The 56,142-nt window shown below is 52.9% G+C and carries 53 protein-coding genes and 1 pseudogene (1 of these 54 running past the window's edge); 35 read left to right on the top strand and 19 right to left on the bottom strand.

The genetic code is table 11. The features are described 5' to 3' along the window. Positions 1 to 3,502, bottom strand: a 3,502-nt coding sequence (dnaE, locus tag IPK01_13080; GenBank protein ID MBK7934393.1) for a DNA polymerase III subunit alpha, incomplete at its 3' end; no start/stop codon positions are given. Positions 3,503 to 3,504: 2 nt separating this feature from the next. Here dnaE and miaB point away from each other — a divergent pair. The 4 genes from miaB to IPK01_13060 all read left to right on the top strand — a co-directional run bounded on the left by miaB (position 3,505) and on the right by IPK01_13060 (position 7,958). After that, positions 3,505 to 4,830 (top strand): tRNA (N6-isopentenyl adenosine(37)-C2)-methylthiotransferase MiaB, encoded by a 1,326-nt coding sequence (miaB, locus tag IPK01_13075; protein ID MBK7934392.1) that lies wholly within the window; start codon positions 3,505 to 3,507, stop codon positions 4,828 to 4,830. Between the two features lie 2 nt (positions 4,831 to 4,832). After that, positions 4,833 to 5,315, top strand: a complete 483-nt coding sequence (locus IPK01_13070) for a bifunctional nuclease family protein (protein MBK7934391.1) — start codon at positions 4,833 to 4,835, stop codon at positions 5,313 to 5,315. A gap of 203 nt (positions 5,316 to 5,518) precedes the next feature. Further along, a complete protein-coding gene (locus IPK01_13065; protein ID MBK7934390.1) occupies positions 5,519 to 6,688 on the top strand; it encodes a methionine adenosyltransferase in 1,170 nt (389 codons plus the stop codon). Then, positions 6,681 to 7,958 carry an adenosylhomocysteinase gene (locus tag IPK01_13060; GenBank protein ID MBK7934389.1) on the top strand — a complete coding sequence of 426 codons (1,278 nt, stop codon included), beginning with the start codon at positions 6,681 to 6,683 and terminating at the stop codon, positions 7,956 to 7,958. The genes IPK01_13065 and IPK01_13060 overlap by 8 nt, the downstream gene beginning before the upstream one ends. 255 nt (positions 7,959 to 8,213) lie before the next feature. Here IPK01_13060 and IPK01_13055 read toward each other — a convergent pair whose 3' ends face one another. From IPK01_13055 to IPK01_13035, 5 genes are read right to left on the bottom strand one after another with little or no spacing between them, the layout of a single operon-like run. Next, complete coding sequence (locus tag IPK01_13055) at positions 8,214 to 10,532, bottom strand: LptF/LptG family permease (protein MBK7934388.1); 2,319 nt, start codon at positions 10,530 to 10,532, stop codon at positions 8,214 to 8,216. 7 nt (positions 10,533 to 10,539) lie between these two features. Further along, positions 10,540 to 11,292, bottom strand: a complete 753-nt coding sequence (gene recO / locus IPK01_13050) for a DNA repair protein RecO (protein MBK7934387.1) — start codon at positions 11,290 to 11,292, stop codon at positions 10,540 to 10,542. Between the two features lie 4 nt (positions 11,293 to 11,296). Further along, complete coding sequence (locus IPK01_13045; GenBank protein MBK7934386.1) at positions 11,297 to 11,467, bottom strand: hypothetical protein; 171 nt, start codon at positions 11,465 to 11,467, stop codon at positions 11,297 to 11,299. Then, positions 11,464 to 11,844, bottom strand: coding sequence for a hypothetical protein (locus IPK01_13040; protein MBK7934385.1), 381 nt, complete (start codon positions 11,842 to 11,844; stop codon positions 11,464 to 11,466). The genes IPK01_13045 and IPK01_13040 overlap by 4 nt, the downstream gene beginning before the upstream one ends. Before the next feature lie 29 nt (positions 11,845 to 11,873). Then, the gene (locus tag IPK01_13035; protein MBK7934384.1) at positions 11,874 to 12,590 is read right to left on the bottom strand and encodes a gamma-glutamyl-gamma-aminobutyrate hydrolase family protein; all 717 of its coding nucleotides are present in this window, start codon (positions 12,588 to 12,590) and stop codon (positions 11,874 to 11,876) included. 229 nt (positions 12,591 to 12,819) lie between these two features. Here IPK01_13035 and hslV point away from each other — a divergent pair, with 229 nt between their 5' ends. The 3 genes from hslV to IPK01_13020 all read left to right on the top strand — a co-directional run bounded on the left by hslV (position 12,820) and on the right by IPK01_13020 (position 14,843). Then, a complete protein-coding gene (gene hslV, locus IPK01_13030; GenBank protein MBK7934383.1) occupies positions 12,820 to 13,350 on the top strand; it encodes an ATP-dependent protease subunit HslV in 531 nt (176 codons plus the stop codon). A 161-nt stretch (positions 13,351 to 13,511) separates the two neighbouring features. Continuing rightward, positions 13,512 to 14,525 carry a carboxypeptidase regulatory-like domain-containing protein gene (locus tag IPK01_13025; GenBank protein ID MBK7934382.1) on the top strand — a complete coding sequence of 338 codons (1,014 nt, stop codon included), beginning with the start codon at positions 13,512 to 13,514 and terminating at the stop codon, positions 14,523 to 14,525. 162 nt (positions 14,526 to 14,687) lie between these two features. Then, positions 14,688 to 14,843, top strand: a complete 156-nt coding sequence (locus IPK01_13020; protein MBK7934381.1) for a hypothetical protein — start codon at positions 14,688 to 14,690, stop codon at positions 14,841 to 14,843. 105 nt (positions 14,844 to 14,948) lie between these two features. Here IPK01_13020 and IPK01_13015 read toward each other — a convergent pair whose 3' ends face one another. Together IPK01_13015 and IPK01_13010 are read right to left on the bottom strand one after the other, a co-directional pair. Further along, on the bottom strand, positions 14,949 to 15,482 hold the full coding sequence (locus tag IPK01_13015; protein ID MBK7934380.1) for a hypothetical protein: 534 nt from the start codon (positions 15,480 to 15,482) through the stop codon (positions 14,949 to 14,951). 14 nt (positions 15,483 to 15,496) lie between these two features. Then, positions 15,497 to 16,648, bottom strand: coding sequence for a hypothetical protein (locus IPK01_13010; protein ID MBK7934379.1), 1,152 nt, complete (start codon positions 16,646 to 16,648; stop codon positions 15,497 to 15,499). Positions 16,649 to 16,790: 142 nt separating this feature from the next. Here IPK01_13010 and hslU point away from each other — a divergent pair, with 142 nt between their 5' ends. The 4 genes from hslU to fsa all read left to right on the top strand — a co-directional run bounded on the left by hslU (position 16,791) and on the right by fsa (position 20,798). Continuing rightward, positions 16,791 to 18,194, top strand: coding sequence for an ATP-dependent protease ATPase subunit HslU (gene hslU / locus IPK01_13005; protein ID MBK7934378.1), 1,404 nt, complete (start codon positions 16,791 to 16,793; stop codon positions 18,192 to 18,194). Between the two features lie 65 nt (positions 18,195 to 18,259). Further along, positions 18,260 to 19,258: a fibronectin type III domain-containing protein gene (locus IPK01_13000; GenBank protein ID MBK7934377.1), complete on the top strand. Its 999-nt coding sequence runs from the start codon at positions 18,260 to 18,262 to the stop codon at positions 19,256 to 19,258. Positions 19,259 to 19,478: 220 nt separating this feature from the next. Next, positions 19,479 to 20,108, top strand: coding sequence for a fumarylacetoacetate hydrolase family protein (locus IPK01_12995; protein ID MBK7934376.1), 630 nt, complete (start codon positions 19,479 to 19,481; stop codon positions 20,106 to 20,108). Positions 20,109 to 20,150: 42 nt separating this feature from the next. After that, positions 20,151 to 20,798 carry a fructose-6-phosphate aldolase gene (gene fsa, locus IPK01_12990; GenBank protein ID MBK7934375.1) on the top strand — a complete coding sequence of 216 codons (648 nt, stop codon included), beginning with the start codon at positions 20,151 to 20,153 and terminating at the stop codon, positions 20,796 to 20,798. On the opposite strand, the gene IPK01_12985 is transcribed toward fsa, so the two are convergent. After that, positions 20,795 to 21,175: a hypothetical protein gene (locus tag IPK01_12985; GenBank protein ID MBK7934374.1), complete on the bottom strand. Its 381-nt coding sequence runs from the start codon at positions 21,173 to 21,175 to the stop codon at positions 20,795 to 20,797. The two genes, fsa and IPK01_12985, sit on opposite strands and share 4 nt — an antisense overlap. Before the next feature lie 149 nt (positions 21,176 to 21,324). On the opposite strand from IPK01_12985, the gene IPK01_12980 reads away from it, so the two are divergent. From IPK01_12980 to IPK01_12965, 4 genes are read left to right on the top strand one after another with little or no spacing between them, the layout of a single operon-like run. After that, positions 21,325 to 21,798 (top strand): winged helix-turn-helix transcriptional regulator, encoded by a 474-nt coding sequence (locus IPK01_12980; GenBank protein MBK7934373.1) that lies wholly within the window; start codon positions 21,325 to 21,327, stop codon positions 21,796 to 21,798. Positions 21,799 to 21,825: 27 nt separating this feature from the next. Then, entirely contained in the window at positions 21,826 to 22,284 is a 459-nt protein-coding gene (locus tag IPK01_12975; protein ID MBK7934372.1) for a universal stress protein, read from the top strand. Next, positions 22,238 to 22,774: a DUF402 domain-containing protein gene (locus IPK01_12970; GenBank protein MBK7934371.1), complete on the top strand. Its 537-nt coding sequence runs from the start codon at positions 22,238 to 22,240 to the stop codon at positions 22,772 to 22,774. The genes IPK01_12975 and IPK01_12970 overlap by 47 nt, the downstream gene beginning before the upstream one ends. 45 nt (positions 22,775 to 22,819) lie before the next feature. Next, on the top strand, positions 22,820 to 23,410 hold the full coding sequence (locus IPK01_12965; protein ID MBK7934370.1) for a hypothetical protein: 591 nt from the start codon (positions 22,820 to 22,822) through the stop codon (positions 23,408 to 23,410). Between the two features lie 3 nt (positions 23,411 to 23,413). On the opposite strand, the gene IPK01_12960 is transcribed toward IPK01_12965, so the two are convergent. The 7 genes from IPK01_12960 to IPK01_12930 all read right to left on the bottom strand — a co-directional run bounded on the left by IPK01_12960 (position 23,414) and on the right by IPK01_12930 (position 31,489). Further along, positions 23,414 to 24,397 carry a DUF3662 domain-containing protein gene (locus IPK01_12960; GenBank protein MBK7934369.1) on the bottom strand — a complete coding sequence of 328 codons (984 nt, stop codon included), beginning with the start codon at positions 24,395 to 24,397 and terminating at the stop codon, positions 23,414 to 23,416. 3 nt (positions 24,398 to 24,400) lie between these two features. Further along, a complete protein-coding gene (locus IPK01_12955; GenBank protein ID MBK7934368.1) occupies positions 24,401 to 25,930 on the bottom strand; it encodes a protein kinase in 1,530 nt (509 codons plus the stop codon). A gap of 168 nt (positions 25,931 to 26,098) precedes the next feature. Continuing rightward, positions 26,099 to 27,100, bottom strand: a complete 1,002-nt coding sequence (locus IPK01_12950) for a hypothetical protein (protein ID MBK7934367.1) — start codon at positions 27,098 to 27,100, stop codon at positions 26,099 to 26,101. Further along, positions 27,100 to 29,010: a pilus assembly PilX N-terminal domain-containing protein gene (locus IPK01_12945; GenBank protein MBK7934366.1), complete on the bottom strand. Its 1,911-nt coding sequence runs from the start codon at positions 29,008 to 29,010 to the stop codon at positions 27,100 to 27,102. Before IPK01_12945 ends, IPK01_12950 begins: the two co-directional genes overlap by 1 nt. 20 nt (positions 29,011 to 29,030) lie before the next feature. Beyond that, positions 29,031 to 30,146, bottom strand: a complete 1,116-nt coding sequence (locus IPK01_12940; protein MBK7934365.1) for a prepilin-type N-terminal cleavage/methylation domain-containing protein — start codon at positions 30,144 to 30,146, stop codon at positions 29,031 to 29,033. A 12-nt stretch (positions 30,147 to 30,158) separates the two neighbouring features. Further along, on the bottom strand, positions 30,159 to 30,734 hold the full coding sequence (locus IPK01_12935; GenBank protein ID MBK7934364.1) for a hypothetical protein: 576 nt from the start codon (positions 30,732 to 30,734) through the stop codon (positions 30,159 to 30,161). A 53-nt stretch (positions 30,735 to 30,787) separates the two neighbouring features. Beyond that, entirely contained in the window at positions 30,788 to 31,489 is a 702-nt protein-coding gene (locus IPK01_12930) for a prepilin-type N-terminal cleavage/methylation domain-containing protein (GenBank protein MBK7934363.1), read from the bottom strand. Positions 31,490 to 31,706: 217 nt separating this feature from the next. Between IPK01_12930 and IPK01_12925 the strand changes: the two genes are divergently transcribed. Genes IPK01_12925 through IPK01_12905 form a run of 5 tightly spaced genes read left to right on the top strand, consistent with a single transcriptional unit; the run spans position 31,707 to position 38,271 of the window. Continuing rightward, positions 31,707 to 32,885 carry an FHA domain-containing protein gene (locus tag IPK01_12925; GenBank protein MBK7934362.1) on the top strand — a complete coding sequence of 393 codons (1,179 nt, stop codon included), beginning with the start codon at positions 31,707 to 31,709 and terminating at the stop codon, positions 32,883 to 32,885. Further along, complete coding sequence (locus tag IPK01_12920) at positions 32,882 to 34,012, top strand: hypothetical protein (GenBank protein MBK7934361.1); 1,131 nt, start codon at positions 32,882 to 32,884, stop codon at positions 34,010 to 34,012. Before IPK01_12925 ends, IPK01_12920 begins: the two co-directional genes overlap by 4 nt. Next, the gene (locus IPK01_12915) at positions 33,961 to 34,779 is read left to right on the top strand and encodes a hypothetical protein (protein ID MBK7934360.1); all 819 of its coding nucleotides are present in this window, start codon (positions 33,961 to 33,963) and stop codon (positions 34,777 to 34,779) included. The genes IPK01_12920 and IPK01_12915 overlap by 52 nt, the downstream gene beginning before the upstream one ends. A 3-nt stretch (positions 34,780 to 34,782) precedes the next feature. Next, positions 34,783 to 36,561, top strand: a complete 1,779-nt coding sequence (locus tag IPK01_12910) for an FtsW/RodA/SpoVE family cell cycle protein (protein ID MBK7934359.1) — start codon at positions 34,783 to 34,785, stop codon at positions 36,559 to 36,561. A 27-nt stretch (positions 36,562 to 36,588) separates the two neighbouring features. Beyond that, positions 36,589 to 38,271, top strand: coding sequence for a protein phosphatase 2C domain-containing protein (locus tag IPK01_12905; protein MBK7934358.1), 1,683 nt, complete (start codon positions 36,589 to 36,591; stop codon positions 38,269 to 38,271). Here the strand turns inward: IPK01_12905 and IPK01_12900 are convergent. After that, entirely contained in the window at positions 38,268 to 39,056 is a 789-nt protein-coding gene (locus tag IPK01_12900; protein ID MBK7934357.1) for an RNA methyltransferase, read from the bottom strand. The two genes, IPK01_12905 and IPK01_12900, sit on opposite strands and share 4 nt — an antisense overlap. A 71-nt stretch (positions 39,057 to 39,127) precedes the next feature. On the opposite strand from IPK01_12900, the gene IPK01_12895 reads away from it, so the two are divergent. The 15 genes and pseudogenes from IPK01_12895 to IPK01_12825 all read left to right on the top strand — a co-directional run bounded on the left by IPK01_12895 (position 39,128) and on the right by IPK01_12825 (position 54,643). Next, positions 39,128 to 40,684, top strand: a complete 1,557-nt coding sequence (locus tag IPK01_12895; protein MBK7934356.1) for an acyl-CoA carboxylase subunit beta — start codon at positions 39,128 to 39,130, stop codon at positions 40,682 to 40,684. A gap of 110 nt (positions 40,685 to 40,794) precedes the next feature. Further along, on the top strand, positions 40,795 to 41,940 hold the full coding sequence (gene alr / locus IPK01_12890) for an alanine racemase (protein MBK7934355.1): 1,146 nt from the start codon (positions 40,795 to 40,797) through the stop codon (positions 41,938 to 41,940). After that, positions 41,937 to 42,524, top strand: coding sequence for a hypothetical protein (locus IPK01_12885; GenBank protein ID MBK7934354.1), 588 nt, complete (start codon positions 41,937 to 41,939; stop codon positions 42,522 to 42,524). Before alr ends, IPK01_12885 begins: the two co-directional genes overlap by 4 nt. Before the next feature lie 6 nt (positions 42,525 to 42,530). After that, positions 42,531 to 43,409: a YihY/virulence factor BrkB family protein gene (locus tag IPK01_12880; GenBank protein MBK7934353.1), complete on the top strand. Its 879-nt coding sequence runs from the start codon at positions 42,531 to 42,533 to the stop codon at positions 43,407 to 43,409. Positions 43,410 to 43,475: 66 nt separating this feature from the next. Then, entirely contained in the window at positions 43,476 to 44,147 is a 672-nt protein-coding gene (locus IPK01_12875) for a TetR/AcrR family transcriptional regulator (GenBank protein MBK7934352.1), read from the top strand. Between the two features lie 79 nt (positions 44,148 to 44,226). Further along, on the top strand, positions 44,227 to 47,571 hold the full coding sequence (locus tag IPK01_12870) for a carboxypeptidase regulatory-like domain-containing protein (protein MBK7934351.1): 3,345 nt from the start codon (positions 44,227 to 44,229) through the stop codon (positions 47,569 to 47,571). Between the two features lie 62 nt (positions 47,572 to 47,633). After that, positions 47,634 to 48,431 (top strand): alpha/beta hydrolase, encoded by a 798-nt coding sequence (locus IPK01_12865; GenBank protein MBK7934350.1) that lies wholly within the window; start codon positions 47,634 to 47,636, stop codon positions 48,429 to 48,431. After that, the gene (locus tag IPK01_12860; GenBank protein ID MBK7934349.1) at positions 48,428 to 49,417 is read left to right on the top strand and encodes a ketoacyl-ACP synthase III; all 990 of its coding nucleotides are present in this window, start codon (positions 48,428 to 48,430) and stop codon (positions 49,415 to 49,417) included. Before IPK01_12865 ends, IPK01_12860 begins: the two co-directional genes overlap by 4 nt. Positions 49,418 to 49,427: 10 nt before the next feature. Beyond that, positions 49,428 to 51,056 carry a long-chain fatty acid--CoA ligase gene (locus IPK01_12855; protein MBK7934348.1) on the top strand — a complete coding sequence of 543 codons (1,629 nt, stop codon included), beginning with the start codon at positions 49,428 to 49,430 and terminating at the stop codon, positions 51,054 to 51,056. Then, a complete protein-coding gene (locus IPK01_12850) occupies positions 51,040 to 51,909 on the top strand; it encodes an alpha/beta fold hydrolase (protein ID MBK7934347.1) in 870 nt (289 codons plus the stop codon). The genes IPK01_12855 and IPK01_12850 overlap by 17 nt, the downstream gene beginning before the upstream one ends. Before the next feature lie 5 nt (positions 51,910 to 51,914). After that, positions 51,915 to 52,313, top strand: a complete 399-nt coding sequence (locus IPK01_12845; protein ID MBK7934346.1) for a MaoC family dehydratase — start codon at positions 51,915 to 51,917, stop codon at positions 52,311 to 52,313. Between the two features lie 3 nt (positions 52,314 to 52,316). Beyond that, positions 52,317 to 53,093: an MFS transporter gene (locus IPK01_12840; protein MBK7934345.1), complete on the top strand. Its 777-nt coding sequence runs from the start codon at positions 52,317 to 52,319 to the stop codon at positions 53,091 to 53,093. Beyond that, positions 53,093 to 53,251, top strand: coding sequence for a hypothetical protein (locus IPK01_12835; GenBank protein ID MBK7934344.1), 159 nt, complete (start codon positions 53,093 to 53,095; stop codon positions 53,249 to 53,251). Before IPK01_12840 ends, IPK01_12835 begins: the two co-directional genes overlap by 1 nt. Continuing rightward, the gene (locus IPK01_12830; GenBank protein ID MBK7934343.1) at positions 53,194 to 53,553 is read left to right on the top strand and encodes a hypothetical protein; all 360 of its coding nucleotides are present in this window, start codon (positions 53,194 to 53,196) and stop codon (positions 53,551 to 53,553) included. The genes IPK01_12835 and IPK01_12830 overlap by 58 nt, the downstream gene beginning before the upstream one ends. Before the next feature lie 65 nt (positions 53,554 to 53,618). Further along, a pseudogene (locus tag IPK01_12825) lies at positions 53,619 to 54,643 on the top strand (SIS domain-containing protein). Here IPK01_12825 and IPK01_12820 read toward each other — a convergent pair. Both IPK01_12820 and IPK01_12815 read right to left on the bottom strand, forming a co-directional pair. After that, positions 54,644 to 55,957 (bottom strand): protein kinase, encoded by a 1,314-nt coding sequence (locus IPK01_12820; protein MBK7934342.1) that lies wholly within the window; start codon positions 55,955 to 55,957, stop codon positions 54,644 to 54,646. Between the two features lie 42 nt (positions 55,958 to 55,999). After that, a protein-coding gene (locus IPK01_12815; protein ID MBK7934341.1) for a DUF4190 domain-containing protein crosses the window boundary here: on the bottom strand, positions 56,000 to 56,142 show its 3' end. 376 nt of this gene lie beyond the right edge of the window; only the last 143 of its 519 coding nucleotides appear in the window; its start codon lies beyond the right edge, outside the window — the gene reads right to left on this strand; the stop codon is at positions 56,000 to 56,002.

Below are 56,142 nucleotides of genomic sequence, written 5' to 3'. Positions count from 1 at the left end.
CGGGTTCCAATTGCGATTCCAATGCCCGCGAGATCGCGACGCGGCCGGCTTCGGATTTTAGGCGGACATCGACACCATCCACCGTCAGGTCGAGGAGGACGTCGCAGCGGCCGGGGTGGGCGGACATGAGGATGTAGAGGTCTTCGAGATATTGCTCGGTGAGGCCGCGGGAAGGGAGCCGGACGGCGACCTGGACGAGATTTGCCGCGATGACATCGGCGAGAGGTTTGACGTCCTGGACGATGATCGTCAGCTCCTGGCCTTCGGCGGCCTCGACCTTGCCGTCGATGACGACCATCTCGTCGTCTTTGAGCAGCTCCTGATATTTGCCGAACGCCTCGGCCCAGACCAGGCATTTCGCACCGCCGCTGCGGTCTTCGAGCCGGAAGATGCAGAAGCGGTTGCCTTTTTTGCTGTACCGCACCTGCGTCCCCGTAATAAGCCCCGCCATCTTCACCATGTCCTGCGGGCTGGCACCCGAGAACTCCGCGATCGTCGGCACTCTCATCTCTTTTAGGCGCTCCGCAAACGTATCTATCGGATGAGCCGACAGATAAAAGCCGATCGCGGCCTTTTCGTTTTTAGAAAGCTCCGTCGCAGTCCACTCGGGAACGTCCGGCAGCTCGGCGTCCTCGACCGGCCCGCCGACGTCGCCGCCGAACAGGGCATTTTGCCCGCTCAGACGGTCTTCGGCAGCACGCTGGCCCTGTTTGAGCGAACTGTCGATCGCCGCGTTGAGCTTCGCCCGCCACGAAGCCGTAGTTTCGCCCGTCGTCATTATCGAGTCGAAAGCCCCGGCCGCGATCAGATTCTCAACGCCCTTTCGATTAACGCTGCCGGGCCCAAGCCGCGACACAAAATCGATCAGCGAAACGAACGGCCCGTCCGCCCTCGCCTTTACGATAGCCTCGACGCTCGTCGTGCCCATGCCTTTGATCGCACTCAGGCCAAACCGCACCGCGTCCGGCAGCGGCGTGAAGCCGAGGCCGCTCTCGTTTATATCCGGCGGGAGGAGTTCGAGGCCGAGGAAACGCAGTTCGGACGAATATTTGTAGACCTTGGCACTGTCGTCGGCTTCGTGCGAGAGGACCGAGGCGTAAAAATACGACGGATAATGCGCCTTGAGATAGCCCGTGCGGAACGCCAGCACGGCGTACGCGATACTGTGGCTGCGGTTAAAGCCGTAGTCCGCGAATTTGGACATCAGCTGGAAGATCTCGTTCGCCGTCTTTTTGTTGACGCCGTTCGCGACCGCTCCGCTGATAAACTGGTCGGTGTGCTTGGCCATCTCGGCGATGTTCTTTTTGCCCATCGCCCGCCGCATCAGATCGGCGTCGCCGAGGCTGTAACCGCCGAGCTTCTGCGCGATCTGCATGATCTGCTCTTGATAGACGAGCACGCCGAACGTCGGTTTGAGAAACTCTTCGACCTCGGGCACCCAATACTCGACCTCTTTGATCCCGCGGCGGCGATCCACAAACAGATCGATCATCCCGCCGTCGATCGGGCCCGGACGGTACAGGGCGTTGAGGGCGGAGAGGTCTTCGAGATTCTCGGGCTTCATCTTGCGGCAGATGTCCTGCATGCCGGAGGATTCGAACTGGAATATCGCGTCCGTGCGGCCGTCGGAGAAGAGCTTCATCGTCGCGGGATCGTCGGTCGGGATCTTGGTCCAATCGACAGTGATGCCGGTGCGGTTCTCAAGCTCCGTCAGGCAATCGCTGATGATCGTCAGCGTCGTCAGCCCGAGGAAATCCATCTTGAGCATCCCGACCTTTTCGAGATCGTTCATCGGATACTGGCTGGTGAGTTCCTCTTTGCCCGACATTGCGACCGGAACCAACTCGTGCAGCGGTTTCGGGCTGATAACCACGCCTGCCGCATGCACTGAAGTATGCCGCGCACAGCCCTCGACCTTGAGTGCGAGCTCGACCATCTCTTTGATCCGCGGGTCGTTGTCCATCGCGGCCTGCAGCTCGGGAACCTGCTTTATGGCGTCCGAGATACTGACGTTTCGTCCACGTATCGGCGGCGGCATCAGCTTCGCGATCTTTTCGACATCGCCGTACGGAACATTGAGAGCACGCCCGACATCCTTGATCGCGGCCTTCGAGGCCATTGTTCCGAAGGTTACGATCTGACAGACCGATTCACGTCCGTAAAGCTTCGTAACGTGATCAATAACGTCCCCACGCCCACGGATGCAGAAATCGATATCGATATCAGGCATCGAGATGCGTTCGGGGTTAAGAAACCGCTCGAACAGCAGCTCGTGCTGCAGTGGATCGACATCCGTGATCCGCATACAATACGCAGCCAGCGACCCCGCCGCCGAACCACGTCCCGGACCGACCGGAATATTCTGCTCGCGGGCATATTTAATAAAATCCCAGACGATCAGAAAGTAACCGGGAAAGCCCATCCTATTGATCGTCGAGATCTCGATCTGCAGTCGCTCTTCGTATTCTTCGATCGAATGCGTTAATGTTCCGGCAGTCTGCTGCGGCAACCATTCGGCCTCAAGTCGCTCTTTGAAACCTTCGCGCAGAACGTGTTCGAAATACTCGTCGCTCGACTTGTCTGCAAATTCGTCCGGAATAGGGAAATTCGGAAGCTGTCTGACATCGTCGCCCATTGGGATGACGAGGCTGCACATCTCCGTTATCTTGAGGGTATTGTTGAGAGATTCCGGCAGTTCGCCGCCGAAAATCTCCCACATTTCCTCCGCCGAACGCAGATATTTGTACGAATTCGCCTCAGTCTGCCCCGCCGCCGGTACGCTCCGCCCGTCGTTGATCGCGATCAAAGCCTCGCGGGCACGAGCGTCGCCGCGTTCGAGATAGTAAACGTCGTTGGTCGCGACGATCGGGAGCGACAATTCCTTCGACAGATCGACGATCTTGCGGTTCAATTCCATATCGCCGCCGCGATCCTGGATCTCAAGATAGAACCGTTCAGGCCCGAAAATATCGCTGAATTTCCCCGCGATCTCCGTCGCTTTCTTGTGATCGTCATTCGCGAGGTAGTGACCGACCGTTCCGTCAAGCCCGCCCGACAAAGCGATCAAACCTTTGCTTTTCTCGGCAAGGATATCCATGTCGATCCTCGGTCGATGGTAAAAGCCCTCTGTAAAGGCCTTCGAGGCGAGCCAGGCGAGATTCTGATAGCCTTCAAGATCGGTCGCGAGCAAAACAAGCCCGTAATACGCTCGTTCGCCCGCGGCAAGGGACGAGGACTGTTCACCACGGCTTCCAAGCGTCAGATGCGCGTCATATCCTATTATCGGCTTTATGCCCGCGTATTTCATGGCGTTGAAATACGAAACAGTGCCGTACATATTCCCAAGATCGGTCAACGCACACGCCGACATCTCGAGTTCGACGAGTTTCTTTGCCAAAGGCTTAAGTTGGACAGTGCTTTGCAAAAGGCTATAATCGGAATGCAAATGCAGATGCACAAAGTCTTGGGCCTTGGCTGGTTTTTGGTCTGATTCTTGCGGCATTTATGAAGAAAGTTTATCTCGAAACCTACGGCTGTCAAATGAACGTTTCCGATTCGGAACGCGTCGCGACGGCGCTTGGACGAGACGGTTTTGAGATGACTGTTGACGAACTATCCGCGGATGTCATTCTGTTAAATACGTGCTCCGTTCGCGAAAAGGCCGAACACAAATTATACAGCCGCGTCGGCCGCATCCGCCACGTCGACAGGCCGAAACCTGTCATCGGCGTCATGGGCTGCGTCGCTCAGCTAGAAGGCGAAACGCTGTTCAACAAGATCGAGGGCGTCGATTTTGTCCTCGGAACACGGGCAGTCGGCCGCGTCGCCGACGTAATAAGCCGCGTTTACCACGGCGAAGAGGGAATTGTCGACCTTGGCGAGAGGGAAGTTGACTATGACTGGACAGTTGCTGACACGCACAGACATTCGCCATATGTCGCGTTTTTACCAATTATTGAGGGCTGTAACAAGTTTTGCACCTATTGCATCGTCCCATTCTCACGCGGCCGCGAACGTAGCTTTCCCGCATCGGACATTGTCCGACAGGTCCTCGAAATGCGTCGAAACGGCGTCAAAGAAGTACATTTGATCGGCCAAAACGTCAATAGTTACAGGCCTGAGACCGATTCGGGACTCGAAGGATTTGCAGGGAAGTCGGCGTTCTCGCGTCTTTTGCGAGCAGTCGCCGCTACAGGCATCGAGCGGATAAAATTTAACACCTCATTTCCCCGCGATTTTAACGACGACATTGTCGATGCGATTGAAACGCATGAAAATCTTTGTAATTGGGTCCATTTGCCTGTGCAATCCGGCAGCAACCGCATACTTTCGGCAATGAAACGCGGCCACACCATCGAACGGTATTTCAAACAGATCGACCGCTTAAAGTCGTCGAATCGTGATATCGCTCTCACGACAGACATTATCGTTGGCTTTCCTGGCGAGGCCGAATCGGATTTTCTGGATTCGGTTAAGATGGTCGAGTACTGCGGCTTTGATATGGCATACATTTTCAAATACTCGCCGCGTCCCGGGACCCCGGCTTTTGAAATGAAAGATGATGTGTCTCCGGCAGAAAAGACGCTACGATTTCTCGAACTCGAGCGAGCCCAGAAGTCTAGTCAAAACAACGCTTTACAGCGATATATTAATCAGGTGCTTAAAGTGTTAGTTGAGGTCGGCTCGAGCCGCTCGGCCACTGGTCTGACCGGACATTCGACCTGCCACAAGGTCGTTAATTTTGAAGGCTCGCGGGACACGTTAGGCAAGATCGTCGATGTTAAGATCACAGAAATTAAGTCAAACTCCCTGTTTGGAGTAATTCAATAAAAATGGAAATAGATCCAACCCTAGTCGAAGTAAAGATCGGAGCTCTGATAATGGACCCGAATACCAATACGCCCATCGTCGTGCTTAAAGGCGTCGAATCCGAGACAGTTTTACCGATCTGGGTCGGAGCCTTTGAGGCTAATGCGATCGCGCTTGAGATCGAAAAGGTCGTCCCTCAGCGACCGATGACTCACGATCTATTGAGGAATGTGATCATCGAATGCCGCTTGTCGGCGTCGAGGGTTATCATCACTGATCTCCATGAAAACACATTCTATGCACGCATCCAGTTGACTGACCAGAACGACGATCTCGTCTCATTTGATGCTCGGCCTTCGGATGCTATCGCTCTTGCATTGCGTCTTGATTGCCCGATCTATGTAGAGCAGAAAGTCATAGACCTATCGGCGTCGACGACGCCTTCCGAACCCGTGGGTGATGAAGATCTTTCTCCTGTTGAGGATTGGCCGGAATTGATCGGCTGAGAAGGCCCGGAAAGCTGTACATAATCTCTATTATCGGACGCACTTTATCTGTGGCAATGAAAATGAGGGTTAGAGCCCCTCTCTCCAACTTATGATTCATACGTTGACACTATTGCCGCAAAGGGCTACAATCGTCGTTTTGTTATCTGACTAGGATATCAGTCTACAGAAGCCAATATTATTATAAGGAGTTACGTAAACCATTGAGTAACGGAAATTATTTATTTACATCGGAATCGGTTACAGAAGGCCATCCGGACAAAATTGCCGATCATGTATCTGACGCGATCCTTGATGCGATCTTGGAGCAAGACCCGAACGCCCGTGTTGCGTGCGAAACGCTGGTCACCACTGGTCTGGCTGTCGTTGCCGGTGAGATCACGACAACGGCAAAGGTCAATTATAAGCAGATCATTCGAGAGACGATCGAGGAAATTGGGTATAACGATGCAGAATTTGGATATGATTCGAATACCTGCAGCGTTATTGATGCGATCGGAACACAATCACCCGACATTTCGCAAGGCGTTGATACTGGTGGAGCTGGGGACCAAGGTCTCATGTTTGGTTTTGCCTGTAATGAAACCCCTGAATTAATGCCGATGCCGATCCAGATGGCCCACAATCTGACGCGCCAGCTTTCGAAAGTTCGGCGAGATGGGACAATTCCCTATCTTCGTCCGGATGGAAAATCGCAGGTATCGATCGAGTATCGCGACGGCAAACCGTTTCGTGTCGAGGCGGTTGTGATCTCATCGCAGACTGCGGATCTCGACATCGAAGACATCCGTGCGGATATCATGGAGCACGTGATCAAACCTGTGATCCCAGCAGACATGATCGACGACAACACGAAATACCATATCAATCCGACCGGCAAATTCGTGATCGGCGGGCCAATGGGCGATGCCGGCGTCACCGGACGTAAGATCATTGTCGATACCTACGGCGGATATGCTCCGCACGGCGGCGGTGCATTTTCGGGCAAAGATCCCACAAAGGTCGACCGTTCAGCAGCATATATGGCTCGCTATATTGCCAAGAATGTTGTAGCTGCGGGCCTGGCAGACAAATGTACCGTTCAGCTCGCATACGCTATCGGCGTCGCCGAACCGGTCTCGGTCCTTATCGACACACACGGCACGGGCACGATCGATGACGAACGTATATCGGACATCGTTCGCGAGAATTTCACGTTGACCCCGAAAGCGATCATCGAGACATTGGATCTTCGTCGCCCGATCTACAAAATGACGGCGCGATTTGGCCATTTTGGCCGAACCAACGACGAATTTTCATGGGAAAAGACCGATAAGGCAGAAGATCTGAGGATCTCGGCCGAGAATCATAGAGGTATTGGAACAAATGGCTAACGCAGGAACATCAATGGAATACGACATCAAGGACATCAACCTTGCCCCGCAAGGTAAACAGCGCATTGAGTGGGCGGACCGCGAAATGCCTGTTCTTCGCCTCATTCGCGAACGATTTGAAGCTGAAAAACCGCTGGTCGGCGTAAAGCTTATCGCATGTGCCCACATTACGACGGAGACCGCTAACTTGGCCCGTACATTGCAGGCAGGTGGAGCAGAATCGCTGTTGATCGCTTCGAACCCGCTTTCGACGCAGGACGATGTCGCGGCTTCCCTTGTGGCTGACTGGGGCATCCCGGTCATGGCACACAAGGGCGAATCGACCGAGACTTACGTCCGACACGTAAAAGCTGCACTTGATACGAATCCGAACCTCATCATCGATGACGGATCGGACGTCGTAGCGACAATGATCAAGGAAAAGCCTGAGTTGATCGGCAATCTGATCGGTACAACGGAAGAGACGACTACCGGAATTGTCCGCCTTCAGGCGATGGTCAAGGCCGGAGTGCTCACCTTCCCTTCGATCGCGGTCAACGACGCTCAGACCAAGCATTTCTTCGATAACCGTTACGGAACGGGCCAATCGACACTTGACGGCATCATTCGTGCAACCAACATCCTGCTCGCCGGCAAAACGCTCGTCGTGGTTGGCTACGGCTGGTGCGGCAAGGGCGTCGCAATGCGTGCACGCGGTATGGGCGCGAATGTCGTCGTCACCGAGATCGATCCGATCAAGGCGATCGAGGCAGTTATGGACGGTATGCGTGTGATGCCGATGAAGGAAGCGGCGAAGGTCGGCGATTTCTTCGTCACGGTCACAGGAAACCGCCATGTCATTGACGCAGAACACTTTGCGGTGATGAAGGACGGTGCGATCGTCTGCAACAGCGGCCACTTTGACCTCGAACTCAACCTCGACGCTCTGCGTGATATGTCGGCCGAGGCCGTCAAACGCCGCCCGTTCGTCGAAGAGTACATCACACATCAGGGCAAGAGCGTGATCGTTCTCGGCGAAGGCCGTCTGATCAACCTCGCGGCTGCCGAAGGCCACCCGGCATCGGTAATGGATATGTCATTCGCCAACCAGGCGTTGTCAGCCGAGTTTTTGGTCAAAAACCACGGAAAACTCGCCGCCGGCGTTCATATCCTGCCTAAGGAAGTCGATCAGGAGATCGCTTCGCTCAAACTCCGTGCAATGGGCGTCAATATCGACGAACTCACACCGGAAATGCTCGAATACATGGGCAGCTGGGAAACCGGAACGTAATTCAGTGTAAAACTGAAAGTGAAAAGTTAAAGATAAAGAAAAGGCCCGGCGGAAACGTCGGGTCATTTTTTTTGTAAAAGCAAGAAACTTAAAGCGGCATTGGACACGTTCGAATTAACACTACGATAAACTTCCGTTCTTTCTATTGTTTCGAACGACGGCCTAAAGGATCCGGAAGAAATTGGCGAAGTGAGAAACACCCCTTGAGCCGAAGCGGCTTCCACCCCGTCTTTGCAAAGAGTGGAGCCTAAGAGTCTAAGTACGAACTCTTGATAGAAGATAAACTCCAAGCATTGAAAACAAAAGCAGCGGGGACCAGACGGCGGTGAATGGGGAGAGGCTGCCGGCTTCGCCGAATTGGGCGAAGAGGCTGGTGGTGCCCATGAAGAGAAGCCAGAGGCCGACGGCGTAGCCGATGGTGACGACCTTGCCCTTTCGGCTGAGTGAAAGTGCGAACGGCGCGGTGAAGAGGGCGATGATGAGCGGGAGAACCCAAGTCGTGTAGCGTTTTTGGATCGTGACGGCAAAGCTGCGGCGTTCGACCTCGGATCCGGAATTTTCGAGTCGTTGTTTCAATTCTTCGGCGTTGAGATGGCTCGGCTTCCCTTTTATCTGGTTGAACGGATCAAACTCCTCTGCCAATTCCCCGCCTTCGAGCGCTTCGGTGCGAATACTGCCTTCGCGTAGAGTAACTTTCTCGACCTGCCCGGTGAAGTTCAGTTTTCCTTTTTCCCACCCGGCACGAGATGTGCGGTACACGGTTTGCAATTCCTGCCCGTTTGTTGAAAATTCCAATACGGTCATATCCAAACCGCACGATCCTGAGCAACCGAGATGCGTTTCGTTATCAGACGCAGGAGTAATATCCGAAACAGGCTGCTTGAAAGAATAGATCCTCTCGCCCCTGGCGACCCAGACCCTTCCCGATCTATCGACAGGAACTCCGCCTTTTCGTATCTGCTCACGTACCGCATCCTGAATTTGATTTGCCCGCGGCGTCAATCTCTCCTGTACCTGCCAGTTAACCGCCCCTAATATCGCCATCAATATAAAACACGGTAAGAGCAGCCGATAGACGCTCTGCCCTGCCGAGGTCCAGGTGACTATCTCGTTTTGACGCGATTTGATTATGTACGTGGCAAGCGTAGCCACCATCGCCGCCGACGGAGCGATCTGCAAATATATGAATGGCAATAGAAAGAAAAGGTATTTCCCCAGCAGCACGATACCGCCGTCGATCACGCCGGCGAATTTCCACAGTTCGAATGCTGTAAAAATGATGAATACGACGGCGAGAAAACTAACTGTCAATACGAAATACTTGACCAGATTTACAATCAGGTCCAGATCGCGAATGCCGGTCGTAAGGTCGACCAGTCTATTCGGCCCCTGTACTCCGATCGTCGCCGCTTGTAATTTTTGCAACGCGGCCTTCAGTTGGTCGAAGATCGCCGAATTCAACGCGGAATGCCGCGAATATGACAGCCAAACTATCGCGATCGCACTGGCAATGACCGGTATAAGGCCGGCGACCGGAACGCTGATACTGCCGGTTCTCGCGAGCTGCTCGCCGGCAAACGTCAGCAAGTAATATGTGACCAGCCCGATAAACGCCAGGACGATCCCGAATCCGCGGCCGCCTCGGCCGAAACTCAGGATCATCATTGTGCCAAGCAGACAAAATATGAACGGCGTGATCGACAGTGTTATCCGACGCTGCCAGATTATTTCGGCCTCGATCCGTTCCTTCCCTTCGCTGGCATTGGCGAACTCGGATAATTGTGACAGGCCGAGTTCTTCCGGGGCCGTGCTTCCGCCGGTAAGACGATTTATCAGGTCGCTGCGGCTTGTCTTAACCGCGAGCCGCACTTCGCCGATGCTTTCTGTGACGTATTTGCCCTGATCGGGCAGTTGCGGCATCGTCGTGACCGTCGCATTTTCGAGGACCAGTTCCGTTTTCTGATCCGTCACGTCGATACGGCCGTTGCCTGACGTTATCAGACGCACACTTGGCCGGTTCGCGTCTTCGCTAAAGATGAAGATATTCTGCCATTTGCCTGTCGTCAGGTCGCCGCTTTTGACATAGATCGTAGCCCCGGCGATCTCGGTGTTAAATACTCCGGGCTCGATCGGCGATTCGAGTTTTTTGATCGCGGTCTGCAGGGCAACGCTTCGTACCAAAGCCGCGGCCAGCGGCACGCCCTTTAGATTGACCACAAACGCAAACGCCGACAACAGAACACCGACCACCATGATCGGGATCGCGATCTGAAAATTGCTGACACCCGCGACCCTGACCGACACCAGTTCACTGTCGCCCTGCATTTTTGACAGGCCGATGATCGTTCCGACCAGCATCGCCATTGGGCACGTGAATGCGATCACGCTCGGGACAAGTGCGATCGTTAGCTGCCAAATGAGATTCGCAGGGATATTAACGCTGAAGAAAATGTCGGAGAACTTGCTTGCCTGCTGAATGAACAGGATCACGCTCAGCAGCAGCCACGAGAATGCGAAATACGGCAGGATCGCACCGACGAGGTATTTTGAGATGAGCCAACCTATCCGTTTCATTGCCTTGCTAGTTACCTATTCCGAGCGACACCTCGCCGCGGATCTCATGGCCGACCGAATGTGAAATGATGCGTTTGAATATGGTGGAAAGTGCCGTCAATCGCTCGGCATCGCCGCCCGCAAACTCAACAAACGCCGTCGGCGAGAGCTTTCGAGCCGACGCAAACATTCCCCGATGCCCCGAATCAAGCACGCGCGAGCCCGTCGGCCGTCGGCAAACAGAACATATCAGATGAAAATTGGAGCGAACCTCAGCAGTCTCGCTGTCTTCGATCACGCGGCGGCATTGGTCGCAGTGATCCCAATCGGGCATGAAACCTGCGAGCCTGAGTATCCAGGATTCAAAGTAAACACTGATCGCGAGATAACTGGCAACGTCCTCGGCTGCAGCTTTTATACTGGCCCGGACCATGCGGTAGAGATTCTCGTTCGGATCGTTCGGCGGCGAGAACGTTATCAGCAGATCGGAAAGGTACGAGAACTTTTGCAGAAAATCCGGATTGCTCGCCGCCGCAAAAAAGGATTCGACGAGGTCAATGTTCTGGATCGAAACAAGTTCTACCGCCTCTTTTTCAAAATACGTCGCCCGCACGATCGAGAACGGCTCGAGCCCGCTGCCGAATCGGCTTTTGAGACGCTTGACGCCTTTGGCGACCCCGCGCACGACGCCGTGATCGTGCGTTAAGAGTACGACGATCTTATCCGCATCGGCCAGGTTGTGGGTCTTAAGCACGATGCTCTCGGTCTCGATCAGTGACATCGGTTTACCATGGAATGAAATAGAGGATCCACGCGAGTACCAGACTAACTACCACGAACTGAAGGAACGATTTCGCCCCGTAGATGACGCGTTCGCGAGGCGTGCCGGCGGCGAAAACGCCGAAAACGACTGATACGAACAGAGCAAAACCGACGAGATACAGAAAATGTGTCATTTCTTCCTCCCGTAAGCGATATCAGCGGAATCCATGACTGCGAGATAGTTAAGCAGTCCCGCGACCTCGAGGAACCGTCCGCCGTATTCGAATGTGGACAACGCCGCAACGTTCGGTGCCGGTGTCGCAGCGATAAAATAGCTGATCAAAGCACCGAGTCCGTTGCCGAACTTCGCGAAAACATTGAGCAGATACAATAAAAAGCCGTCCTTGAACTCAAATCCGGGATAATGTGCTCCGCCGCTTAATATGGCGATAATGAACATCAGCCAGATCACCGCCGCAATTATGATCCCGCGGACAAGACGGCCCTGCATCATATGCCCGACGCCCGGCAGGAACCACGAGATCACTCCAATAACTATCGGATTGTCCATAAAATTCTATTCAGATGTTCCGTTCCACCTCACACACACGCACGCAAAAATGTCTCAAACAGCTTCCCTGACAAACGATCATCGGCCCACGATAGTTCGGGGTGCCATTGCACGCCGACGACGAATCTGCCGTCGCGTGTGTCCTCGATGCATTCGACGATGCCGTCGGACGCACGGGCGGTCGCTTTCAGATCATTACCCAGACGCCCGACGGCCTGATGATGGTGCGAGTTTACGCGAACATTCCCGTTCCCCGCCGACATCTGCCCGAGCAAACTGCCTTCCTCAACAACAATATGGTGCGAATTCCTCGCCCTTGGGACGCCTTGCTGGTGTTTTATGTGGCCGTCGACCTGCGATTCGATGTCCTGTATCAACGAACCGCCGCGCGAAACATTCAACGCCTGCATCCCAAAACAGATCGCGAACAAAGGTAGGCCGCGTTTTTCTACTTCAGCGAGAACTAAAAGGTCCGTCTCGTCCTTTTCCGTCACAACCGAACCCAAATTCGCGTGCGGTTGTTCGCCGAAATAATGCGGATCGATGTCCGAGTCCGATCCGGGCAATAATATACCGTCGAGATCGTCGAGGACGCCGTTGATATAGCCTTCTTTCGGGATCAGATTGATCAGAACCGGCACGCCGCCGTGGGCTTCGACGGCGTCGGAATAGTCCCGCCCCAGATAAAACCGCCGCGTCTCGATCTCAAGCCTTGTTGTAATACCGATCCTCGGTCGTTTCGCCATAAAAATGCTGAAGCCCGCACCGTAGAAAGGGCGTTCATTCGTAACGGCTATTATTGCAATTTGAGCATTTGAAATCAAAGCCGTATCCTAGTCTTGGCAGAAGCCCGCACGGTAGTAAGGGCGTTTCGCGAACCTTAACAGCAAATTCGCCACAGATGAATACAAATGAACACAGATAAGAAGACAAAAGACTTTCTATCCGTGTTTATCTGTGTGGTAAAAATCCTATATGAAGATACGATCAACAACGGTCCTGCTCGTCAAGCGTGACGGCAAGACGGCGATGGCGGCGGATGGGCAGGTGACTTTGGGCGATACTGTTATCAAAGGCACGGCGAAGAAAATACGCCGGATCTCGGGCGGCAAGATCATCGCGGGGTTTGCGGGCTCGACAGCGGACGCGTTTTCGCTGTTGGGGCGGTTCGAGCAGAAGCTGGAGCAGCATCAGGGGCAATTGGAACGCGCGGCGTTCGAGCTGAGCAAAGACTGGCGCACCGACAAATACCTACGCAATCTCGAAGCCCTGCTCATCGTCGCCGACGCCACCGACGCCTTCCTCATCTCCGGCAAAGGCGACGTCATCGCCTCCGACGACGGCCTCCTCTCCGTCGGCTCCGGCAGCATGTACGCCCTCGCCTCGGCCCGTGCCCTGCTAAAACACACGCAGCTAACCGCCAAAGAGATCGCCGAAGAAAGTTTGCGAATCGCCGCCGACATCTGCATCTACACCAATAACAATATTATTGTCGAAGAGATCTAACGCCCTACTTTATCCACAAGTGTTCAAGAAAATTGCCCGCCTAAATTTCCGAATTTCTTTGCGCCGTTCGCACTTGTTCGGAAAGCGAAAATGGTCGTGGCGGTGGTTGGGTTTTTATTTAATGGTATTGTAGTCTCTAAAATTGCTCATTAGTGGAGATTATGAAGTACATTAACAGACAAATAGCACGGGCTGGCGGCGTGGTCGTGGCGGGCTTTGTGATGGCTTTGTTGGCACAGGGTTCGTTTGCACAGGTGAACATCTCGCGCGGCAGCAGGGCTTCGTACCGATTGCCGGCGAATATATTCGTCGATAAACGGATCGAGACCGGTGATCTCGCTCCGCAGACCGCAAGCTTTACCGAGGATTTCGCGGCCGTACCGACGGTCGGCTGGAATTATCAAAATCTCAGTACGCCGATCGGCCTCATTCCCAATTGGATCCAGGGTGACTCGTCGGTCTTCCCGGCACAAGCAGGGGCAGGGACCGCCTATGCCGGGGCTAGTTTTAACAGCGTCGCGGGTGCCAATACGATCAGCAACTGGATGTTCGCACCGGAAATATTGTTCCGAAACGGCGACGTGATCAGATTCTGGACGAGAAAGGCAGCTCCCGCTCCGACCGACTTCCCCGACAGAATGCAGGTGCGGTTGTCGCTAAACGGCAACAGCGTGAACGCCGGTGCCACCAACACCTCAGTCGGCGATTTTACGACGCTTTTGCTCGACATCAACTCGGCACAGGTTGTCGGAGGCTATCCGGTGGTTTGGCAGCAGTTCTCGATAACGATCTCCGGCCTCGCGTCACCGACCAACGGGCGCGTCGCGTTTCGCTACTTCGTGACAAACGGCGGCCCGTCCGGAGCGAACTCGGATTACATCGGCGTCGATACATTTGAATACATCGCCACGCCGACCGCAGCAGGCGTTTCCGTCGGCGGCCGTGTGCTGACCGGGGAACGCGGCCTCAGCAACGCACGCGTAACGCTGACTTCGCAGGACGGCCAGGCCCGGCAGGTGGTGACCGGTGCGTTCGGATATTATCGTTTTGACGACGTTGTCGCCGGCCAGACCTATATCCTGAGCGTAAACTCGAAACGCTACGCATTCAGCCCGAGGGTCGTCTCGATAAACCAAGACATTGCCGACCTCGATCTGATCGCTCTCGAAAACTAACTGTTCATTGCAATTGTTGTGGTCAGTGATTAGAAAAGGCTTCGTCCGACCGGGCGAGGCCTTTTTCTGTGTCGTATTGGCGAGCTTTTCTTCACGAAGTGACAGTGCACCCGGGGGATCTATTCAGGCGGCGAGACCAATCTTTGTGGCTTATTTGCCTTTGTGCGTCAGCTAACAGAAATCATGATTCCTGTGGCGGATAATCAGGGCGGTAAGGAGAAAAAGAAAATGGATACAACAACGCTCATTATTATTATCGTCGTATTATTACTACTGTTCGGCGGCGGCGGCTTTTGGTATAGAGGCCGGGGACGGTAGAAACGCGTTAGGCACGTAAAGATAATTCCTCGATCAGGAATGTCGCTACCGGCAAACACATGCCGGTAGTGATATCTGTGCGAATTTATCGGCGTAATGAGACGTTCAGCTCGACGATTGTAACTTACAATCCGATACGTCGATGATTCCCCGATCCGCACTTGCTTTGTAGGTGCCTTTTACCGTCAATGTCGGTTGAGGCGGATATTTGGCGGTTGGGTTCTCGCTCATCATTTTATCGTTTGCCTCGCGTGCCTTGACGAGCAGTTGAGTTTCGGCGGTAATGGCACTGCCGCACGAGATCCGGACACTCTTGTTGTTCGGGTCCTTGGTGTTGATCGGTATGCCGACGAGATCGATGAACGCTTGGTCGCCGATGTGCTGGGCGAGATAGAGTTCGCCGGTGATCGAAAGGACCTTGCCTTTATATTTGGTGTCCGTCGCAGCTGGATTCGCCAGCCATTCCTGCCCAAGAGCCGCACCGGTGATCTCGATCGCGGGGACCTCGGGCGTTGCGGTAGGCTTGTTGCCGTTCGCGGTTTTGGTGGCGTTCGAATTCGCACCGCCGAACATCCCGCATCCGCCGGCAACGATCGCGACAAGTAGTATTGCGGCAATGGCCGTCGTTTTGTTTTTCATGTTTCCCTCTCAAACTACTGACAACTCATAAACGTTCCCTGACTGCTTGTGCTCACGGCGACCAGGCCTTTGGAACCCTGACCGACAACCCATTCGCGGGCCTGACAAAACGGCCGGTTTGGCATTTTCATCAAAACCCAGCCGCGTTTGTAGGTGTTGTATTCGACTTTGTAAAGTTTGTAGCCCGTTCCGCTGCCGACCAGTGACAGGCTCTCACGCTTGACCCATTTCGGATAGCTGTGACTGGCCTTTAAGACTTGCGAGCCGGGATACTCGGTAATGAATTTGCTCTTGATAAAAGTTTCGACAGCCGCGTCCCGTGCCGATGCCGCCGACATCTCGAACGAACGCGCCGGAGCTCCCTGCTCGATCTTTGCCTTGAGTTCAGCGGACCTCTCGATCATCTTGTCAAAAAAGGTCGGCGGCATAACCACACCGTAGGTCGCAAAATGAGCTTCTAGCTTACCGCTCTGCTGTACCTTCCATTTCTCGGGCTCGTACATCAACAACTGGATGTCATCGAGAGCACGGTTATCTTGGTATTCAAGCGACCGTTTCAGATCGTCTTCACCCGGCATGATCGCCATAGAGCTCGCAGCATCGGCTCGAACGCGAGGTTCGTAAGCCAGCCGCTTATCGGCGATCGTACACCATTCGCCGAATCGTGCGTCCAAATCGCCTTTTCTCGGACCGGGCCATGCGGCACTCGGACTTCGGTTCGTCATGCCGCGGTATTTGCCTTTGCAGAGCGCGTCGACCGACGCAATGTGCGACATAAGCTCCTGCCAGCCCGCAGGTGTGGTCGGCGTGCCGCCTGCCCATGAAAATTCGTTGGGAGCATAGTAGTGAGCGAAAATGCGAAGTGCGATGCGCTGGAAGGTACCGACTTCGGCCGCAAATGCGTCCTTAAAGGCTGTTGCCGCAGGAGTATCGGGCTTTGGCGGAACACGAACATCACCGCTGCTGCCCATCGAGACTTGGTCGCGCATATTTCCCCAACGGATATTAATACTTCCACCACTGATCGACTCGACCCTGCCGCGGCACCAGCCGCTCGAATCTCGATTGCATCTATATTCGACCGTATCACCGGCCTTTAGGCTATCCTGAGCGTTGAGAACGACCACCGCCATCACGATCAGAACCACAGACATGAAATACTTCATTGCGAACCTCCCCGACCAGTAGATCTTTTGTGGAATAATGGTGCGAATGTTAGCACACAGTTCCAGTCAAAACCATTAGACGTAATTGAGTGCGCAAATAGTGGAAGTGACAACGCTCCCGTGAGATATTAGAATCAGGTAGATGGCCATTTACCTCGGCGGCGAAACCGCACCTTCGAAACCTAATTTGGACGACCTGACCCCTCGCGAGATCGTGGCGGAGCTCGATAAGTACGTGGTCGGGCAGACGGCGGCCAAGAAGGCGGTGGCGGTGGCTTTGCGCAACCGTATTCGCCGGCAAAAACTCGCTCCCGAGATGGCGGCAGACGTATTGCCGAAGAACATTCTGATGATCGGTTCGACCGGCGTCGGCAAGACAGAGATCGCACGGCGGCTCGCACGGCTCGCCAATTCCCCGTTCATCAAGATCGAAGCGTCGAAATTCACCGAGGTCGGCTATATGGGCCGCGATGTCGAATCGATGGTCCGCGAACTCGCCGACGTCGCCGTCGTTGTGGCCAAGCAGACGGCGTTTGACGACGTAACGGTGCGTGCCGAGCAGAATGTTGAGGAGCGTTTGCTCGATATATTGTTGCCGCCGCCTTCGGATATGAGTTATCAGAGCGATTTTAGCGATGAGGCGACCGATCCGGCCGAAAAACCTCTTGCACGAACGCGAGAGAAGCTCCGCGAACAGCTCCGACGCGGTGATCTTGACGACCGTTTGATCGATTTCGACACGCAGGACCGCTCCAACGCGTCGATCGATTTTATCGGCGGCCAGGGCATGGAGGAGATGGGCGTTAATATGCGCGACATGCTCGGCAATCTGTTCCCGACAAAGACCGTCAGCAAGAAAATGCCGCTCGGCGACGCCCGGGAATATATGCTTCGAGATGAGCAGGAGAATCTGGTCGATATGGATCAGATCACCCGCCAGGCGATAGACCGCGCGCAGCAATCCGGCATCATCTTCCTCGACGAACTCGACAAGATAGCTGGCCGCGAATCCGGCGGCAACCCTGCAGTCTCACGCGAAGGCGTCCAACGCGACCTGCTGCCGATCGTTGAGGGTACGAACGTCAATACAAAATATGGCATGGTCTCGACCGAACACATCCTGTTCATCGCCGCGGGAGCGTTCCACGTTGCGAAGCCTTCCGATCTCATTCCTGAGCTCCAGGGCCGCTTCCCGATCCGGGTCGAACTCGAATCGCTAACCATCGACGACCTAAAACGCATCCTCGTACAGCCCAAGAATTCGCTGATCAAGCAATATCAGGCGTTACTAGAGACCGAGGGAATCTCGCTGATTTTCACCGATGATGCGGTCGATAAACTGGCCGAAATGACCGAGGAAATGAACAAAAACACCGAAAATATCGGTGCGAGGCGACTGCACACATTAGTTGAGAAACTGCTTGAAGAAATCAGTTTCCTCGGCGGCGAGCTCGAACAAAAAGAACAGGTCATCGACGCCGAGTATGTAAATGACAAGCTGAGCGGATTGATCGAAGATCAAAATCTGCGGCAGTATATTCTATAGGGTGTTTAACCACATAGAGACATAGGGAACATAGCCGGAAAGGCATATTTGGGATCGCGATTCAGATGACCACGCAAAAGACCGTAAAATTCACTCTAAATCCCTATGTGACCTATGTGTCCTATGTGGTTAGATACCTGCCTGTCATTATTCTACTCGTCACAGTATTTGCAGCAGGCTGCGGTAAGCGTAAGCCGCCTTTGCCGCCGATAGATCGTGTGGAACAGCGTGTTGAGATCGACGGTTTCCAACGAGGGAACAAAATAATCATCTCGTGGAAGATGCCTGCCCGCAATGCAAAGAAAGACAGCATTCTTAACATCGACCGCGCCGATATCTACCGTCTCGCCGAACCTGTCAACTCGCCGCTCGCACTCACAGAAGAAGAGTTTTCATCACAAAGCAATCTCATCGCAACGCTCAAGATCACCGATGACGATTTCGGCATGAAAACGCTGCAGTACACAGATGCTCTGCAGTTTGTCGGCCAGCAGGTAAGGCTTCGATACGCGATACGGCTGGCCAATAATTCGGGACAAAAAGCGTCATATTCCAATTTCTTGATGATCGAACCGACAGCCAACGTCGCCTCGTTCCCAAGTGAATTGTCCGCCGAGCCTTCGCAAGATGCGATCAAATTATCATGGCTCGCCCCGACCGTGAATGTGGACGGCTCAACGCCCGCGAGCGTGCTTGGTTACAATATCTATCGATCTAATTCGGAAAAGGAACCGGGCAAACTGCTGAACAGATCGCCGATAACTGTTGCGAACTATGATGACGAATTTTTCGAGTTCGGGAAGGATTATTTCTACTTCGTCCGAGCAGTTTCGATCGGTACCAAGGCTGAGCCGGTAGAGAGTACCGAGTCGAATATTCTCAAGTTTAAGGCGACGGACACGTTCGCCCCATCGGCTCCGACCGCGATCACTCTGGCAGCCGGCCAAAACCTGATCTCGATCTTTTTCGCAGTAAACCCTGAGAAAGACATCGTCGGTTATAAGATCTACCGCACGACGGACCCAGACCTTGAAAAGGACAAATGGGAGCGTTTGACGCCGTAATTGCTCAAAACAAATACGTTCAAAGACGAAAAGGTCGAATCGGGCAAGACCTATTACTATTATCTCACGGCTACTGACAAGGCCGGCAATGTAAGCGAACCGTCGGTTGTGGTTTCAGACTCGATCAGGTAATGAGCAAACCCGCATTTAAGTCAGGAAGAGACGAGCTTTTTTTGGATGTTATGCCCTTACTTACGTACGGGCGTGTGCATAAGAAGATATGAAGATCCCTATTGGCCCTGATTTCAAACCATCAAAGATCGTCTGCGTCGGCCGCAATTATGCCGAACACGCGGCTGAGCTCGGCAATGCCGTTCCCACTGAGCCGCTGCTATTCCTCAAGGCTCCGTCGGCTTTGATCCTGAATGGTGACTCGATCGTCATACCTAAAGTATCTTCTCAAGTTGAACATGAAGGTGAGCTTGCAGTGGTTATATCTAAGAACTGTAAGGATTTAGCGGGTGATGCTGATGTTTCACCCTATGTTTTGGGATATAGCTGTCTCAACGATGTAACTGCTCGCGACATCCAAAAAAGGGATGTACAATTCACCCGCGGTAAGTCGTTCGACACCTTTTGCCCGATCGGCCCGCACATCGAGACGGAGCTTGATATCACCGACATTTCAGTTGTTTGCCGCGTAAATGGTGAGGTTAAGCAGTATGGTCGGACTTCGCAGATGGTCTTCCCCGTCGCTCATCTGATACGATATATCTCAAACATGATGACCCTCATCGCAGGCGACGTGATCGCCACCGGAACACCTTCGGGAGTATCCAGGATGGTAAACGGAGATGTTTGTGAGGTGGAAATTGAGGGAATAGGAGTTTTGCGGAACACCTTGGCTTGAATGTTACGCCCCCACAAACGTGCGGGCCTATGCAATGAAATTATGAAATTCTTTATTGATACAGCAAATTTAGACGAGATCAAAGAAGCGGTCGAGCTGGGTTTGATCGATGGTGTTACGACAAATCCTTCGCTGGTTGCAAAGGAAGGCGATGTTGATTTCAAAGAACATATCGCCAAGATCTGCGAACTCGTGAAGGGCGATGTTTCCGCCGAAGTTACGGCTCTCGATACCGCCGGAATGCTAAGCGAAGGGCGAGAACTCGCAAAGATCGCGGACAATGTCGTGATCAAAGTGCCGCTGACGCTCGACGGGCTCAAAGCTTGCCGGACCTTTAGAGAGGAAGGCACGAAGGTCAATGTTACGCTGTGCTTCTCTGCTGCTCAGGCATTGCTTGCAGCGAAGGCCGGTGCCAGCTATATTTCGCCGTTCATCGGCCGCCTCGACGACATAGCCCAGGACGGAATGCAGCTGATCCGCGATATTGTCCAAATCTATGACAATTACGGTTTCGCGACCGAGGTGCTTGCCGCATCGATCCGCCATCCGATGCATATCGTCGACTGCGCACTCGCCGGAGCCGATGTCGCGACGATTCCCTTCAAGGTGATCACTCAGCTCGTCAAACATCCATTGACGGACAAGGGCCTCGAAGGGTTTATGTCGGATTGGAAAAAGAGCGGCCGCTAACTGGTAAGAACCAACTTTATCTCGCTGTGCAAAGCCGCTGCCTCGGGTACGCTTTGCAGTGAGAACTGGTATTTTGCTTTAAAGAACTCATCATGCTCACGCATTTCGATGAGTTCTTCGACTTTCGCCAGGTTCGCACTCACCATTTCCGCCGGCGTTCCGTCCTTAGCGGCGAACAATTCGTCGATCTCGACGATCAGCATCGAGAATTTTCTAAGCCAGTCGAAATCCAAATCTTCCAGCAAAACGTTTAAGAATTGTGTCGGTTTAAGCGGCCCGTTGATGCCTTCGTAGACCTCACGCTCGCGATCGAGCATGACTTTATGCAGTTTAAGCAACAAATTGCGTGCATTTTTGAGTTTTTCGCTATCGTTCATAAATTTATCTTAGCCTGCTTCAAAGAAAAACATACCAGGCTAACTGTTGATTGTTAGCGTGCTAATAATCTATACTTAGCACGCTAACTGTTAATTATCAGGCCGCTAATCACTTCTAAATAGACGGCTAATCGTTTATTATTAGCCCAATGGCAATGGCAATTATGGCAGCAGAGATCGACTTTGAACAGACCGTCAGCTACCTGCTGGCTAAGGTCACGACCGCGTTTCGAAATTCCCTCGAACGTCAGATGGGCCAGATCGGCCTGCACAGCGGGCAGATATTTATCCTGCTCGAACTGTGGGATCGAGACGGCCAGCGTCAGATCGACCTTGCCAATCGTCTCAACCTATCGGCCCCTACCGTCAACAAGACGGTCAACGGCCTGATCGAGATCAATCTCGTCAGCCGCGAACGGCTCGAGGATGACGGGCGTTCGACGCGGATATTTCTCACCGAAAGCGGATCCGCGATCCGGTCCCAGATCGAATCACAGTGGATCGAGCTCGAGGAGAGCTGCCTTGTCGGACTCTCAGAAACGGAACGACTGATCCTTTTCGAACTGCTCGGCAAATTGCGTAACACTTACACGGGCCGTGAGGCCGTCACCGGCAACGAATAATTTTTCAATCCAACGGAGGACCCACAAATGAAGATACTATTAGCAACCGACGGCACAAAACACGGAACCGCAGCAGCCGAAATGGTCATGAAGCTCTGCCTCGGAGCGGGCGATTCGATCCATTTGATCAGCGTCGTCGATATGGCGGTGCCGATGTCCATCGATATATATGGCGGCTATTTGCCCGATACGACGGAGCTGGAAAAATCCGCAAAAGAGAACGCCGCAAAGGTGATCGCCGAAACCGCCGAAACGCTGAAGGCACATTTTGGCAGCGGCGGCGTCGTCATCACCGGCGATGTTCTGTTTGGTTCGCCGGACAGCCGCATCGTCGAAACAGCCGAAGAAACGGGAACAGATATGATCGTCATGGGATCGCACGGCTATAAGCGTTGGGAACGATTGCTGCTTGGCTCTGTTTCAAATTCGGTAGTCCATCATGCCCATTGTTCGGTGCTGGTCGTTCGCACGCCTGATGCAGAATAAGCCGGTCACAGTCAATTCCCTCGCATATGACGGCACCGTTCGACGCAGTTGGCAATGCGAACTCGTTGAACGAAACGATCCGCTTTTTGTTTTCGTCGGCACTTTTGACCGTGATGTCGAGCATCGCGAGCTCGGTAATATCAAAAAAGGTACCATCTCGTACGAATATTACTGGCTGGACCGATGGTACAACATCTTTCGTTTTCACGAGGCCAACGGTACGCTGCGGAATTATTATTGCAATATCAATATGCCGCCGACATTCGTTGACGGCGAGCTGAATTACATAGATCTCGATATCGACATCGTTGTCTGGCCCGATATGAGCTATCAAGTGCTCGATCAGGACGAATTTGAGACCTCGACAGCATTATTCAATTATTCGGAATATATATGCAGAATGGTCGAAACGACCGCCGCCGAGCTCATCAGTATCGTCGAGTGGGGCGATCTGCCAACCTTTGATGGATCTTACGCAACAAATCTCTAGTAATTGCGTGACAAAATAAATTTTCAAAGATCTCGGAGGATGGTAATGAAGAACAAAACCTGTCTTATCCTTTCCGTATTGGCTTGTGCAGCCGTCAACGCCGTGGCCCAAACACCTTCCTCGACCGTATATCGCGACCCGATGGCATCACTCGCAGCGGATGTCACCAAGATCACGTCGTCTGTACGGTCGCTGAACGATACTCTAAAAGCATTTGTCGACAAATGGGAAAAGGTTTCGGGATTAACACTTACCGAGAAACAGCAGCAGCTTGTTCTCGGAATGGAGTTGCTGTCGAGAAGCGAACAACGCGTAGCTAATTTTCAAAAAGCTCAAATTGAATTGACCGAAAAACTAAATTCGAGCCGTAATCGGCTTGCTCAGATAGAGATCGATCTGAGGCCGCGAAATCTCAACAACAGCACCGCCTTTGAAGGTACAACCGAGACTGAAGAACTTCGCGAAAATCGAAAACAAAAACTTTTGAGCGAGCGGTCCAGTCTGACTCAGTTGCTGTCATCGATCCAGGGCAGCATCATTGAAAACAATGACAATCTGCGGGAAGCCAAGTCGCTTGCAGAACGCTTGCGGCAGACATTCTTGCCTCAGGTCGAGCGTGAACTTTACGAACGGTAACCGCTATTTAGGCTGGATCCTGAGCATATAGCTGCAAACATTCAATGAACTGCCAGGCGTGACGGCGATGCGTTGGCCGGCCGGCAGCTCGTAATTATTGACCGCGGCCGGGTTACGGCCTTCGTTCACAGCCCAGAAATTCCCCACTCCATCGGTTACCAAAGACAAATGCCGGCGACTGATCTCGACATCGCCTGAAAGCGGTATGTCGACCGGTTTTGATTTGGAACCCCGGCCTATGACGATCTCGTTCTGATAGATCGGAACCACGTTTTGGCGTACACCGCCGCGCCATATTTCGAGCCGGTAAAGCTCGGTCATACGGTTGGCGACCTGAGTCATCTCTTCGCTGTCGTCGGTGCCGAGCGGCACGGCCTGAGCGATCTTGGCCCGCGGCATGGTCGGCGGAGCCTCGGCTGGCGGATTGTACGCCGGCATGCGTTCGGTCGGCGGTTTCAGATTAGGATTTGTTGCCGGGACCACAGGCCGCTGCTGCGCCATCGGAGTCGCGGGAACCGGCGGGATCTGCGGCAGCGATTTGGGCCGGGCGAGAACGCCTGTCTTGTTGCTGGCCGATTCTTCCCAGCTGTGCTGCACCCGCAAGTCGCCTTTTTCGAGCGTGCCGTCGATCCGAAGCTCGATAATAAATGATTTTGTCTCAAGCTTTTTCTTCCCAGCTATCTCTTTCGCACGTTCGGCGAGGATGTGATAAAGGCCTTGTTCGAGGCCTTTTCGCTTGACGCCCTGCCATTCCTTGTCGTCTTCGGCACTGAGGAAAATAGTGTATTCGCTCGGAATGATCGTCGTACCTTGGGGCAGCGGGACCATCTCGGACTGCATCACGCCTTCGATTTCGCGTGCGATCTTGACAATGAATTCCTCGGCCTTGCTGCGCGGTTTTACCTGGGCGTCACGGGCGGCCTGTTCGAGGGCTCGTTCCGAAGAATCGCCGTCTATCCAGCTTCTGACTTTGTTGAGTACGCTCATTTCTTAATTATTGTCGATATCGAGAAATTTGCCGTTGAGCCAGCCGCGTGTTGCGGTGAGCGGAGTATTCCTCGCCTGGCCTTGCTCGATCACATCAACTTGATACCAGTTATTTTGTGAATTTACAATCTTAACCCTAGATCTCTTGGTTACCAAGCCTATTTTGTCAGTGTCGGCGTTCGGCCCTTGACGTAAAAAGACGTCAGTATTTGCGACGGCGGTCTGCACCTTGAAAGGATTACGAATTTCGGGCAGGTTCACACGCCCGCGCATGTAGTTTGCCGTCCCGTAAAGAATACCGCCGAAGGACGCTATCAATACAAGAAATATCGCGAATGCCCGCAGTTTTCTACTCTTCCTTTTCGGTTTTTCGGCGACGGCAGCCGCGTTTGCACCGCCGATAGCGGTCTTCATCGGCGGAGCGTATGGCGAAAATGCGACCGTTTGCCTACCTTTTTGAGCCGGGGGCATGACGGGCCGCGGAATGTTAATTTCGAGCGGAGTTCGAACGGTCGGCGGTGGCGTATCGATACGGGCCTCGTCGACCGATTCAAAATTAGGCTGTTCGGGCACGATCGGCGTATAACCGCGGGCAACATGCGGCTGTGGTTCAGCGGTTCTTGAGCGTATGACGGTGCTTTCTTCGCCGTCGGCGGCGATCCGTCGAACGGCGGACAGATCGATCCAGAGATCCTCTACCGTTTGCGGCCGCATGCCGGGATCAGATTGCGTTGCCCGTTTCAATACACGGATCAGGTCGTCGGCCCACTCTTCGTATCGAAAAGCCGCTGGCAGGTCGTCGATCGGGCGGTTTGCGTAGCCACGCGGAGCCTCGCGTGTGATTAGCGTATATATCGATTTCGCGAGCGAATATATATCAGCGGCAGGCGTTAGCGGAGCCTCGTCGAACGCATCGCTGCCGCCAGCCGTCATTGGGCTGTGCTCGGGCGGAGCATAGACATTCGTCCCGACACGGGTGATCGGCGAGGCAGCGACCGAAAATCTCGCCACGCCAAAGTCAGCGATCTTCACGGTCGCAAGGTCCGCCGTCAGCAGCAAATTTTGCGGCTTGATGTCGCGATGAATAATGCCGTTACGGTGTGCGTGACCGAGGCCGGCACAGATCTGTTCGACATAATTGAGAACTTGTATGAGCGGGAGTTCCCTTTTTCGAACGGCATTCTGCAGATCGCCGCCGGAGAGATATTCGAGAACGAGATAATGAAAAACTGTGCCTTTGAGGTCTCGGGCCGTGCCGTGGCCGATACGGCTAATGATATTCGGATGGCGAACCCGATCGAGCGCGATCGCCTCATTCTGGAAATTTTCGACAAGCGTGCGTTCCAGGTCTGAATCGAGATCGTCCTGAAGAAAAACGTTGAGAGCCTTGATCACTACCTGGCTGTGGGGCGATTGCGGCGATGCGAGCGTATCAGCCGCGAGAAATATCTCCGCATAGCTGCCGCGGCCGAGCGTTTCGCGAATGTCGTACCGTTTGTCGATACGGCAATTATTAAGGCTCAATTCTCTCATTCTAAATTAAACGAACGCCGCGAAAACACCACAATCACAATACGACATTATATGTTCAAAGTTCGGAAAAGCCACGCGAAGATGTTTTGCTTAGAATATCGAGTGAGGAACAAAAAAACGGCCGCGAGCGTTAACTCGCGGCCAAATGGAAAAGAGGTCTTAAGTAACCTAGTTCACGCGTTGGAAACCCGTGATCTGGATGTTCTGGAAGTAAGGCGTGCCGGGCGGCAGGCGGTTGACGTCGAGGAATGTGGCGTCAAACACCCAGTTTCTTTCGGGCGGGTCATAGACATGGTTACAGCACTTGAATGCGCCGTTGTTATTGTGCGAATTAAAGAGGTTGATCAACGAACCTGAATAGTTGAACCTGGTTCCCCATTGTTCGAGGAAACGCAGGAAATTATGCACGCCGCCGTTCAATCGCGGGTCACCGCCGCCTTGGTTAGGCGTACCGTTGAGCGTGGTAAGCGTGTCGCCGGCCAGCATTGCAAAACGTTGAGTGGTTTCGGACGCAACGCGGTTTCTCAGGCTGAACGGATATACGAAGCTGGCTCCGTCGGTCCATGCGTTTGAAAGGATCGTTATCGAATCTGCCGTGACCGATGCCGGAACGTTGTTAGTTCCCTGCGGCAAATATAGATTAGCTGCCGTTGGTGTACCAACCGACGAAATGCCCGTCGCGTTGAAATTGCCCTGGACGTAGATCCCGTTCTCCGTAGCAAATGCAATTCCCTTGGTATTCGCCGGGGTTGTTGCGTTATAGCCTCCCGGAGGAAGTGTTCCGTTGACCAGGCGGACCCCGCGGCGATAGAATTTGTGATCGAAAACAGCGGCGATATCACCGGAGATGTTGCTACCGGTGCCCGTGTATCGAACGGCTTCGTTTGAGAAATCCGCCTGAAGTGTACCGTTTCGGTTCACGTCCTCACCATCCTGCCGGATCCCGTCATTATTGCCGTAGATGTCCTCCATGTCGTATTCACCGTCAAAATCAAAATCTCCGCGGCGGTCAGACACATAAAAGACCCAGCCGTTGGTTTGCGGAATATCGGTCGAACGCAGGACGTGACCGGTGGCGATCGCATAGGGCGTCCCCGTCGGCATTCTGGTGTCGTATGTGCCGTTAAGGAAAGCTCGAAGATTAGCAACGTCGATGTCGATCATGCTCATCACGCCTGCCCAGGGAACATTTGCGCCATATGATGCCGTTGGACTGAAAACGGTGGAAGTGTCGTTATACAGGCCCTCACGGGTGTCGAACATATTGATCGGAAAGGTACTACGCATGTGCGGCCGGCTCCCGGACCGCCAAGGACCGTAGCGTTTCGCATTGACGAACGATGATCCGAGATGAAATTGCCGGGAAAGTAGTTGGGCGAACCGGTGATCTGTGTAGTGTCGCCGCCCGAGGTAAATCCGGTCGTTGCAGTGGCACACGAGCTGGTACTCGCTGAAACCGTCCCCGGAGTAACGTAATTGTATGCCGTCGCTCCTGAACCAGCGGCCGAGACATAGCCGGTATTAGGCAGATTGGGACCCTCGATCACATAACGCTGAATATTGATGATCGCACGGCGGTCAATGAGATTGGTGTTGTAATTAGCATCCGTGATGCTGAAAGTAGTGTTGGCCGGCGGCGGATCGGTCAAACCTAGCGCCAATATATCTTGTGTGATGTCCTGCGTGTCGTAGGCGATAGTGGCAGCGTTGTAAACCACGGTCTCGATCTTGATCCAGGTTTCGCGCCCGCCGCCGGTGTTGAACCGGTCGCCGTTGACCTTAGTTGCCTGATATGCCGGTGTTCCCTGCATCGCACGCGGCACATAACCTCGGGGGCCGGTGATCGGCCCGGAGATCAATCCGGTCGAATCGCCGTCGAGCCTGATACCGCAAGGCGTCGTTACCGCGGTTGCCATTGTTGTCGCACAGCCGGGCAGTTTAACTTTGCTGTCAGCCAGTGATACGCGGATACCTGTCTTGTTGTAATACCGTTCGGCGGCGGTGACCTTGTCGTCAGAGGTTGCCTCGGTCACAGCAGATAGGTCGGGAGCAGACACTGTGCCGGTTCCGTCGTTATACACATCGCCAACATTCTTGCCGCGTTTGACGACCTCGACCATGTCGAGGTTGGTGCCCGTGATATCACTGTTAAGCTTGATCGGCAGCTGCAGCGGCTTGGTATTTGCGAGCAGATTTCCTTGAAAGAGATTTGAATTGGTCTTCCAGTTATTCGATTTGTAGGCCGTTGGAAGAGGAGACGTTGTGACCGGAGCTCCGTTGACAACCGTGTTCAAAACGCTGCCCATGTTGTACTGCAATTGAACGTAGTTTCCGGAAGCGTTCTTGATGTACACGTCATCATCCCAATTCGTCCACGGCGAACCATTCTTTGAGACATCAGTAAATACGTGGTTTGCCGTACTTACTTTTGAAGAAAAATAAACGCCATCACCAGCCTGTAAAAACAGCGATCCGTTCGAATGCACGCGGCCGCCAAAATCGAACCGCGGCCCGGGGTGGAACTCAAGATCGTCATCATAAAAAATGCCGAACTGAAAGATCGGGACCCGATTATTGAGGAATTTACGGCGAAGGGCGACCTGTACGCCGTTCTGCTTGTGCTGAGCGACGGTATCGAGCTGCCATTCGTCGCGGCGTGCATTTAAGCCCTGAAAGAACTCACCCGTGAGGATGACGTCCTTTGTTGCCTGTGTCTGAGTGATGGTTTGTGTAAAATCATATATCGTATCGAATCCGGGCGGGAGCTGTGATTCGATACGGGTCTCGTCTGTCGTCGAAAAGGTGAGCTTCGTCTCAAACACCTTGTTAAAATTTCGCGTCATGATCTCAAGGCTCGCGTTGGCTGCCTCGAACGCCTTGGTCTCGGCTTCGTCATTTGCCGAAGCGACCGTTTCGCTGTTGGTTCGCGAAACGGCAAGAGCGACGAAGCCCATCAGGAGGATCATCACCATCAAGGCTATAACCATCGCCGAACCTTGCTCGCTGGAATTTATGACATCTACGGATGCACGGATCCGCGAAAATAATAGACTGCGTAAATTTCTTGCCCGTTTCATCATTTCAATTAAACCTCTAGCTGTTAACCTGCGTCATATCCCAAATTTCTGGTGCTGAACGTCGATGTCATGACGATCGATTCAGGCCGGCCTGTTTTTTCGTCGTTCTCGGTCGATTGGACCTTGATCGTGATCATGATCTGACGGATCGAGTTGAAACCCTGCCAATCGTCGTCGGTCGTGCCAACGATGCCGTCAGCTCCGACCGAGGGATTGTCGGCTGTCTGGCCGTCTTCAAGAATGTATTTGATCTGGAGATCTTCAATGTTATACGCCAGCGGCAGTTCCTGCACCTGTGCAGAAGCACCGGCCCCTCGGTTGTTGCCGTAGATCAGGCGAACCAATGTGCCATCCGGTTTTACACGGTAGCCGACCAAAAAGACCCGTTTCGCCGTTGCCGAATATGTCGTGCAGTTCTGATCAGTTGTTGATGTACATTGCCGCAGGACGCTGCCTGCCTGGCCCGAGCCGTTCAACGCCTGATTTATCCCTAGCGGATCTCCAAAGGCGGCGTCGATCGTATTTGAACCGTTGACCGCAGTTGTCATTGCCAGGACCTGCGAAGTGTCGGACTCGATCAAAAACAGATCGTAAATCTGTGCAGCAGCAAATCCGGTCGATGTCTTTGATGTCAACCGGGCAACTGCCGACGTGCTGCCGGGACCGACGCTCAAAAGGTCGATAACATTGCCGGCATTGAAATCAACATCGCGGTATGCAAAGGCGATCGAATCCGTCCTTGCATTCGTATCGGTATTCAAATTGTTGGTGTAAAGGTTGTTTCCGCTGACGATCGATGTGACCATATCGCGTACGCTGTCCACATCGGCGGGGACACCCAGACGTGTCGTGTTGAAATTATCGGGAACAATAGCCCCGCGGCGGTGATATCCTAGACCGGCATTCAATACGTCACGGCCAACCATGTGTATGGCAACGCGTGCGTTTTTGAGCACGTCGCTGCGGCGGCTGGCCCGGTTCCGGTCATAGTTTCCAAGCTGCATCAGGCCGAAGATCGCACCCGAGATAATGATAAAGATGACCATTGCGATCATCAGTTCGAGCAGGCTGAAACCGCGTTCGGTGCTATACGCGCTTCGGACGCGGCCGGCGGTCAGACTATTTTGTTTCGAGATCATCAGTAGTTTCCTCTAGTAGTTGGTTATGATCGTCGAGGCAGTTTCCTGACGAGTCGCCTGATTTACGAAATATTTGATATTCACGTCGATCCGCCGGCGAGTGATACCGTGCGGAGGCGATGGGCGTTCCGGGTCAGCAACGTCCGTGATCACGATCTCGCGTTGAAACCCTTTCATAAGTTCGCTTGAGTTGGTAGTCCGTCCCGTGACCACGCATGGATCGCTGCCGGGACAGGCATCGTCGATAGTACCGGCGACCCCATCCCAGCCGACATCCACACGAACAGGGTTATAACCGGTGACAAATATGCCGTTTATCTCGCCGGTGGGGACCGATGACATAACATTGCGAAGCGAATCCCAACCATCGATCACGCCGTCACGCTTGATGTCCTTGGCCGACACGATCGATTCGATCGTCGAAAGGGCGATCTGCTTGGCCATGATCCGACGCTCTGATTCCATCGAACGAACGAGATTGGCGGCAAGTGCTCCGACCATCGCCAAAATACCGATCATCAAGATCACAATAGCGATCATGACGTCGATGTAAGAGAATCCTTCCTGACCTTTTTTACGAATTCGCATTTTTTGTTACCTGGCTAAAAAAGTACGGGTCTTTGTTTGTGGAACCTTTACAATTAGCTTCCGTAAGAGCTGCTCCGACGCGAATCTTTCCATTTATTGGCAGCCGGCGACGAAGGATCGAATTCCCACAAACGAATAACACCCGTTGAACCTAGGATCGTTATGGCACGGGCAATTTCAGATTGAGTGGCGTCGGTCTTCTTTGGTGCCCAAATATGGAGCGTGACTCCGGTCGGGACCGCCCCCGCTCCGGTTGCGTTGGTTCCGGCGTCGACCGCCGATCCATTCGCCAAAAAGCGTATCGTAAATACACTCTGGCTTACCGACGGCGTATAGACGCTGGGCTTGAAAACAGCATTTGGAACGGGCAAAAGTTCCGCTGGGTTGTAAGAGATCTGCGATGGACGGGAGTCCACCTTGACGTTTGTCGGAGCAAAGAGGTTCATAGCCTTGATCGCGGCGTCATCGCTGGATGTGGTCGCGTTGGTATTCTCGTCGTAGAGCACGGCCGAATTTGTCGCGAGATTTACCTCGACGCGCATCGTCCGACGCTGCGTCAGGGCTCTTTGCCTCGCCTCCTGCAGCATGTCGGCAAGCATCAATGCCTGGTCATCGGGCTGATAGGCCTTTTTATGATTGGTCGCATAAAAGATCGCGATAGTGCTCATAATGCCGATTATGCCGACGACGACAAGTATCTCGATAATTGAGAAGCCGGACTCGCTGCTCAGCCTACTTTTTTGCACTTTTCTCATATTCTCTATGTCGCCCGGCGGCCAAAAAAATAACTATTCCGAATATTTCGGATATGGAAGCTCTAGTAGATGAAAGATGGAATGTACAACGAATTCCAAAAACATTTTACATTGTTGTGCACATTAAATCAATAGGTCAATTTGCTTTTCTTTGACCGGTCTTTGCGTTAAAATGACCGCAGTCTTCAATTAGAAGAATTCGTTCAGTTTTGGCTTAATGTCTGAAACAAGGATCTCACCGAGAAAAAAGCCGTTAGCCGATTGGTTATTTCGCGGAGTGTTGACCAAACTCGGCGACACGTTCGATCGTCTTACGGGACGTCGCTGGACGCCGTCTAGCAGTCTGGCTACCAGCGAACTGATCGAGCGGATCAAAAAACTCCTCGACGCCGAGGCCCGCGACATTCCCGGCAAAGGAAAAGTCGTGCCCCATCTGATCAAGCTCAAGATACAATGGGATAAATTCTCGACAGAAAGCGAAACTCTCATCGGCAGCCTCCAAGACGAACTGCTCACGGCCACGATCGATCACATAAACGATTCGCTCTATTACACGTACGCTCCGGTCGAGTTAGAGGTCAAGGTCGACTATTTTGTCGATGGCGTTAAATTGCTCGCCGGATTCGACAAGTTTGACGAGGACGACCGCGAGGTCGAGATGAATGTAACGGTTCCGGCGGTCGATGTTTCGTCGGTGCTGGCCGAGATCCATGCGATGCCTTCGACCGTCGATATTTTCACGGCTCGATTCAGAGTTGGTGGACAGGACATCGAACGAAAGATCGAGTTCCCTGCTTCCGGGCGGATCTCGATCGGACGGACCGGCGACAATGGACTGCAGATCAACGACGCAAGCATTTCGAAGATCCACGCGACGCTGGCACTTACGCCCGAAGGCAGATTGTCGGTCGCGGATACGGGTTCGACCAACGGAACATTCATAAACGGTGAACGTATTGCGTATGGAAAGGCGAATCTGCTCGAAAATGACGACGTTGTGAAGTTTGGGCTGATCGATGTGACGTTGGAACACATACAGCGTGCCGTGATCACGCCGCCTGCGGTTGTTGGCGAAGAACCTGAGAAGATGGACACTGTCGAGATCGATGGTTTTGAATTCAAGAGCCGGACGTCGCCTGAAGTGCCTGAGGCTGCGGAGGATGAATTTGTCGATACAGCAAAGGTCGCGGAAACGCTTGGTGCAGATCGCAAATCACGGGAAAGTGAAACAGAAGAAGAACCGGATATTGCTGCCGAACCAAGGGCTGAGGAGCCGGAAACTGCAATTCGGCCGAATGTCGGGATGCCGGAAACTGTTCTCGAACTTAAGCCGTTGGTAACGCCCGATCCGGTAGCCGCCGAAAAACCGATTCCGATGCCGGGAGCAAAAGAATGAACTCATCGTTGTTGTTATTCATTGAGCTGCCGAAATGGCTGAAACCGGATCAGATCTTCGGCGGTCAGGTACTTGAACGCACGCCCGCCGGCCTCTCGATCGTCTATTTGATCGGCATCGCGGTACTTATCGCGTTTCTGATCATTACGTTCGTAGATAATTTTGGACGCCCAAAATTCACCGCCGAGCAAAGCCTGCCGAAAGCAGTCAAAAAGAAACTGACCCAGACCGTCACCAACCGCAGTTTGTGGATATGGCAGTTTTTGTTCGTTATACTTGCATTCACGGTCTTCGGATTTCAGGTATATTGGACACGATATGCCGCGGATAGCGAAGGCCAGCTTCAGGCTCTAAGCTACAAAGATCTGCGAAACCGACGCATCAATTCTTCGACCTTGCGCGGCTGGATGCTCGACCGTACGGGCAAACTCGACGCCTCACTTGCCTATTACAAGATCGATCCGAATGGCCACCTCAACCGCGAATTCCCGCTCGAAAAGGAAATGGCACACCTCCTCGGGACGGAACGCGGCACTCCCGGCCTTGAACGTACATTATATAAGCGCGAAGCGGACCCAATGCCCGAGGCCTGGGAGATATTGACCAAATATAAAAAGCCCGAACCTGAGAACAAAGACGTAAGGATCACGATCGACCGCGAGCTGCAGTCATATTCGGCGAAACTGCTCGAAGGCAAAAAGGGTGCGATCGTCGTGCTGAATCCGCAAACAGGCGATGTACTCGCAGCGTATTCGAACCCGTCATATAAGCTGACGGAAGCCGAATCGCTCGATGGTTTTCTCAAACTTGAGGCAAATAAGGCCGACGAACCGCTATTGAACCGGGCGACCCGGCAGTTCTATGTTCCCGGTTCGACATTCAAGACTTTCACCATGATCTCGGCGTTTCGGGCCGGAAAGGAAAGCACGATGCTGCTCGGAAAGCCGGCACCCGAATGCTATACGCCTTTTCGAGGCTCGCGGCCGATCTGTGACGCGGGCGGCAGCTGCCATGCGTGTGGTGAAGTATTCTTAAAAGAAGCGTTCAAGATATCAAGCAATCAATATTTTCGCAAATGGCGAATTTTCTTGGCCGCGAGCGGATGGCAGAAACAGCCCGCAGCGTAGGTATCATGCCGGTAGAAACGCCGGCCGAAGCACTAACTCAGGGCTTTTTCTCAGACATTTGGAACGCTAGCACACCGCGGATCGCGAACTCGATCGCACTGGCACGTTCAACGATCGTCACCGGCAAAGAGCTGAGCCTTTACGATTTCGGTGTCGAAGGTATGGGTCAGGGAATGGCCGGACAGATGACCCCGTTTCAGATGGCCTTGATAGCATCAGCACCCGCAAATTTGAGAGGCATGCTAATGAAGCCAAAGATCGAAGCCGATATTCAGCCGCAGATGTTCTCGCAAGTTCTGACGCAGCAGCAGGCTGCGACGGTCCGCGACATTATGTCGACCGTGACCGAAGAGCCCGGGGGAACTGCTGGTGTCGTTAGGGCGAAACTTGCCGGCACCGGCATCACGACCGGCGGCAAAACGGGAACGGCGGACAAGGACGGGGTGCAGGTGTACAACCCGGACGGTACAAGGAAGACGCGAAAGGTGAGGAAAAAGGTTAACGGTGAATGGGTCGAGGTCGATGAGCCGGTGAAATTCACACGATGGGACGGTTGGTTTTTGGCGATCGCTCCGCTCGAAAATCCGCAAGTCGCGATCGCAGTGGTCGTCGAGAATATCGGCGGTTCTGCATACGGCGGCACAACCGCGGCTCCGATCGCGGCGGCGTTGATCCTTAAACTGCGTGATCTCGGGCTGCTCGGAGACAAATACAAACCGGCTGCCAAGGCCCCGACACCGGCGAAAACGACGAAAAATCCACGATAAAAAGTGAAAAACCGCACCTCATCACATTTTTTCATATTGGCACTGATCGTGTTGCTGACGGCCATCGCCCATTATTCGGTCTATTACGGCGCGTTGATACGCGGCTATGAGACCGGATTCTTCGGGGCTTTGCGAAATCTCAGTTTGATCGGATTTTTGGCTTTCCTGCCGGTTCTCATCAAGAAATTCCTCAGATATCAAGGTAATTGGACGATCTATACCGCCTGTGTCCTGCTGTTTTCGATCGGTTTAACCGTTCAGTATCGCCTGTTCTCGGACAATGAATATGTCGCCGACATCGACCGCGTAGAACGTGAAAAAGTCCAGAATTCATCGATGACAGAGAAAGAAAAGGACCGTGCGATGCTCCGCTTAAAGCTGCAGGCCATCGCCCGCGAACGCGAAGCAAAGATACAGACGCTACAGATGCGTTATATCAAGGAAAATTACTCTGCCGAAAAGAAGCAAATGATGGGGCTTCCTGCCACACCGCCGGCTCCGGTGGATCTCGACCAGGAGAAATTTCGTCCTACTAAGGAATCCATCACAGCTCTTTTCACCTCAGGGCGAACGCTGATACCGCTATTCGGTATCTTTTGCATGATCGCAATTTTTGTCGCGATGCGTCGGGAAGATGTGCAGCGATTTTTGCAGGACAACGGATTCTTGGTCGTTCTGCTGACTCTCGGCCCGTTGTTTTTGGCCGCTATCACTTCACGGGCGGGCAAATCGATTGGCAACATGACGCCGTGGGAATTATCGAAGATACCGTTTTTGATCGGTTTCGCCGCAATCTTGGCCGTTTTGTACAAGAATCTCGCAAAGACTTACTGGGGCATTCCACGTGCTAAGGATGTATTACCGCTTGTCTTTATGGCGATTCTGCCGTTCTTACCGTTCTTTGTACTCAAAGATTTTGGGCAGATGATGGTATTCGGATCGGTCTATGTCACTCTGTATGTGGTCGCGGTCAGGCGTTTTTCACAGCGTTTTGTACTCGTCGGCAGTGTTGTGCTGCTAATGTCGATCTTGATCGTCGGTGCGTTGCCGCTCGCGACACAGCAGAAGATCCCGCTCTTGCCCGCGATCGCCGCACCGGTCAAGGCCGTGCTTCCGAACCGCATCCAACAGCGATTTCATCTGTGGCTCGACGGTTTTAATCCTCCTGACCCCGAGGTGAAATGGTGGAAAGAGGACTATGACGATTATTACGAAGATCTTGTAAAACGCGACCCAAAACTGCCCGAGATGATCGCTGAAGACCCGTCCCTGCAGAAAACGATCAACGTTGATGCCTGGTTTGACGTATTAGCTTTTCAGCCTGCACAGGCGACGTTCGGACTCGCCTCAGGCGGCAACACCGGCCGCGGTCTAGGGCTCGGATATCCAGAACTAATACCGGTTTCCGATTCGGACTATATCTTTGCAGCGTTAGCCGAAGAACTTGGACTTTTCGGTGGTTTATTGGTAACCTTTGCCCTAATTGTTTTCGTCAGCGCAGGCGTACAAACAGCTCGCGATTCGCGCGATATGTTCAGCAAATTATGTTCGATCGGCCTTGCTGCGTTCATTGGATTCCAGGCACTGGTGAACATCGGAGGCATCACGCGTGCTTTGCCGATGACTGGTATCACCTTGCCGTTTGTAAGCCACGGCGGATTTAGCCTGATCACGAGCTTTATTATGCTGGGAATGCTGATGGCATTTTCGCACCGGAATGCGATCGACCGAATGAAAGACCAAGCTAATGTGAAGCCTGAGCCCACAACAGCTAACGCATAGATACAACTGGACTTGGAGACCACGAACATGGACACACATTTTGGCATAAGATCGGCAGCCGTAAGCGACCGCGGATTGAGCGAAAAGCGACCGCAGAACGAAGATTCTTTCCTCGAGATCAACAAAAAAGGGATCTTTGCCGTCGCTGACGGCGTTGGCGGAGCAAATGCGGGCGAAGTCGCTTCGCAAATGGCAGTTGAGATCCTTGGCGAGGCCTTCACCAATTTCCCTGCCGGTGCCGATGTCGAACATGTAATGCAGGACGCATTGGAAAAGGCCAATTCGGCGATACATCAGATGTCGAACGACCTCAGTCAACTTTCCAAGATGGCGACGACTGTCGTTGCCCTTCACGTCGACGGAAATATTGCTACCATTGGACATGTTGGCGATTCGCGGCTCTACCGTCTTGACCCGGAGGGCACGCTTTTCCGCGAGACGGACGATCATTCAATGGTCGCCGAAGAGGTCCGTGCCGGTCGAATGACCGAAGAACAGGCAGAAAACCATCCAAGCAAGAATATTATCAGCCGGGCGCTTGGGGCGGAACCCACGGTCCAGGTCGATATGAAGACGATCATGATCGTCCCGGGAACAAAGTTCCTTCTTTGCTCCGATGGTGTGACGCGTCACATCGGTGATATCGAGCTTGCGGAACTTCTTGCATCAGATGAAGATTCATCTACTATCTGTCAGCAAATAAAGACTATATGTTTTCAACGGGGTGCTGAGGACAACCTCACCGCGGTGATCGTCGAGGTCGGCTCCGGAGCAGCGGTTTCGGACACTTCGGCGGGCGCAGTCGCGGATAACGACGATCTGCTTTCGCTGCCCGACGATGAAGAAATGACCATCGCGACAGCACGATTTCCACAACCGTCGCAGGATGATCTCAACGGTGACGATGAGGATCTGCTCGAGTTGGAAACCAGACAATTGACTATGCCCGCCGGAGCTCAGGAACAATTCGAGCCGGAGCCAATTGCCCAAGAGACAGAGCATAGCAATGTAAACGATGATGCAGCCCTGCACGACACGATCCCGTTCACTGCGAGCGACACTGCTGAGATCGAAATGCCTCTCGTTCCGGCACGCGAAGAGCCCATTGCTCAAGCTCAAGTTTCCCAACATGCTCCTGTCGTGGCGGCACCTGTTTACAGCGAACCACCGCCGGTTGTTGTGAAGGAAGACAATTTTTCGATGTTCGGCCAGGAAACAGGCGGGACCGTAGCCGACCGTGCCGTGCCGGAACCATCATCGTCGATCGGATCGATTCTCGGTTTTCTTGGAATGTTGGTCGTTGGAACCCTGATCGGTCTCGGCGTTTATCATTTCTTCCTTAAACCGGCTCCCGTTGAGACCAAGCCGCCAGTCGAAGAGATGCGTTCCCGCAATATTCCGCTAAGTGCATTTGAGGAAAACAGGCGTGATGTTGACAAGGATCCGGCCGGATATCTGTCGAAAAACACGCAACCGCAGGATTGCGAAGATTTTTACCTTGTCGGACGAGCGTATATGCTCTCAGGCGATTATCCTAAAGCCCGGAATGCCTTTGCCGAGGCACGAAGGCGTCTGGCCGAAGCCGATCCGTCGAACGCGAAGGTCATAGAATCTGACGTCGCGATGGCAATGGCCGTTACAAACGATACGACCATTCAGAACATTCTCAAAAAGGAATTGGAGCCAGTCAAGGCCGCAACGCCGCGTTAGGCTTGACGCTTTGCTTCGAAAAGGATAATGCCCGCCGAAACGCCCAAATTTAGGCTTTCGACGCCGTTTTCCATCGGGATAAGCACCTTCTCATCAACTCTTGCGATCTGTTCGACACTGAGGCCGTGGGCTTCACTGCCGAAGATCAGCAAACGCGGCTGCCTCCAATCGGCGTCGGCGTAGCTGAAAGTAGCGGAAACATCAGCTGCCGTGGTTATCAATTCCCGTTCGTTTGCCCAGGCTATCACCTCTTCAAATAAAGCATTTTCACGTATTTTAAGCCGAAAACTCGAGCCCATCGCGGCACGGATCGCCTTCGGCGAGTATACATCCGCCGAATTTGCTGACACGATCACGCCCACGACGCCTGCGGCCTCAGAGGTTCGTAAGATCGCACCTAAATTTGACGGATTGTTGATCTCATTCAAAAAGAGAACAATCTTGAGTTTTGCAGGATTGTCTGTGACGACAAGATCGGCTGTCGACGGCCGGCGGGCGATCAGGACGATTCCCTGCGGTTCGTTGGTGTCGGCGATGGTTTTGAAAATACGGTCGGCCACTATCGCGACGTTTTGAGTGCGGTTTCGGACGGCGTCGATCAGTCCGGCATCCCTGAATTCATTCGAGATCAGGCATTCGTCGATAACGATGTCCGATCGCAATGCCTCGACGGCTAGCCGGCGGCCTTCGATGAATATCTGCGAGCGAACCTTTCCCTCGCGAACCTTTCGTGCCGCTACCAGTTTGCCGTTGTCGCGGCTAGTTATTTTTTCGCTGGTTTCCATCGCTCGCGTGTTATTTAATCATTTATCACCGCGTTTTGAAAAGACGCGTAAAATCGCTAAACTTAGGCGATATGCAGCCCGAAACGAAAATCAAAAGCAAGATCGAAATATTGAAAGAAAAATCGCTCACTGCCGAAGAGGGCGGCGGCAAGACACGCCTCGATAAACAGCGTGCGAGCGGCAAGATGACCGCCCGCGAACGAATCGATTTCTTTCTTGACGAAGGCACGTTTGAGGAATTTGACAAGTTTGTAGTTCACCGCTCGACCGACTTTGGCCTCGAAAAGCAACTCTATCCCGGCGACGGCGTGGTCACAGGGCATGGTCTCGTCAACGGCCGCGAAGTATTCGTTTTTGCACAGGATTTTTCAGTTTTCGGCGGTTCGCTATCGGAAACGCACGCTCAAAAGATTTGTAAGGTCATGGATATGGCCGTGAAGATGGGGGCTCCGGTAGTTGGTTTGAATGATTCCGGCGGTGCGAGAATTCAGGAGGGCGTCGTCAGCCTCGGCGGTTACGCCGATATATTCCTACGAAATGTGCTCACCAGCGGCGTCGTGCCCCAGATCAGCTGTATCCTCGGCCCGTGTGCCGGCGGTGCGGTGTATTCACCTGCGATCACGGATTTTAACGTGATGGTGAAGGACACGTCCTACATGTTCATCACCGGTCCCGACGTGATCAAAACCGTCACTCACGAGGACGTGTCCAAGGACGAACTCGGCGGTGCGATGACCCATAATGCAAAATCCGGCGTAGCACATTTTGCAGCAGATTCGGATGAACATGCACTTCGGATCACGCGAGAACTCCTGTCGTTCATGCCGTCAAATAACATGGATCTCCCGCCTTTTGTGCCCACCAATGACCCTTCGGGCCGTGCTGACGAAAAGCTCAATTCGATCGTCCCCGACTCGGCAAATCAGCCGTATGACATTCGCGACATCATAAATAATGTTGTCGATGACGGATATTTTTTTGAGGTTCAGGAGCATTACGCTCCGAATATTGTTGTAGGATATGCCCGGCTCGGCGGATTTTCGGTGGGAATCGTAGCGAACCAACCGGCGTTCCTCGCGGGCGTCCTGGATATCGACGCATCGGTCAAAGCAGCCAGATTCGTGCGTTTCTGCGATTGTTTTAATATTCCGTTGATCACTTTCGAAGATGTACCCGGATTTCTGCCAGGCGTCAATCAGGAGCATCAGGGCATCATCCGGCACGGAGCAAAGCTTCTTTATGCCTTTGCCGAGGCTACTGTGCCCAAGATCACGGTCATAACGCGAAAGGCCTACGGCGGAGCATATTGCGTCATGGCGTCCAAACATATCCGGACGGACGTCAATTTTGCCTATCCGTCAGCAGAAATTGCCGTTATGGGGGCCGAAGGTGCCGTCGGCGTGCTCTTTAAGCGCGAGATAGCGGAAAACGACGAAGCGTATCGTTTGGCGAAAGTCGCTGAGTTCGAAGACAAATTTGCGAATCCGTATGTCGCGGCAGAGCGCGGTTATATCGACGAAGTGATAGAGCCGAGATTCACGCGGCCAAAGCTGATCCGGGCACTTTCAATGCTTCAGAATAAGCGTGACACCAATCCACCGAAAAAGCACGGAAATATCCCGCTCTAGCGATTTGTAAACGTTAAGATAGATTATCGAGAATTTACTTTAACTATTAAGTTACCTATTTATTATCAGCAGCTTACAGACTATTGTTAAACTAGTTATTTAGCTCCAATATGCAGCGATACGACGCCGCCAGACCGACCAGATGCGTGATCGATCTTGACGCTCTGGCCTTCAATTTTCGTTCGGTCAGATCATTCGTTGGCGATACGATCAAGTATTTGGCTGTCGTCAAGGCGGATGCTTATGGCCACGGCTCAATTGAATGCTCGCGGCGGCTCGAGGCCGAGGGTATCGACTGGTTTGGCGTTGCTTTGCCGGAAGAAGGCGTCGAGCTTCGTGATGCAGGAATCACTTCTCCGATACTTTGTCTCGGAAGTTTTTGGCCCGGTCAGGAATCGCTGATGATCGAAAAGAATTTGACGCCGGTGATCCTGACGATAGACAAAGCAAGATCGCTCAATGCGGAGGCGGCAAAAATCGGCCGGATCGTCGATATTCACGTAAAGATCGATACAGGTATGGGCCGTGTTGGTGTCAGATATGACAAGGCCGAGCAGTTCGCGAGTGAGATAACAAAACTCCCCAATCTCAATATCGAAGGCATCATGACGCATTTTGCCGTTGCCGATGATCTCGGGCAGAATGATTTTACAAATCAGCAGATCAGCCGGTTCAATTGGGCGGTCGAGGCGTTCAAACAATATGGCTCAACGCCCGCGTATCTGGATCTCGCAAATTCCCCCGGAGCGGTCGCTCATACGAATACACTTGGAAATATGGTACGTTTAGGCGGCGTTTTATACGGCCTAGGCGGCGATGTGCTGCCGGTCGAAATTGAAAAGCCTGAACTAAAGCCTGTAATGTCGGTCGTGTCTGAAATCGCTCAGGTCAAATCGGTGGAAACCGGCGAAAGCATAGGGTATGGCCGGACATTTATTGCGGGGAGGGATTCTGTGATCGCGTCGGTTCCGGTCGGTTATTATGACGGATATCCACGCGGCCTTTCCAATCAGGGCAGCATGATCGTAAAGGGCAAGATCGCTCCGGTCATCGGACGAGTTTCGATGGATTGGGTGACTATCGACGTCACGGACATTGATGATGCGGATGTCGGCACTCCGGTGACGGTCATTGGATCGGAACGGGACTTGTCTATCAAGGCAGAGGATATAGCGGCGATGCTGTCAACAATTTCGTACGAGGTAACGTGCGGCATTTCAGCTAGGGTGCCGAGAATATTCAAGGAGAAAATATGAACTATCCAATAAAACTATCATTCAAACTGCTGGCAATCGCCAGCCAGATCTATGTACGCGACGCAAATGGCCAACTGATCGGCTATGTTAAACAAAAGCTCCTCAAGCTTAAAGAGGACATCAACGTTTTTGCGGACGAACAGCAGACGCAGCACCTTTACAAGATCAAGGCTGACCGCGTCATAGATTTCTCTGCCAAATATAACTTTTCCGACGCGACCGGCCGTCTGCTCGGATCGATAAAACGAAAGGGTATGCGTTCGATATTTAAGGCCCATTACATGATCTTCGACAGTAACGAAATTCAGACAATGGAGATCCACGAAGAAAACGGCTGGATCAAGGTCGTGGATTCCCTACTTGGCGAGGTGCCGATCCTTGGGATGTTCACGGGATATTTCTTCAATCCGTCCTATATCGTGACGCGTATGGATGGAACTCAGGGCGCACGTCTCAAAAAACAGCCAGCATTTATGGAAGGCATCTTCGAACTCGAACCGCTTGTGCCGATACCGGCTGAAGACGAAGCAGAATTGCTGTTGTCCGTCCTGACCATGACTTTGCTCGAACGAAACCGCGGATAATGAAAGATGCAAGCGGTATTTGAATTTGATTGGGTCGATTTCTTTAAGCGGCTCTACAAAAAGTCCGACGACTCGGACCTATTCAATCGGGCTGCACAGGCCGCCTTCTATTTTTCGTTCGCGCTCTTCCCTTTTGTCTTTTTTCTCGTCAGTCTGTTCGGCTTGGTGCTGGAGACGACTGACGCATTGAAGAGCGAACTCTATAATTACTTACGGCAGATAATGCCGGCCTCGGTCTTTGTTCTCGTGCGCAACACCGTGGATGAGATCGCCGCGAACAGTTCAGGGAGCAAGTTGACTCTCGGATTGATCGTTGCGTTATGGTCGGCATCGGCCGGAGTTGATGCGGTTCGCGGTGCGTTGAATTCGGTCTATGAACTTCGCGAGCGGCGCTCGTGGTTCTGGACCAAATTTCAGTCCTTGATCCTAACGCTGGTTGTCACGGTCCTCGCGGCACTCGGCCTTTCGATCATGTTTTACGGTTGGCAGCTTGTTCAGGCCGGAACGAATTGGATCGGCATGCCGATCACGTCGCCATTGGTTTTGGTCGGTATCCAATGGATATCCATTTTGTTCGTCATGCTGCTGGCGTGTGAGGTTATCTATAATTTTCTGCCTGATTTTCGCAAGTTTAAATGGATCTGGATAACTGCCGGCTCGCTGGTGGCGATAGTCCTCTGGCTTTTGCTGACCGGCAGCTTTCGCTTGTACCTCAATTATTTCAACAATTACGACAAAACCTACGGCTCCCTCGGAGCTGTTATCATTCTTCTTCTATGGCTCTACCTGACTGCGATGGTGTTGATGGTCGGCGGTGCGATAAATGCGGTACTGCATGACCTGCGGAACGAAGAAGAAGATACGAGCGAAGTTATCGCGGAATAAATATTCTGTCTTTCGCTTGACACGAGCTTCTTTTAAATATAAAAATACGGTCGTTCGTTTTTATTTATGCCAAAGCTTAGTCAGGACGCGATCCAGGAGCGCAAAAACAAGATCGAAGACGCGGCCTGCGAGCTTTTTATCAAGCAGGGCTTTCACGCGACGTCGATGCGGGACATCTCACTCCACGCAGGGGTTTCGTTGGGCAATATGTATAACTATTTCCCGACGAAAGAATCGATCTTTGAATCGATAATCGACCGCTATTTGACCGTAATAGACGAACATCTGCGGTCCATTTTTGCCGAGATCGACGAGCCTCTTGAACCGTCGAACCTAAGAAAGCTCGGTGCCAATGTCGGCCGGTTGGTCAATGAACACAGTGATTTTTGGCTGCTGATGTATATCGACGTTCTTGAGTTTCAGAATCGGCACTTTCGTAAGATGTTTGACGGGATAACCGACCGGTTTCGTAAAATATTCGGTCCAAAATTCGAAGCAGCCGAGGCTCGCGGCGATCTGCGGACGGGCGTTGATGCGGCTTCAGTGTTCACGGCTGCGTACATGCAATTTTTTAACTATTTTTTGGTCGAAAAGCTCTTTGGTGGTAACAACCACCTAGGGCTCGACGACGAACAGGCTCTAAACAGCCTGACAAAGATCTTCGCGTACGGCACGCTGAGCGAAGAGAATCTTTCGCGATTTAAGCGACGCACGGCAATCGGAACTCTCGGCGACTGAGCTGACGATCAACAGTTTGCCGTTTTAGTTTACGAGAATAAAAAACGGACGTTCATTTTTCTTTATGGAGGCAAGTAGTATGTTTAAAAGCAGGTTATTGGCAAGCGGGATCATTATGTTGTTCTGTGCATTAATGGCATTTAGCCAGGGCACCACGGGACAACTTAGCGGAACGGTTACCGACCCGAACGGTGCGGTAATAGCCGGAGCAGCGGTCAAGGTAACTAACACCGGGACGAACACTTCGCGAGAAACGACGACCAACGGCGACGGGTCGTGGTCAGTTTCCCTTCTACCGCCGGGTAACTATTCTGTCGATGTAAAGGCCAACGGGTTTGGCAGCTATACATCGACAGCGGTCGTCACATTGGCGCAAACGACGATCATTGATTCGCAGCTTTCGGTCTCACAGAATATCAACGTCGTAAACGTGGATGCTCCGGCCTTGCAGGTGGAGACATCTACGAGCGGGAGGACAGTCTCTGGTGAGACGATTCGCCAGCTACCGCTGCCGACACGCAATTTTCAACAGCTGTTGACACTTTCGCCGGGAGCCCAGACCGGCGTGACGAACAGTACAGACCTGGGCCGCGGCGACGCGACCATCACGGTCAACGGCCAACGCACTACAAGCAACAGCGTCAAGATAAACGGTATCGATGCCAACTCTATCGGTACCAACTCGACACCGAACATCGCGGTCCCTGCTACGGACAGCCTCCAGGAATTCATCGTCCAGACCTCGATGTACGATGCTTCGTCAGGCCGAAATGCGGGCGGAAACGTTGAAGCCATTACCAAGAGCGGCACCAACGATCGGCACGGCAGTGCATATTACTTTCTGAGAAACAAAGCCCTAAACGCCAACGAGCCATTCATCAAAGCACGCGGCATAGAACGTCCGGTCGCGACACGAAATCAGTGGGGCGGCACACTCGGCGGTGCCGTCGTCAAGGACCGCGTCTTCCTGTTCGGTTCGTATCAGGGCACGCAGGAACGCAACGGCGTTTCGCTGGTCAACAGCCTGACCTCGCCGATCGTACCAGCCGGCCTGACGGACACGAACCGCAGCGCAGTGGCACTTGCCGCAACATTCGGAATACCGGTCGCGAATATATCGCCTCAGGCGGTGAACATCCTAAATGCACAGCTTCCGGGCGGCGGATTCGCCATACCTTCTTCGGGCGTTGCGAACGCTGCTAATCCGTTTGCCACGGTGACCGTGCCTCAGTCAGGCGTGTCCACATTCAAGGAAAATCAATTCAATGCGAACGCCGATTTTGTGCTGACCAACAAGCATAACATCTCAGCTAAGTTCTTTTTTGCGGACAATCCGACATTTCAGGCGAATTACAATTTCGCGGGCCTCGGAAACGGTGAACGGCAGTTGATCGGCTTCGGCGGCGATCTGACGATCAAACAGAAGCTGTATTCGATCACGGACAATTACGTCTTTTCGCCGAATATTGTTAATCAGGCAAGGTTCGGATTCAGCCGATTGCGGGTGACCAGCGTTCCTGAAGAGCCATTTACGGCAGCGGGGCTCGGCATCACAAGCCCGCTCGCCGGCACATTTCCGGGAGCCCCTACTATCCGTGTCTTGGGGCTGGATTCGGCATTCTTCTTTGGCTCGGGAACATTGGCAGACCAGTCTTCGCGTATTAACGCTTACACGGCAGGCGACACACTCTCGATCACCAGGGGCAATCACCGCATTAAGATCGGAGGCGAATATCGAGCCTCGACCGTGAAATTTTACTTCAATGCATTTTCACGCGGTCAGCTGCTGTTTGCCAGCTTCCGTGACTTTTTAACGGGCGGGAGTTTGAGTTTTGCGACGCTCACCAACGGTCTTTCACTGATCGGCTCCGGGATTTTCGACCGCTCGTTCCGTGTTAAGGACTCAAGTGGGTTTATCCAGGATGACTTCAAGATCAGTAGCCGGCTGACCGTGAACATGGGCATCAGATACGACTTTTTTGGCCTGCCGGTCGACACAAACGGCCGTCTGGTCAATCTGATCGTCGATCAGATCCGCAATGGCACAGCCGCCGCTCCCGTGCTGCCGCCAAACGGCCTGGTTCAGGCAGAAGGCGGAACTCTTGCAGGTGTGCCGACAGTCGAAAAAACTCTTGTCCCGGTGGACAAGAATAATTTTTCGCCGCGAGTCGGCGTTGCGTACATGCTTGATGAGAAGCTAAACCTCGTTATGCGTGGCGGATATGGGATCTATTACGATCGTATCTCGACAAGATACGCAAATACACAGCTTTTCAATTATCCGTATTTCTCGCTTCCCGTCTCGGTGGTTTCGCCGATCGTATTTCCGGGACTGAGAACCTTCGGAAATCCGTTCTTTCCGGTTCCGCCGCCATCGCAGTTCCCCCTGAACGGTGCAAATCCCTCGCCGACCGGTGCTGCGATAAGCGGAGTTTTTGTCGATCCGAATCTGCGGACGCCGTATATTCAGCAGTACAACTTTGGTTTTCAGATGCAGTTTGCAAAGAACTATGTCGTCGATGTCGGCTATGTAGGAAACAAAGGCTCAAAGCTCTTGCAGATCATCACGCTAAATCAACCGGTATACAATCGAGCGACGAACACGTTCTCGAATCCGCTCGGAGCCAATTTCTCAGCAAATAAGAATGTGACCGGCGGGATCCAGCAGGTGCAGACCACGTCGCGTTCGCATTATGATTCGCTACAGGTTTCACTTAGCCGAAGGTTCAGCAACGGTGCTCAATTCCTTGCGGCTTACACATTCGGCAAGTCGATAGACTATTACTCGGGAGCCGCTCTCAACGAGCTTGCAAACGTTCCGGGCGATCAGTTGAATTGGCGAACAAACCGCGGCCGCAGCGACTTTAACCGCGAACAGCGATTTGTCATCAGCGGTGTTTATGACCTGCCAAACTTCAAGAATTCCAGCCGATTCGTACGTGCATTGTTTGGAAATTGGGAAGTCGCAGGCATTGCGGTCATCCAGACCGGGCTTCCCTTCTCGGTCGAGAATACCAACGGCACGTCGATCGTCAGCAGAGCGAACCGCAATCCGGCCTTTACAGGTAACAGCCTTTATACGACCGGCGACCTTAACACGCGTTTGGGGCAGTATTTCAACACGGCGGCGTTTGCTGCGTCAACACTCGGCACCCCCACGTTCGATCCGGATGCACCATTCGGAAATACCACTCGAAACATGCTTACCGGACCCGGACAGAAGAACGTCGATCTTTCATTCATCAAGTTCATTCCGTTTTCCGAGCGTTTTCGCGGCGAGCTCAGGGCTGAGATGTTCAACGTGTTCAATTGGGTCAACTACGCTAACCCAAACAACAACATCATCGGTGCTAATTTCGGCCGCATCGAGCGTGCAGCGACCGGGCCGCGTGTTATCCAGCTTGCATTTAAGATGAGCTTCTAACCTTGGCGGCGGCGGACAATAACGTTCGCCGCCGTTTTTGCTTCGTCAAATAAGGGGCAGAAATGAAAGTAGATGTTAGCGGCGCACAAATATACTGTGAGTCGGCCGGCGAGGGTGAAGCTGTCGTACTCGTGCCGGGATTTGCATCGGGCATGTGGAGTTGGGCGTGGCAGACAAATGCCCTCGCCGAGTATTTCCGCGTGATCACATTCGATCCGCGTGGGCTCTCCGGATCGACCGACGATGGTTCACGACCACTCTCGATCGAGTTCATCGCAGACGACGTGGCGGCTGTGCTTGACGCCCTGGAGATAGACAAGGCGCATATACTCGGATTGTCGTTCGGCGGATTTGTCGCACAGGAATTCACACTTAAATATCCTGATCGAGTGAAAAAGCTAGTACTGGCGTCGACGAGTTTCGGCGGTGTGAATCACGTTTCGTCTTCGCAAAAGGTCCTGACGGCGTTCTCGTCGACCGAAGGCCTGAATTCGGGCGATCGCATCAGGCAGTATCTCACTGTCTCGTTTTCGCCGGATTTTGCAGTTTCGGACCCTGAAACGGTTGAGGAATTTTGCCGCTTACGCGAGGAGAATTTCGTACCTGAAGATGTCTATCTCGGCCAGCTTCGTTCTGCATTTGCATTTGACGCCGAATCACGTTTGCCGCAGATCGAGGCCGAGACATTGGTAGTAACGGGCGATGTCGATACGATCGTTCCAATGCAGAATTCGCAAAATCTGGCCGCAGCAATACCGAATGCCGAACTTGTTGTTATCGAAGGCGGCAGCCATATGGCGTTTGTTTCGCAGGCCGACAAATTTAACGCGATCGTGCGGGACTTCTTAAAAAGATCATGAGAGACGCGAGAATCATAGGAACGGGCGTGTACGTGCCGGAAAAGGTGCTGACCAACGCCGATCTGAGTGTGATGCTCGGGCAGGACATCGACGAATTTGTAACAAATATCGTCGGCATTCGCGAGCGGCATATCGCCGCGGACGACGAAAGTACGGCGGACCTTGCGACAAACGCCGCGTTTGCCGCTCTTGCCGACGCCGGGATCGATGCTTCGGAGCTTGATCTGATACTGCTCGCGACCGACACACCCGAATACGTTTCGCCGGCGACGTCTGTCGTTATACAGGAGCGTATCGGCGCCGTGAACGCCGGGACGTTTGACATAAACTGTGCGTGTGCAGGGTTTGTTACCACGCTTGATACGGCGTACAAATACATCATCGCAGACCGAAGTTATAAGAATGTGCTCGTGATCGGATGCTACGCGATGAGCAAATTCATCGACTGGAAAGACAAAAAGACCTCGACGCTCTTTGCCGACGGAGCCGGAGCGATGGTTTTACGTGCGGTCGAGGGAGAAGAGCATTTTCTGGCTTCAAAGCTCGTCGCCGACGGCAGCTATCACGATTTTATGGGCATTTTTGCCGGCGGGACAAAAAACCCGATCACGCAGGCTGTTCTAGACGGCGGCAATTTCAATCATTTGCGTTTTGCCAAGAAATATCCGGCAGAGGTCAACATCTATGGCTGGCCGAAGATCGTTGACGAGGTTCTGGAAAAGGCGGATATGACGCGCTCGGACGTTGACCTATATCTCTGGACGCAGGTCAATTTGTCCACGATTAAGCTCGTGATGGAAAATATGGAGATCCCGTACGAGAAGACGCATACGATAATGTATAAATGGGGATATACAGGTTCGGCGTGTATTCCGATGGTCTTTCACGACGCGTTGGCCGCCCGCAAACTGAAACGCGGCGACACGGTTGTTCTATGCGCTTCAGGCGGCGGCCTCAATATGGCGTGTTTGGCGATGAAGTATTAGTATTTTCTAAATGCAGTTCCCTAATATTTACAGCCTGTTCCGTGCCCAATGCGAAAAATACCGCGAGCGGGACGTGTTCTACACACGCGACGGCGACGGCTGGTCGGCACAGACCTGGGGCGAATTTGAGGACAAGGTTCACGATCTAGCTTGTGCATTGCTAGCCAAAGGCCTGACGGAAGGTGCGAGTGTCGCGATCCTTGCCGGAAATGTGCCGGAATGGACGATCTGCGACATAGCCGCCATCGCTGCCGGCGGCGTCGGGGTCGGGATCTATCCGACGAGTTCGGCGGAACAAGCTCATTTCATCATCAACCATTCGGACGCTGAGTTTGTTGTGGTTGACACGGTCGAGCAGCTTCGCAAGCTTGACGGCGTTGGTATGCCAAAGGTTCGAGAGGTGTTCCTGATCGAGTCCGTCGATGATATTGATACACTCCCTACCGGTCGCGTTTCCGCCTTTTATTTGACGCTCGCATTAGGACGGTCAAAACGCGAAGAATTCATGCCTCGTGTCGAAGAGTTGGGTTTTGGCGCGACGAGCGTTGACACGGCGATCATGGTCTACACCTCGGGCACGACCGGCGAGCCGAAAGGGGCGATGTTGTCGCATAAGTATGTGTTGAACAGCGTCGAGTCGCTGCGGCGGTCGGTGCCTATATTTGAGACGGACGTTGCTCTTTCTTATTTGCCTGGATGCCATGTGGCGGAGCGAATATCGGGCATTTACAACAGGCTTTACAGTGGAACGGCAGCTTATTTTGTGGACGATCTGAGCAAACTGTATGCGTACATGTTTGAGGTCAAGCCGACTGTGTTCGCTTCCCTACCGAGATTCTTCGAAAAGATCCATGCAAAGGTCGCAGCCGATCCTGAGGCCGGAAAGGAAGCATTGAAAGCCGCGTTCGGCGGCAATGTCCGGCTACTGACTTCGGGCGGAGCACCGCTGCCGCTGGAGATCGCGGACTTTTATGCACGACACGAACTGCCGATATTGCAGGCGTACGGGCTAACGGAAAATATATGCGTCGCATTCAACACCGTCGACGAACACAAATTCGGAACCGTCGGCAAACCGATGCCGATGTGCGAGGTTCGGATCGCAGAGGATGGTGAGATACTGGTCCGAAGCGACATGATGTTTTCGGGTTACTTTAAGGAGCCTGAAAAGACGGCGGAGATGTTCGACGCCGACGGCTGGCTGGAAACCGGCGATCTCGGCGAGCTCGATGAAGACGGATTTCTTAAGATCACAGGCCGAAAAAAGGAGATCATTGTTCTCTCGAATGGCAAGAATGTGGCCCCGGCACTCATCGAGAATTTCGTCAAGGAATCGCACCTGATCAGCCATTGTTTCCTATTTGGCGACGGACGAAGCTATTGTGTGGCATTGATAACGATCAATGTGAACGAGGCTGCGTCGATGTGCCGTGAACAGATCGAAGGGCTCGTTGATCAAGCAGTTGCAGCCGCAAATGCGCGTGTTTCGAGCTCGGAACAGATCAAGCAGTTCGTTATACTCGACAGCGACTTCTCTGCCGAGCGTGACGAGATCACACCGACAATGAAATTAAAGCGAAACGTCATCGCGGCTAACCACAAAGATCTTTTGGAGAAGATGTATGAGAAACAGAACTAATTTTATCGGAATAGCATTTGTCCTCTTAGCGTTTTCAACGGCCGCTTTTTCGCAAGCATTGCCGGACAAATCAGTTATCGTTTTCGGTGCGAAGATCAATTATATCGAGACTGGCGATGCGACAAAGCCGACGGTGATCTTCCTTCACGGCCTCGGCGGCAGCGTGGCCAATTGGCAGACGAATACGGCAGCATTTGCCCAAAACTATCGTGTGATCGCGATCGATCAGGTCGGTTTCGGCAAGTCGGACAAGCCTAGTCTGAAGTACCGTGTCGGAACTTTTGTCGATTTTCTCGACAAATTTATGAGTGAACTGAAGATCGAAAAGGCCTCGCTGGTCGGTAATTCGATGGGCGGCTGGGTCGCCGCGATGATGGCGATAAAATATCCGAATCGCGTCGAAAAGATCGTGCTGGCAGATGCCGCAGGCATAGTTCCTGCGAACTTTTCGAACGAGCAGATCTACCAGTTGAACAATTCGACCCGCGACGAGATCCGGGGAAATATGAAGCTAATATTCGCAAATCCTATGCTGCAGAACAACGAAGCTCTCGTCGATACGTTTATGACTGCACGCGTCATGGCGGGCGACGGCGGCACGATTAACAGCATCATCGAATCCATAAAGCGAAAAGAGGATTTTCTAAACGACCGCCTCGGCGAGATCAAAAAGCCGACACTGATCATATGGGGCAAGCAGGACGGCCTTTTGCCGGTCGCGGATGCGACGACATTCAAAAATGGCATCGCAGGATCGGAACTTGTGATATTCGACCAATGCGGGCATGTGCCGCAATTTGAAAAAGCAGCGGACTTTAATAAGGCAGTGTTGGAATTTCTGGGGAGGAAGTAATTTTTATGGAATTGAAAATAGGTGATCAATTTTCGACCTCACGTGAGGTTACGGACGAGGTGATACGAAAATTTGCCGAGGTCTCGGGCGATTTTAATCCGATACATCTTGATGATGAGTTTGCGAAAACGACGCGTTTCGGCAAGCGGATCGCTCACGGTATGCTGAGTGGGGCTTTTATCTCGGCCGTACTAGGCAATGAGTTTCGTGAGCGAAAGATCGTGTATCTTTCGCAGACGATGAAGTTTGTCGCACCTGTGTTCATTGGCGATATCGTTACGGCAACGGGGACGATCACGAATATTCGCGAAGACAAGAATATCGTCACGCTAGAGACGATCTGCTCAAATCAAAACGGCGAAATGCTGGTCAAAGGCGAAGCAGCGGTGATGATACTTCCCTAGTAAATGACAGAACAAGCCGAAAAAACTCCGCTATATTCCTGGTATGCATTGGCCCTGCTAATGGTGATCTACGTGTTGAATTTTCTCGACAGGACGATCATCTACATCCTGTTTCCATTGATAAAAAAGGAGATGGAGTTCAGCGACACGCAACTCGCGTTACTTGGGACAACGTCGTTTGTGATCTTTTACACGATTCTCGGCATTCCATTCGGACGTATCGCGGACCGAGGTTCGCGGAGCAAGATAATTGCGATCGGAGTAATAGTTTGGAGTTTGTTCTCGGGCCTGACAGCGTTTGCGAATGATTTCTGGACGTTGTTTGCTTGCCGGTTGATGGTCGGCGTCGGCGAAGCGACTCTAGGACCGGCGGCGATATCGCTGCTCGCTGACTATTTCCCGCCGGCACGTCGTGCGACAGTAACGAGCATTTACTCGATGGGCATCGCTATCGGCGCAGGAATGGCGGCTTTGCTCGGCGGCAGTTTAAGCCAATTCGGCTGGCGTACTGCATTTATGCTGATCGGATTTCCGGGAATAGTGTTCGGCATGCTGGCATTCGTGCTGAAGGAGCCGTCACGAACCATCGCGGCCGCAAACGACGTCAATTACTCGCCGACCGATTGGAAACGGCTGCTCAAAACCCGATCTTCATTCTCCTTTGTCTTGGTTACTCTCTGTTCGGCCTCGCGACAAACAGTATCTCTATCTGGGGAGCCGTATTCATCTCGCGAGTGCATACGATCGATATTCCTACCTACGGCTTCTGGGCAGGAGTGATGACACTCGCGGCCGGCATTCCGGCGACACTCTTTGCTGGTGCGTTGGCTGACTGGTTCAAAGCAAAAGGGTTTGGGCGAATGGCATTCGGGACTTTGCTTTGTCTGATCTCAGTTCCGCTCTGGATCGCGGTCCTTTTTCGGGCAATTTCTACGTAATCGTTCCGGCGGGCTTTTTGTTGCTGTTTACGGGCCTCGGTTGGGTCGGTGCGGCGGCGGCAGATGTCACAGAGATCGCCGGCGTCAATCTTCGCGGGCTCGGGATCGCGATGTTCTTCTTCGCGGTCAATGTCGGCTCGTATCTGATCGGCTCCAATGTGATCGGCATTCTAAGCGACAGATTCGGCTCTACCGCCGAGCCCAAGATGCTCAGCTATGCGCTTCTCGTATGTCCGGCGGCATGTCTCCTCGGTGCAATACTGCTATTCGCGGGAAACCGAAAAATGAAGGCTGTAGCCTGACCGATATCAGCCATTGTTATCAACTTTTCTCGAACGCCAAACGAATGTTATGATTTACCAATAATATGTCGTTAATGCTGCAAGAGATCGCCGAACAACCCGAAGTTTTGGAGCGGACCATTTGCTCAGAACGCGATAAGGTTGGACGCCTCAGCGGCTTTTTGCGAAGCCGAGATGTTGATCTTATCGTGATCGTCGCCCGCGGCAGTTCGGATAATGCATCGTTATTTGGTCGATATCTACTCGAAGTCACGACCGGAATTCCCGTTTCTCTTTCAGCTCCGTCGGTAATAACGCTTTACAATGCAAAATTGGATCTGAGCAGAGCTCTTGTCGTCGGAGTGTCGCAATCGGGCGAAGGCACGGACATCAACGCCGTACTCGAATCAGCAAAGGCGTCCGGAGCATTCACGCTCGGCATCACGAACGAGGCCGATTCGACAATGGCACAAATCACTGACGAAACGCTGCTCATTCACGCCGGACGCGAACTCAGCGTCGCCGCGACAAAGACATACACGGGGCAAATGCTGCATTTTTACATGCTCGCGGCGGCATTGGCGGACAATGGACTCGAGTTTGAAAAGATCCCCTCTTACGCCGCAAATGCTCTGGAATTGCTTCCAAATGTGCGAGATATGGTCGATCGATACACATTCATGGAAAACTGTGTGGTTGTCGGTCGCGGCATGAATTACGGCAATTCGTACGAGTTGGCTCTCAAGTTAATGGAAACATGCTATGTCGTTGCCGAGCGGTTTTCGTCGGCTGATTTTTTCCACGGGCCGCTTGCGATCGTCGAACGGCGTTTTCCAGTGATAATGTTTGGCCCGGCAGGAGTTACGAAAAAAGCAGCGTCGATCTGCTTGAAGAGCTTCGCGACCTGAAAGCAGATTGCCTATCTATCACAAATGACGAAGATATCGCGGCTCTTTCGCCGCATAGCCTGCGTATGCCCGCTATGGACGAATTTCTGACGCCGATTCCGTTTATAGTTCCGGCTCAGCTCTTTGCCGCACTTCTCTCTGAGGCAAAAGGCATCGATCCGGATGCCCCGCGATCGCTCACAAAAGTAACTAAGACACTCTAATTAATTATATTCGGAGGCTGCTCGAAGCAATGCCTCTCGCATTGCTCCGGCGTTATTCCAGCGGAGTTCTACCTGCTTGGCAAGTGCAGTCTCGATAACAGCGGCGACCTTTAGAGGGATATCGGGGATACGCTGCGTGAGAGGAACTATCGGCTTTTCAAAGATCGCTTTAACCGTCTCGGAAATACCGGCTTTGGGGCCGATATCGAGAGCATGAGCAGCCGTTATAAGGCTGTAGGCAGTCATTCCAAGCGCGTAAATATCGGACGGCGGACGAACCTCCTTAAAATCACGAACCTGTTCGGGCGGCATGTATGCGATCGTTCCCGCAACGTCACCGACCATCGTGACGCCGCTCATACCGGTCTGTTTATAGCTCTTTGAGAGGCCAAAATCCGTAAGTTTCGCAGTCGAATTGGGATAAGTTCCCTCGATCAGGATGTTCTGTTCCTTGATGTCGCGATGGACGAAACCGAGGTTGTGGGCGAATTCTAAGGCCGCGAGCGTCTGCTCGATTATCCTCACGGCCTCACGCCAATGCAGGCGGCCGCCCTGGTGCTTGGCGAGCCGTGAGGCGTCCATCCCGCTGATAAATTCGGTGACAAGATAGACAATGCCATTGTGCGTACCGTGCTCGATATAGCTGACGATGTTCGGATGGCGAAGCGACGATGCGACCTCGATCTCTCGAAGAAATCGCTTGAGCGACTGTTCGCTCACCGCGACCTCGGGCAATAAGGTCTTGATCGCAACTGCACGTCCATCCTTTTCCGAGCGGCCTAGCATGACGCTACCCATCCCGCCTTGGCCGATGATACGGATCATCTGATAGTTCGGTATCGGCTGCGGATTTTGACGAAGCTTTTCGCGGCAATCGTCGCAGACGAACGTCATATTCGCGTCGGCGTTCGATGCTTCAACGCTAGCCGGCACACCGCAATTGAGACACGAAACCGAGACGAGGGACGGATGTGTATGCCCGAATGTGTCGGGAGTGCCGCCCATTTCATCAAGATCTGCGAGCACTTCCACCTCGAGGACCGTTTCGCCGCCCTGTATGCGGTCGCCGCTCTTCAAGTGAGCCGTATCGACACGCAGACCGTTTACGAACGTTCCGTTTGTCGACCCCAGATCTCGAAGAAATGCCTGCGGAGGAGCGATCTCAATGAGACAATGATGGCGAGAGAAGAAGCGATCCTGCGGCAGACAGAACTGTGAATCTTCGCTCCGCCCGATCATGAATGTATCGTGCTGATCAAATGTGAACGATCGTCCGGTTTGCGGCCCCGCTACGACATTTAGGCTAACACGCATTATTAAAAGCTAATTGATTCTCACAAAGGGCATGCCCTAAGTCTACATATTTCCTAAAATACTCAGGAATATTGCTGCACCGTATAGTATTACCACAAGAACAACGATAGCGATGTAAACGAGTCCGGTGACAATACCGCCGATCGCGAGGCCGCGGCCTCCGTTCGCCTGAGGGTCTTTCTTGA

This window comes from Acidobacteriota bacterium (genome assembly GCA_016713675.1).
GTDB lineage: Bacteria > Acidobacteriota > Blastocatellia > Pyrinomonadales > Pyrinomonadaceae > OLB17.
The sequence above is the reverse complement of the archived record's forward strand: the minus strand, read 5'-3'. Positions and strand labels throughout refer to the sequence as shown.

What these genes read in the sequence shown, in the direction of transcription:
- miaB (MBK7934392.1), top strand. Translation starts at nt 3,505, where the DNA reads ATGAAGAAAGTTTATCTCGAAACCTACGGCTGTCAAATGAACGTTTCC.
- IPK01_13070 (MBK7934391.1), top strand. Translation starts at nt 4,833, where the DNA reads ATGGAAATAGATCCAACCCTAGTCGAAGTAAAGATCGGAGCTCTGATA.
- IPK01_13060 (MBK7934389.1), top strand. Translation starts at nt 6,681, where the DNA reads ATGGCTAACGCAGGAACATCAATGGAATACGACATCAAGGACATCAAC.
- IPK01_13055 (MBK7934388.1), bottom strand. Translation starts at nt 10,532, where the DNA reads ATGAAACGGATAGGTTGGCTCATCTCAAAATACCTCGTCGGTGCGATC.
- recO (MBK7934387.1), bottom strand. Translation starts at nt 11,292, where the DNA reads ATGTCACTGATCGAGACCGAGAGCATCGTGCTTAAGACCCACAACCTG.
- IPK01_13045 (MBK7934386.1), bottom strand. Translation starts at nt 11,467, where the DNA reads ATGACACATTTTCTGTATCTCGTCGGTTTTGCTCTGTTCGTATCAGTC.
- IPK01_13040 (MBK7934385.1), bottom strand. Translation starts at nt 11,844, where the DNA reads ATGGACAATCCGATAGTTATTGGAGTGATCTCGTGGTTCCTGCCGGGC.
- IPK01_13035 (MBK7934384.1), bottom strand. Translation starts at nt 12,590, where the DNA reads ATGGCGAAACGACCGAGGATCGGTATTACAACAAGGCTTGAGATCGAG.
- hslV (MBK7934383.1), top strand. Translation starts at nt 12,820, where the DNA reads ATGAAGATACGATCAACAACGGTCCTGCTCGTCAAGCGTGACGGCAAG.
- IPK01_13025 (MBK7934382.1), top strand. Translation starts at nt 13,512, where the DNA reads ATGAAGTACATTAACAGACAAATAGCACGGGCTGGCGGCGTGGTCGTG.
- IPK01_13015 (MBK7934380.1), bottom strand. Translation starts at nt 15,482, where the DNA reads ATGAAAAACAAAACGACGGCCATTGCCGCAATACTACTTGTCGCGATC.
- IPK01_13010 (MBK7934379.1), bottom strand. Translation starts at nt 16,648, where the DNA reads ATGAAGTATTTCATGTCTGTGGTTCTGATCGTGATGGCGGTGGTCGTT.
- hslU (MBK7934378.1), top strand. Translation starts at nt 16,791, where the DNA reads ATGGCCATTTACCTCGGCGGCGAAACCGCACCTTCGAAACCTAATTTG.
- IPK01_13000 (MBK7934377.1), top strand. Translation starts at nt 18,260, where the DNA reads ATGACCACGCAAAAGACCGTAAAATTCACTCTAAATCCCTATGTGACC.
- IPK01_12995 (MBK7934376.1), top strand. Translation starts at nt 19,479, where the DNA reads ATGAAGATCCCTATTGGCCCTGATTTCAAACCATCAAAGATCGTCTGC.
- fsa (MBK7934375.1), top strand. Translation starts at nt 20,151, where the DNA reads ATGAAATTCTTTATTGATACAGCAAATTTAGACGAGATCAAAGAAGCG.
- IPK01_12985 (MBK7934374.1), bottom strand. Translation starts at nt 21,175, where the DNA reads ATGAACGATAGCGAAAAACTCAAAAATGCACGCAATTTGTTGCTTAAA.
- IPK01_12980 (MBK7934373.1), top strand. Translation starts at nt 21,325, where the DNA reads ATGGCAATGGCAATTATGGCAGCAGAGATCGACTTTGAACAGACCGTC.
- IPK01_12975 (MBK7934372.1), top strand. Translation starts at nt 21,826, where the DNA reads ATGAAGATACTATTAGCAACCGACGGCACAAAACACGGAACCGCAGCA.
- IPK01_12970 (MBK7934371.1), top strand. Translation starts at nt 22,238, where the DNA reads ATGCCCATTGTTCGGTGCTGGTCGTTCGCACGCCTGATGCAGAATAAG.
- IPK01_12965 (MBK7934370.1), top strand. Translation starts at nt 22,820, where the DNA reads ATGAAGAACAAAACCTGTCTTATCCTTTCCGTATTGGCTTGTGCAGCC.
- IPK01_12960 (MBK7934369.1), bottom strand. Translation starts at nt 24,397, where the DNA reads ATGAGCGTACTCAACAAAGTCAGAAGCTGGATAGACGGCGATTCTTCG.
- IPK01_12955 (MBK7934368.1), bottom strand. Translation starts at nt 25,930, where the DNA reads ATGAGAGAATTGAGCCTTAATAATTGCCGTATCGACAAACGGTACGAC.
- IPK01_12950 (MBK7934367.1), bottom strand. Translation starts at nt 27,100, where the DNA reads ATGAGCATGATCGACATCGACGTTGCTAATCTTCGAGCTTTCCTTAAC.
- IPK01_12945 (MBK7934366.1), bottom strand. Translation starts at nt 29,010, where the DNA reads ATGATGAAACGGGCAAGAAATTTACGCAGTCTATTATTTTCGCGGATC.
- IPK01_12940 (MBK7934365.1), bottom strand. Translation starts at nt 30,146, where the DNA reads ATGATCTCGAAACAAAATAGTCTGACCGCCGGCCGCGTCCGAAGCGCG.
- IPK01_12935 (MBK7934364.1), bottom strand. Translation starts at nt 30,734, where the DNA reads ATGCGAATTCGTAAAAAAGGTCAGGAAGGATTCTCTTACATCGACGTC.
- IPK01_12930 (MBK7934363.1), bottom strand. Translation starts at nt 31,489, where the DNA reads ATGAGAAAAGTGCAAAAAAGTAGGCTGAGCAGCGAGTCCGGCTTCTCA.
- IPK01_12925 (MBK7934362.1), top strand. Translation starts at nt 31,707, where the DNA reads ATGTCTGAAACAAGGATCTCACCGAGAAAAAAGCCGTTAGCCGATTGG.
- IPK01_12920 (MBK7934361.1), top strand. Translation starts at nt 32,882, where the DNA reads ATGAACTCATCGTTGTTGTTATTCATTGAGCTGCCGAAATGGCTGAAA.
- IPK01_12915 (MBK7934360.1), top strand. Translation starts at nt 33,961, where the DNA reads ATGGCGAATTTTCTTGGCCGCGAGCGGATGGCAGAAACAGCCCGCAGC.
- IPK01_12905 (MBK7934358.1), top strand. Translation starts at nt 36,589, where the DNA reads ATGGACACACATTTTGGCATAAGATCGGCAGCCGTAAGCGACCGCGGA.
- IPK01_12900 (MBK7934357.1), bottom strand. Translation starts at nt 39,056, where the DNA reads ATGGAAACCAGCGAAAAAATAACTAGCCGCGACAACGGCAAACTGGTA.
- IPK01_12895 (MBK7934356.1), top strand. Translation starts at nt 39,128, where the DNA reads ATGCAGCCCGAAACGAAAATCAAAAGCAAGATCGAAATATTGAAAGAA.
- alr (MBK7934355.1), top strand. Translation starts at nt 40,795, where the DNA reads ATGCAGCGATACGACGCCGCCAGACCGACCAGATGCGTGATCGATCTT.
- IPK01_12885 (MBK7934354.1), top strand. Translation starts at nt 41,937, where the DNA reads ATGAACTATCCAATAAAACTATCATTCAAACTGCTGGCAATCGCCAGC.
- IPK01_12880 (MBK7934353.1), top strand. Translation starts at nt 42,531, where the DNA reads ATGCAAGCGGTATTTGAATTTGATTGGGTCGATTTCTTTAAGCGGCTC.
- IPK01_12875 (MBK7934352.1), top strand. Translation starts at nt 43,476, where the DNA reads ATGCCAAAGCTTAGTCAGGACGCGATCCAGGAGCGCAAAAACAAGATC.
- IPK01_12870 (MBK7934351.1), top strand. Translation starts at nt 44,227, where the DNA reads ATGTTTAAAAGCAGGTTATTGGCAAGCGGGATCATTATGTTGTTCTGT.
- IPK01_12865 (MBK7934350.1), top strand. Translation starts at nt 47,634, where the DNA reads ATGAAAGTAGATGTTAGCGGCGCACAAATATACTGTGAGTCGGCCGGC.
- IPK01_12860 (MBK7934349.1), top strand. Translation starts at nt 48,428, where the DNA reads ATGAGAGACGCGAGAATCATAGGAACGGGCGTGTACGTGCCGGAAAAG.
- IPK01_12855 (MBK7934348.1), top strand. Translation starts at nt 49,428, where the DNA reads ATGCAGTTCCCTAATATTTACAGCCTGTTCCGTGCCCAATGCGAAAAA.
- IPK01_12850 (MBK7934347.1), top strand. Translation starts at nt 51,040, where the DNA reads ATGAGAAACAGAACTAATTTTATCGGAATAGCATTTGTCCTCTTAGCG.
- IPK01_12845 (MBK7934346.1), top strand. Translation starts at nt 51,915, where the DNA reads ATGGAATTGAAAATAGGTGATCAATTTTCGACCTCACGTGAGGTTACG.
- IPK01_12840 (MBK7934345.1), top strand. Translation starts at nt 52,317, where the DNA reads ATGACAGAACAAGCCGAAAAAACTCCGCTATATTCCTGGTATGCATTG.
- IPK01_12835 (MBK7934344.1), top strand. Translation starts at nt 53,093, where the DNA reads ATGACACTCGCGGCCGGCATTCCGGCGACACTCTTTGCTGGTGCGTTG.
- IPK01_12820 (MBK7934342.1), bottom strand. Translation starts at nt 55,957, where the DNA reads ATGCGTGTTAGCCTAAATGTCGTAGCGGGGCCGCAAACCGGACGATCG.